Below are 56,724 nucleotides of genomic sequence, written 5' to 3' on the forward strand. Positions count from 1 at the left end.
CCGCCCCCCGCGCCCCCCCCCGCGGCGCCCCCCCCCCCCCCCCCCCCCCGCCCCGCGCCCCGCCCCCCCCCCCCCCCCCCCCCCCCCCCCCCCCCCCCCCCCGGGGGCGGGCCGGTCCGCCTCTCCGACTGCGGCGACACCCGTCGTCCCGGCAGCGCACCCCCTCGCCGAACGGGCCGTTGTCAGTGGCGGATGGGAGGCTGCCCGCATGGATGAGGTGGAGTTCATGCGCGGCAGGGTCTACGGCGCCGACCACGACAATCCGGGGCCGCGTGCCGGACGGGTCTACGCGCACCTGGTGGGCGGCCCTCTGGACGGACTGCTGCTGGACGTCACGGACCTCACGGAACAGGGGCACGAGCGCGGGGTGACCCTCGCGACGGAGATAGGCCGCTACGGTCCGGGCGGCCGGGCCTCCTACACCCCGAGGCCGGGCGACGACCGCCGTTTCGACTGGCGGGGCGACGTGCCCTGATCCGGCGCCGCCCCGGTCTGAGCGGCCAGCGCCGCCAGCAGCCAGTCGTGCGCGGTCCCCGGAGTCGGCTCCGGCCGTTCGCCCGGCGCGGTGTGCACCTCGGCCACCAGCTCCCAGTAGCGGTCCAGCCGCGGGTCGGCCGCGAGCTGCCCGGCCAGCCGGCGGCGGAAGCCGGAGGTGTCCCGCACCTCGTACGCGTTCGTGTACGCGGCGACGAACCCGTCCAGCGCCTCACCCGCATGCGGCGCCCGGCCCCGGCGCAGATGCACCCCGGCCAGCTCGTACGCCTCCGCGAGCCCCGTGTACAGCACGGCGGCCCCCCGCGCCCCGGCGGCCCGGTGCGCCTCGGGCTGGGTCCGGCCGGTGCCCGGACAGGGGCCGAGGGCGAGCGCGTTGAGCCGGGCGAAGGCCAGGACCTGGGCCGGAGCGGGGTCGGCGGGCGGCTGCGGGACGGCCACGTCGAGAAACGCGCGGGCCGCCCCGGCCGGCATCCGCGCCGGCAGCCAGCCGCGCCAGAACCGCACCAGCGGCGCCGTGCTGGGCGGGACGGACACGGTACCGATCAACCGCAGCCGATCGGCCTGCTCACCCGGCGGGGACTCCTGCACCAGCCGCAGCGCGGCCTCCCGCCAGCGCAACGCCTTGAGCTCCGAGCCGACCTCACGCAACCGGCCCGCCACCGCGGCCTCCAGCGCCCCTCCCGCTCCGCTCCCGGCCCCCGGCGCGCCGTCCGCGCGCCGCTCGTCGAGAATGCGGCGCACCTCGGGAACGCCCAGGCCCAGGGCGCGCAGGGACCGGATCAGCCGCAGCCGGTCGAGTGCCTCCGGACCGTAACGCCGGTGTCCCCCGGTACTGCGGGACGCCTCGGGCAGCAGCCCCCGGTCCGAGTAGAAGCGGACCGTCTTGACGGTGACGCCCGCGCCCTCGGCCAGCTCGCCGATGCCGCACAGGCCGTCCTTCGAGGTGAACACTTGAACCTCCCTCAGGGGGAGTTCCTACCGTACCGGCGACGGCGGCCGGGTGATCGGGCCGGGCCGCCGCGACGAACGGAGGAGACAGGACCATGACCGCCTTCATCCTGGTGTCGGGCATGTTCACCGGCACGCACATCTGGCAGGACACCGCAGCGCGCCTGACCGCTGCGGGCGCCGAGGCGCACACGGTCGCCCTCACCGGCCTCGACGGACCGCGCGCCGCCACCGCGGCCGCCGTGGACCTGGAGACCCACATCGCGGACGTGCTCGCGGTGATCGACTCGGTGGGCGCGGCCGAGGACCGTCGGATCGTGCTGGTCGGCCACGACTACGGCATCCACCCGGCGGTGGGCGCCGCCGACCGGCGTGCGGAGCGCATCGAGCGGATCGTCCACCTGGACTCGGGCCTGCCCAGGAACGGCGTCCCGGCCCTGGCCGCCGTGCCCGACCAGTCCCTGCGCGAGCGGCTCGCCGGGACCGGCGGGACGCACGTCGCAGCCGGAGCCCAGGGGTTGCTGCCACCCCCGGCGCTCGACGAATGGCCGCGCTGGGGCAGCACCGAGGGAGTCCCCGACGCGGCACTGGACCGGCTCACCGCCCTCGCCGCGCCGCAACCCCTCGGGACCCTCACCCAGCCGCTGCGACTGACCGGCGCGGTCGACCCGGTGCCCACCACCGGCGTGCTGTGCACCGCCAACGGGACGAGCATCGCACTGGTCCAGATGCTGGTGGGCCTCGGCGACCCCGCGCTGCGCCCGCTCACCGACCCCGGGGTGAGCTTCTTCGAACTCCCCACCGGCCATTGGCCGATGCTGTCCTGCCCCGCCGAACTGACGGACGTACTGCTGCGCGCCGCGGCGGGGGAGGGACACCGGCTGGAACCGGTCGACGACGTCGCGGGGCCGGCCCACCTGAAGCCGTTCCTGATGGACACGCCCGACGTCCCGAGGGAGCGGCACGGGAACGTCGACCTGTATCTCCCCGAGGCCGGGGGGCCGCGACCCGCGGTGGTCCTCGTGCACGGCGGTCCGGTCCCGGCCGACGCACGGCCGACCCCCCGGGAGTGGCCCGCGCTGACGGGGTACGCACGGTGCGTGGCCGGGGAGGGAGCCGTGGGCGTCCTTCTCGACCACCGCCTGCACGACCTCGGCGACTACGAGCGGGCCGCGGCGGACGTGGCCGCGGCCGTGGAGCTGGCGCGGGCCGATCCGCGGGTGGACGGGGACCGGATCGCGCTGTGGTTCTTCTCCGGCGGCGGCCTGATCGCCGCCGACTGGCTCGACGCGCCCCCGGCGTGGCTGCGCTGCCTGGCGGCCACCTACCCCGTCCTGGCGCCCCTGCCGAACTGGGGCCTGTCCGAGGCCCGGCTGCGTCCGGCGCGCGCCGTGGCGAACGCGGGCGGCCTGCCCGTCGTGCTCACCCGGGTGGGACGGGAGATGCCGGAGATCGCCGTCACCGTCGAGGAGTTCCTGGCCGCGGCCAAGGACTGCGGAGCGGACGTCGAGGTGATCGACGTGCCCAACGGCCACCACGGGTTCGAGACCATCGATCTCACCGACGAGTCGCGCACGGCGGTTCGTCACGCGCTGCGCACGGTACTGGCCCACGCCTTCGGGACCGGAGCCGGAGCCGGGACACGGTGACGGCGGGCGGTGCGCGCCCCGTCCGTGCCCGACGGCGCGGGCGGACGGCGCTCCGCCGGGGTGACGGCCGACGGCCGCTCCCGCGGACGAGACGTCCGGGCCGGGAGCCCGTCGGCCGGTCAACTCCCGGACAGCCGGGCCTCCGTGTGCTCCAGCAGCATCTCCAGGGCGCCGGGGTAGGCGCTGTGCGGCATCCGCTCGGTCAGGAGCCGGGCGGTGGCGGCGATGTGCGGGTGGGACGCCGCGGGCAGCCGCGCATAGGTGGTGCCCCACAGGTCCTCGTCCGCCGCGCGCGTCTCCTCGGTCAGCGCCAGCGCGCCGGCGTCGAGCGCCGCGAAGGCCAGGCTCTGGTCGATGAAGGTGTGGTAGATCCGGACCGCGTCGCCGTCCGGCAGCCCCGCGCCGCGCAGGATGCCGAGGATGGTCTCGTCCACCGCGATCTCGCGCGGGCGCCCGGTGACGCGGCTCGCGGTGAGCACGGCGGCCTGCGGATGGGCGAGGTAGGCCGAGTGGACGGCGAGGCCCAGGGCGCGCAGGTCGTCGCGCCAGCGACCGGTCGCCGTCCAGCTCTCCAGGGCGCGGCCCATCAACTCGTCGCCGATCGCGCGGGTGAGGTCGTCCATGCCCGCGAAGTACCGGTACAGCGTGCTCGGGTCCGCGCCCAGCGCCAGCCCCAGGCGCCTCGCCGTCAGTCCCGGGCCGCCGTGCTCGCGCAGCAGCCGCAGCGCGGTGTCCACGATGAGCGTCTCGGACAGCACCGTGCCCTGCCGGGTCGGCCGTCGCCTGCGCCGCGCCCCGTCCCGTACCACCGGCTTCGCCATCACGCGCCCTCCTCGTCGTCTCCCGGGACCTTATGCCAACACGGTTGACCTTGTCGTGCGCCGTCCCGTTGCATCGGGCGTACCCGGAAGGCGTCCGCCTCCCGGCACGACTTGGAAAGGTGTCCGGCATGCGTGTACTTCTCGTCGGTGCGGGTGGGGTCGGGACCGCCGTCACCCGGATCGCGGCCCGCAGGCGGTTCCTGAGCCACATGGTCGTCGCCGACTACGACCCCGCCCGTGCACGGGCCGCCGTCGCGGCCCTCGGGGAAGACGGCGACCGCTTCACCGCTCTGCGGCTGGACGCCTCGGACGGTGACGCCGTGCGCCGGACGCTCGCCGAGCACCGCTGCGACGTCCTCCTCAACGCCACCGACCCGCGCTTCGTGATGCCGCTGTTCGAGGCGGCTCTCGCGGGCGGTGTCCACTACCTGGACATGGCGATGTCGCTGTCCGTGCCGCACGCCTCACGCCCGCACGAGGAGTGCGGGGTGCAACTCGGCGAGGAGCAGTTCGCCCTGGCCGGGCAGTGGGCCGCCGCCGGGCGGCTGGCGCTGGTCGGCATGGGAGTCGAACCGGGACTCTCGGACGTCTTCGCCCGGTACGCCGCGGACGAACTCTTCGACGACATCGAGGAGATCGGCGTGCGTGACGGTGCCGACCTGACCGTCGAGGGGTACGACTTCGCACCCTCCTTCAGCATCTGGACGACGATCGAGGAGTGCCTCAACCCGCCCGTGGTCTACGAGAAGGACCGCGGCTGGTTCACCACCGCGCCGTTCAGCGAGCCGGAGACCTTCGACTTCCCCGAGGGCATCGGTCCGGTGGAGTGCGTCAACGTCGAGCACGAGGAGGTGCTGCTGATCCCCCGCTGGGTGGACGCGCGCCGCGTGACCTTCAAGTACGGCCTCGGCGCGGACTTCATCGCCAAGCTCAGGACGCTGCACGAACTGGGCCTGGACTCCACCGCCCCGGTCGTGGTCCCCGGCGCGGACGGGCCGGTCTCCGTCTCACCCCGGGACGTGGTCGCCGCCTGCCTGCCCGACCCCGCCACCCTGGGCGACCGGATGACCGGCCGGACCTGCGCCGGCACCTGGGTCCGGGGCACCCGTGACGGCGAGGCGCGCGAGGTGTACCTGTACCACGTGGTCGACAACGAGTGGTCGATGCGCGAGTACGGTTCGCAGGCAGTCGTCTGGCAGACCGCGCTCAACCCGGTCGTCGCCCTCGAACTCCTCGCCACCGGGGCCTGGCAGGGCAGCGGCGTCCTCGGTCCGGAAGCCTTCCCGCCCCGCCCCTTCCTGGACCTCCTCACCGAGTACGGCTCGCCCTGGGGGCTGCGCGAACAGGGATGAGGCACCGCGCCGGGCACCGCCGGTCCACCGCCGGGGCGGACCGTCCGCGACGTGGTACAGGAGGGGGCCGGGGGCGGTTCAGCCCTCGGGGGCGGGGGTGCCCTGGTGGTAGTAGAGCCGCCACCCGGTGTCGCCCTCGCCCTTGCGCCACAGCGAGCTGCGGCGGACCCGGCGGCCGCCGACGACGCTCACGTACGTCAGGTGCACGAGGTCCGGGGCGAGGACCACACCCCGCATGCCGGAGACCACGACGCGCGGGCTCTCCGCTCCGCCGTGCAGGGTGGGCAGGGCCGCGGCCATCTCCGCGTACGTCCAGTGCCGGCCGGAGGCGCCGACCTCGGCGAACTCCGGGTCGAGCAACCGGACACCGGCCGCGGAGGCGCGCACGGCGGGATCGTGCAGGCGCAGTTCACCGTCCGTCGCCGCAGCGATCGCCACCTGTTCCTTGGAGTTCTCATCCGTGTCGATCATGAACGCATCCTCTCTCGCTCCGAAGCCCACGGCAAAGGGTCTTCCGGCCTGGTCCGTCGGCCAGCGAGGGGAGAGTGCAGCGGTCCTGGCCCTTGCGGTAGGCCGAGCCGGGTGGTCCGGTCGCCGGCCCGCCCAATTCTGAAGCGGATATTGCGAAGTTTCCGCTTCATAAATACCGTAGGCGCATGGGACCGAAGCAGAAGCCTGAGCAGATCACCGAGCTGTCGCGGTTGAGGGCGTTCATGAATCCGCTGCGGATGCGGCTGTACCGGCTGCTGTACGCCGCGGGCACCGCGACCGCCTCCCAGCTCGCCGAGCATGTCGACGAAACGCCGTCGCTGGTCAGCTACCACTTGCGCAAGCTGGCCGAGCACGGCTTCGTGACGCAGGCGAGCGGTGAGGGCGCCGACGGTCGTGAGCGGTGGTGGCAGGTGGCGTCCGAAGAGGGCTGGGGCTTCCGCGACTCGGACTTCGCGGACACGCCCGAGGGGGCCGCCGCGGCCGGCGCGGTGAGCCGCGGCATCTTCGACACCCGTGTCGCCCAGTACCGCACGTACCTCGACCAGAAGTCCGCCTGGGGGAAGGCGTGGTCCGACGCGTCCTTCAGCTCCGAGTGGCTGCTCGACCTCACCCCGGCCGAACTCGCCGAGATGAGCGGCGAACTGGAGGCGCTGGCCCGGCGCTGGCGGGAGCGCGGCAAGGCCGCCAGGGCGGCCGGCGACGCCGAGGACCGCGAGCACGTGTCCGTGCACCTCTACGGCTTCCCCTTCCGGCCCTGACCCGGCCGCCTTCCCGACGTACAGGAGCCCGCGATGGCCACCCCGCAGACCGTCCTGCCCGCGCACGCCTCCCTGCCGGCCCACCGCGACGGCAACGTGCTGCGCTGGCTGACCGCATACACCGTCTCCCTCATCGGCGACAGCGTGTACTTCGCCGCCCTCGGCTGGTCCGCCCAGAAGACCGCCGGCCCCGCCGAGGTGGGCCTCGTCATGGCCTCCGCAGCGTTGCCACGGGCGCTCCTCATGCTCGGTGGGGGCGTGGTGGCCGACCGGTTCGACCCCCGCCGGGTGATTCTCGGCAGTGACATGTTGCGCTGCCTCGTCATCCTGGCGGTGGCCGCCGGTGTCGCGCTGACCGCGCCGGCCCTGTGGATCCTGGTCGCGGTGGCGCTCGTCTTCGGCGCCGTCGACGCGCTGTTCGTCCCCGCTGTCGGTGCCCTCCCGCCCCGGATCACCGCCCCTGACCAGCTGGCCCGGGTCACCGGCATGCGTACGCTGGCGACGCGCCTCAGCCAGATCGCGGGCCCGCCGATCGGCGGCCTGGCCATGGGGCTCGGCGGACCCGCGGCCGCCTTCACCGTCGCCGGACTGCTCATCGCGCTGTCCCTGCCGCTCCTGCTGACGACACGCATACGGCCCCTCGGGGCGAGCGGCGCCGAGCCGGCGGAGCGCGGCACCGCGAGGCAGGAGCTGCTCGACGGCCTGCGCTACATCCGCCACCACCGGCTCCTCGGCCCGCTCGTCGCCGCCGGCGCCCTCTGCGAACTCGGCCTCACCGGCAGTCTCAACGTCGGCATGGTGCTCCTCAACGCCGAACGCGGATGGGGCCCTTCGGGCTACGGCTGGATCATCAGCAGCTTCGGCGCGGGTGCCGCGGCCAGCGCCGCGCTGCTCGCGATCGCCGGCTGGCTGCCGCGGGCCGGACTGCTGATGGCGGGAACACTGCTCGTGGACTGTGCGGGGGCGGCCGCGATCGCGCTGGTGCCGTCCCTGTGGCTCGCTGTTGTGCTGGCCGGGGTCGTCGGGCTGAACGCAGGTGTCTTCGGCAGTCTCAACAGCGCCCTCGTGCAGACCACGGCCGACCCGGCCTACCTGGGCCGGGTCACCTCCGTCGTCATGCTCACCATGGTCGGTCTCGCCCCTCTCAGCTACCCGCTGGTCGGTGCCGCCATCGGAGCCTGGGGAGCCGCCCCCGTCTTCGTCGGCTGCGGCGTCTTCGCCAGCCTGGGCGTGGTCGTCGCCCTCGCCTCCGAGGCGGTGCGGCACGCCGAACTGCCCCGGAGGCAGCGGGCCGTGACCGCCTGAGCGACCCGACCGCGGCCCCGCCGGCCGGCCCGCAGCAGGGGCCGGTCGGCGTCGTGGGCGGCCGGGGGCGGGCAGGGGCGGCGACGGCGGACGGATCCCCGCGGCAAGCGTTTTCTGTCCATCGTCTTGACGTGTACGCGGCGCAATGAGTTTTATGGGGACGCATGTGGGAGCGCTCCCACGAGCCTCTCCCCGCCGTCGCCCGTGTCCGCCCTACCCGTCCTGGAGTCGCCGTGCGCACAGCAAGACGCGATACACCAGCACCGAAGACACTCTCCGTCCGCCTGCTGACCGGCCTGGCCGCGCTGATCGGGCTGGTCGTCGCCGGTGGCCTCTTCCCGGGGACGGCCACGGCCCAGGCGTCCCCGGCCCAGGCGTCCCCGGTCCGGGCGGCCGGCGCACAGGCGGCCGGCCTGCACATCAGCGAGGGCAGGCTGCTGGAGGGCAACGGCAACGACTTCGTGATGCGCGGGGTCAACCACGCCCACACCTGGTACCCCGGCGAGACGCAGTCGCTGGCGGACATCAAGGCGCTGGGCGCCAACAGCGTCCGGGTCGTCCTGTCGGACGGCCACCGCTGGAGCGAGAACGGCCCCGCGGACGTCGCCGCCGTCATCGGGCAGTGCAAGGCCAACCGGCTGATCTGCGTGCTGGAGGTGCACGACACCACGGGATACGGCGAGGATGCCGCGGCCGGCACCCTCGACCACGCCGCCGACTACTGGATCGGCCTCAAGGACGTGCTGGCCGGCCAGGAGGACTACGTCATCGTCAACATCGGCAACGAGCCCTGGGGCAACACCGACCCCGCGGGCTGGACCGAGCCCACCGTCGCGGCCGTCAAGAAGCTGCGCGCCGCCGGGCTCCAGCACACGATCATGGTGGACGCGCCCAACTGGGGCCAGGACTGGCAGGGCGTGATGCGCGCCAACGCGCAGTCCGTGTACGACGCCGACCCCACCGGCAACCTGATCTTCTCCATCCACATGTACAGCGTCTTCGACACCGCCCAGGAGATCACCGACTACCTGAACGCGTTCGTCGACGCGAAACTGCCCATCCTGATCGGTGAGTTCGGCGGCCCCGCCGACCAGTACGGCGACCCGGACGAGGACACCATGATGGCCACCGCCGAGCGGCTCCGCCTCGGCTACCTGGCCTGGTCGTGGAGCGGCAACACCGACCCGGTCCTCGACCTGGCGATCGACTTCGACCCGAGCAGGCTCAGCGACTGGGGCGAGCGCATCTTCCACGGTGCCGACGGCATCGCCCGGACCGCCGAGGAGGCCACGGTCTACGGCGGCGGCACCCCGGGCGACGACACCCAGGCACCGACGGCCCCCGGCACGCCCAGGGCCACCTCGGTCACGGACACCTCCGTCACGCTCGGCTGGGCCGCCGCCACCGACGACACCGCGGTCACCGGGTACGACGTCGTCCGGGTGGCCGGCGCCACCGAGACCAGGGTCGCCGCCCCGACGACCACCAGTGCCACCGTGACCGGCCTCACCGCCGCGACCCGGTACACCTTCGCCGTCTACGCCCGTGACGCGGCGGGCAACCGGTCCGCCCGCTCCGCCACCGTCGAGGTCACCACCGGCGAGGGCGGTGGCACCCCGGGCGGCGCCTGCTCCGTCAGGTACCGCATCGTGGGCGAGTGGCCCGGCGGCTTCCAGGGCGAGATCACCGTCCGCAACACCGGCACCGCCGCCGTCGGCCCGTGGAGGCTCGCCTTCGCCTTCGCCGACGGACAGACCGTCACCAACATGTGGGGAGGCACCGCCACCCAGAACGCCGGCGCGGTGAGCGTCGCCCCGGCCTCCTACACCGCCACCATCCCGGCCGGCGGCACGGTGACCCTCGGCTTCACGGGCCAGAAGGGCGCCGTCAACACCGCGCCCGCCGCCTTCAGCCTCGACGGAGCGGCCTGCGCCACCACCTGACCGCGCCCCCCGGCCGGCCGGCGGCGGTCAGGCACCGCCCCGGCCGGCCGAAGGCGACGGCGGGCGAGAAGGCGAGCGTGAGAGACGTCACCACGACACCTCGCGGACATCGGCCCGGCTCTGCGGCTGCGTCGTCGCGGTGATCTCCGAGCGGTGGCGGCTCGCCGTGAACGTCACCGCCAGCGTCTGCGGCGCACTCTGCCGCGTGCTCACCGTGAAGCCCTGGTTCGGCACCGCGGAGACCAGGCACACCCCGCTGCCGCCGAACCGCACGGTCGCCTTGCCGCCCTCGGACGGCACCGTGTACACCCCGGCCCCGCCCTCCTCGCACCCCGGGTCGCCGCCGCCGGCCGTCGGCCGTGGGGGAGTGGTGCGGGGACCGGGCGTCGGCGCACGGGTCGCAGACGGCTCGGGCGGCTTCTCGGAGGTGCGGGACGGTGTCGGACTGGGCTTCCGGCTGGTCGGCGACGGGCTTGGAGAGGGCTTCACGCTCTTCGAAGCGGTGGGGCGCGGAGATGCCGGCAGCTCCTTGGGCGCCGTCTGCGCGACCGGCGCGGTCGGCCGGGTCGACCCCACCACGAAGTGGATCGTGATGATGACAGCCGTGACACTGGCCGCCGTGCAGGACAGCCAGATGATCAGGTAGCGCAGGAGGCGGGACACGACACCATAGTGACGGACCGGCTAACGTGCCTGCCCATGGCCTCCGTACTTGTCGTCGAGGACGACCCTGTGATCCGGGCCGCGCTGATCGAGGTCCTCACCGGACACGGCTACGCGGTGAAGACCGCACACCAGGGTTTCGAGGCGCTGCGCGAGATCACCCAGAGCCCGCCGGACATCGTCGTGCTCGACCTCGGGCTGCCCGACCTCGACGGACTCGACGTGCTCCGGATGATCCGGGGCATATCGCGCGTCCCGGTGCTGGTCGCCACCGCCCGGGACGAGGAGAGCGAGATCATCAGGCTGCTCAACGCCGGGGCCGACGACTACCTGGTCAAGCCCTTCTCCGGCGGCCAGCTCGCCGCCCGGCTCGCCGCCGTGCTGCGCCGCTCCGCGCCCGCCGACCCGCGGGCCGCGCGGCAGCCCGTCCTCCAGGTCGCCGACCTGCGCATCGACCCCACCGCACGCACCGCCCACCTCGGCGACCGCGAACTCCCCCTGACCCGGCGCGAGTTCGACCTCCTCGCCTATCTGGCCGCCAACGCCGACCAGGTCATCTCGCGACAGCGCATCCTCGCCGAGGTGTGGCAGCAGCCGTACGTGGAGGACCAGACCGTGGACGTCCACCTCTCCGCCCTCCGCCGCAAGATGGGCGAGAAGGCGCGCAAACCCCGCTTCCTGCACACCGTGCGGGGCATCGGCATCAAGCTGGTCAGCGCGCCATGAGACGTGCCCTCGCCGGGATCGCCCTGGCCGTCACCTCCATGGTGGCGCTGTCCTTCCTCATCCCGCTCGCCCTCCTCGTGCGCGAACAGGCCCGCGACCGGGTCACCACCGCCGCCGAGCAGCGTGCCGCCGCCCTCTCACCGGTACTGGCCCTCACCACCCGTCGCGGCGACGTCCAGCAGGCCGTCGCCGAACTCGGCTCCGCCGACCAGCTCGTCGTACGCCTGCCCGACGGCGGCTTCGTCGGGACCCCGCACGCCTCCCGGGAGGCGCTCGACCGGGCCGTACGGGGGCGCGAGACGCTCGCCGTCGACACCTCGGACGGGTGGGCGTATCTCCAGCCCGTCGTCCTGCGGGGCGACCGGGTCGCCGTCGTCGAGGCCTACGTGCCCGCCGCGGACCTCACCCGGGGCGTCACGGCCTCGTGGGGCGTGATGGCCCTGCTGGCCCTCGGCCTGGTGGGCGGCTCGGTGCTGGTCGCCGACCGGCTCGGTGCCCGGGTGGTCCGCTCCTCCCGGGGCCTCAAGCGCGCCTCGCTCGCGCTCGGCTCCGGGGACCTCGGCGTACGGGTGCGACCGGACGGCCCGCCCGAGCTCCAGGAGGCCGGAGTGGCGTTCAACACCATGGCCGACCGGGTCGTCGACCTGCTCGCCGTCGAACGCGAGCTGGTCGCGGACCTCTCGCACCGGCTGCGCACCCCGCTGACCGCGCTCTACCTGGAAGCCGACCGCATGGGCGCCACACCCGGCGCGCAGCGGGTCACCCGGGCGGCCGGGCAACTGGAGCGCGAGCTGGACTCGATCATCGCGGCGGCACGCACACCCCTCGCGTCGGCACAGCTCGCCGGCGGCGCGGCGGGCACGGGGAAGCCGTGCGACGTCGCCGAGGTGGTGGCCATGCGCCTGGACTTCTGGTCGGTCCTCGCCGCCCAGCAGGAGCGCCCCTTCGAGCGCTCCCTCACCCCGCGCCCGGCCCCCGTCGCCTTCCCCGAGGACGACCTCGCCGCCGTCGTCGACGCGCTGATCGGCAACGTCTTCCGGCACACCCCGGAGGGCACCCGCTTCCTCGTGCGCGTGGAACGCCAGGACCGGCACGTGTACCTCACGGTCGACGACGCCGGGCCGGGCGTGGCGGATCCCGAGGCGGCCCTCACCCGGGGCGTCAGCGTCGGCGGTTCCACCGGTCTCGGCCTGGACATCGTGGCGCGGGCGGCCCGTACGGCGGACGGGGAACTGACGATCACCCGTGCGCCGCTCGGGGGCGCGCGGGTGAGGGTCTCGTTCGCGCTGGCGGAGGGGCGTGCGGCCGGCGGCGGACGCTGACGGGGGCGGCGGCCGGTCTCAGCGGCCGGTGCCGAAGTCCTGCGTCCACCAGGGGCCGCCGTCGCCGAAGTGCACGCCGACGCCCAGCTCCTTGAAGGAGCAGTTGAGTATGTTCGCCCGGTGGCCGGGGCTGTTCATCCAGGAGTCCATCACCGAGGCGGCGTCCGCCTGGCCCCGGGCTATGTTCTCCCCCAGCGTCGACCACTGGTAGCCGGCCGCCTCGACCCGGCTCGTCATGGTGGAGCCGTCCGGACCCGTGTGGGACATCACCCCGCTGCTCGCCATGACGTCGCTGTAGTCGTCGGCCGCCCGGGTCAGCCGGTCGTTCGCGGTGACCGGCGAACAGCCCGCCGCGGCCCGCTCCTCGTTCACCAGCGCGAGCACCTGGGCCTCGGCCCCGCCCGTCGTACCGGAACCCGAGCCGGCCCCCGACCCGCTGCCCTGCCCAGACCCGCTGCCCGCGCCGGAACCCGCGGCGCCCGATCCGTCGCCGCCGCTCTTCGTGGTGGCCCTGACGGGGGCCTCGGAAGCCGGCGCGGACGCCTTGGGGGCACTGGTCGACGGGCTCGCCGTCCGCTTCGGCTTCTTCTTCGGCGCGGTGCTCCTGCTCGGGGAACTGCTCGCCGTGGCGCTCGGGCTCGCCGACGCCGACGCGAGCGGTGCCGCGCCGCCCGCCGCGTCCTCGGCGTTCGGCGCCCGGTCCGCGGCGTTCGCGGTGACCTGATCGGAGGCGCCGCCGTCGTCGCCGTCGGTGACGGCCAGCGTGATCCCGACCCCCGCGGTCAGGGTGACGGCGCCGAGTGCCAGCGCGGTACCGCGGTGCCTGAGTCCGCCGCGGGGGCGGGCGTGGGAGCGGGACGGGCGGTCGGCTCGGCGGGAACCCATGCGCAGGACACCTCGGTCTGTCGGTCGGCTGACGGAGCCCCCGTACCCGGTGGACGCGACCGCGCCCACCGGGACCGTGGGGGGTGTTCGAGAGCCTAGGACCCGACCGGGAGGGAAACGGCCGTTCGAAGGTCATCTTCAGAAAGCCTTAAAAGAGCCGCCAAAGTCCGTTGAGGAAGCGCGGCACCACCGCGCCGGCCTCCGCCCTTCCCCGGGCACACACCCCGCCCGCCCCCCTTACGCACCCGGCGCCCGCCACCCTCGGTCCGCCCCGGGGCGCTTCAACGTGAAGGAAGGTCACGGGTGCTCGCAGGAGCCCGTCGCGTGCACCCGATGCTCCGCCGTCCCCCCGAGCACGGCGATTGCCGCGCCGGACGGCCGGACAGCCTGTCGGCGTGCAACCGGCAGGTCGCCGGACACCGACGGCGCGTCCCGGGGCCGGGTCCTCCCGCCCACCGCCCCCGGGCGCGCCGTGCACGGACCGAGGAGGAAGCGGACATGCCGTCCAACGCCGACGAACGACAGCTGCTCGACGAACTGCGGGACCTGCTGGCCGCCACGGTCGAGGACCTGACCGTGGAGGAGGTCGATCCCGACGCCTCCCTGCAGGACGACCTGGGCGTCGACTCGCTGGCCAGGCTGGAACTGGTCGCCGCGATCGAGGACCGCTGGCAGATCGAGGTCCCCGAGGAGCAGGCGGAACGGCTCACGACGGTCCGGCAGATCGCCGCCCACCTCGCCGAAGCCGTCGCCGCCCCCGCGGGCGGCACCGCGTGAGCCCACGGCACGCGGCCGATCCCGCGCCCGAGGACCGGTCCGCCGTCGTCACGGGGCTGGGACTGACCACCGCGCTGGGCGGCGACGTGCCCACCACCTGGCAGGCCCTGCTGGACGGCGTGTGCGGTGTCGAGCGACTCGACGTCGCCGAACCGGAAGGGCCCGCGCAGGTGTATCTCGCGGCCCCGGCCGCGGTCGACCCCGGCACGGTCCTGCCGTCCGCCAAGGCGGCGCACTGCGACCGGGCCGCGCAGTTCGCCCTCGTCGCCGCCCGGGAGGCGGTCCGCGACGCGGGGTACCCCGATCCCGCGTCGCTCTCGGCGGACGGCTCCCGGGTCGCCGTCGTCGTCGGGGTGGGGCTGGGCGGGCTCACGAGCGTCCTGGAGCAGAACCGCCTGCTGGAGAGCCGGGGCCCGGGGCGGGTCAGCCCGCGCACCATCCCGATCATGCTGCCCAACCACCCGGCCGCCGAGGTGGGACTCATGGTGGGCGCCAAGGCCGGGGTGCACGCCCCGGTCAGTGCCTGTGCCGCCGGAGCCGAGGCCCTCGCCCAGGCCCTCGGCATGATCCGGGACGGCCGCGCCGACATCGTGGTCGCGGGCGGTGCCGAGGCCGCGCTGCATCCGCTGGTCATGGCCGGCTTCGCGCGGCTGCGGGCCCTCTCCCGGCGCCACGACGACCCGAAGGGCGCCTGCCGGCCCTTCGACGCCGACCGGGACGGCTTCGTGATGGGGGAGGGCGCCGGCATGCTCGTCGTCGAGAGCGCCCGGCACGCGGCCGCCCGCGGCGCCCGCGTCCACGGACGGCTGACCGGCGCGGGCATCACCAACGACAGCCACCACGTGGCCCGGCCCGCACCCGGCGGCACCGGATGCGCGGACGCCGTCGGCTCGGCACTGCACGACGCGGGACTCCTCCCGCGGCAGATCCGGCACGTCAACGCCCACGCCACCGCGACACCGCTGGGCGACCTCGGCGAGGCACAGGCGCTGCACAGCGTGTTCGCCGCCGGAGTGGACGACGTGGCGGTCAGTGCCACCAAGGCCGCCTTCGGGCACACGCTCGGTGCCGCCGGCGCCATCGAGGCCGTCCTCACCGTCCTCGCCCTGCGGCACCGGACGGCACCGCCCGCGTGCACGCTCGAACGCGTGGATCCCGAGATCCGTCTGAACGTCGTCGGACGCACCCCCGTGCCCCTGCCCGCCGGGCCCCTCGCCGCCGTCTCCACGAGCATGGGCTTCGGCGGGCACAACGTGGCACTCGCCTTCGCCGACGCCTCATGAGGGACGACCCCCCGGCACCCCTCCCCGGCGGCACATCGCGCACGGTGCTGATGTGCCCCGGCCAGGGGGCCTACCTGCCCGGCGCCCTGCGCCACCTGAGCGAGGTCCCGTCCGTCGCCCGGGTGCTGCGCACCGTCGACGCCCGCGGCGCCGCGCTCGGCCGCGCCGGCCCGCCCGTCAGCCGCCTGCTCACCGACGCCGCGGCACCCGACCCCGATCACCTGGTTCGCACCGACCCCCTGGGCTTCGACCTGGCCACCTACGCCGCGGTGGTCGCCTGCGCCACCGTGCTGCTCGACCTCGCCGCACCGCCCGTGCACGCGGTGCTCGGCCACAGCGTGGGCGACCTCGCGGCGCTCACCGTGGCCGGGGCCATCACCCTCGAACAGGGCGTCCGGCTGCTGCACGTCCGTGACCGGCTGCTGCGCGAGGCCGCGCTGCCCGCGGCGGGCCTGCTGGCCACCGACCTGTCCGCCGGGCAGGCGGCGGACCTGCTGCGTGCCGAGGACCTGCCGCAGGTGCGGATCGCCGCCCGCAACGCCCCGTACCAGACCGTCCTGGCCGGGCCCGAAGAGCAGCTGGCCGCCGTCACCCGCACCGCCCGCGCGCTCGGCCGCCGGGCCACCCCGCTGACCAGCCGCACCGCCTACCACCACCCCCTGCTCACGGGCGTCCACCACGCCTTCCGCCGCCTCCTGCGCGCCCAGCGCGTCACCCCGCCCACGCTCCCCGTCCACACGGCCACCACGGCGGAGCCCGCCCGCACCCCGGCCCAGCTGCGCACCGTCGCCGCCGCCCACCTGACCGAGCCGCTGGCCTTCCACCGCACCCTGCGCGCGCTGCGCCGGGCCGGGTTCACCACCTACCTCGACAGCGGCCCCCGGGCCCTGCTGAGCACCCTCACCAGGGCCGGCCTGCCCGGCTGCACCACTGCCGCCCCCGCCCGCACCCCGGTCGGCGTCGACCGCATCCGCCACCGCCTCGCCGCCGCCCTGGGGTGAGGACGGCCCCCGGCCCGGCCCGCACCTCCACCGGGAGACGGCAGCACCGTGAGTGGCCCGGCTCACATGGCGTACCGAGGGCGGCGCCGACACCATGGTCTCGTCACCCGGCAGGCTGAAGGGATCAAGAATGTTCCGCAAGGTGCTGGTCGCCAACCGCGGTGAGATCGCGATCCGCGCGTTTCGGGCGGGCTTCGAGCTCGGCGCGCGCACCGTCGCCGTCTTCCCGCACGAGGACCGCAACTCGCTGCACCGGCTCAAGGCCGACGAGGCCTACGAGATCGGCGAGCAGGGGCATCCGGTGCGCGCGTACCTCTCCGTGGAGGAGATCGTCCGCGCCGCCCGCCGGGCGGGGGCCGACGCCGTCTACCCGGGCTACGGGTTCCTGTCGGAGAACCCCGAGCTCGCCCGGGCCTGCGAAGAGGCCGGGATCACCTTCGTCGGGCCCAGCGCGCAGATCCTCGAACTGACCGGCAACAAGGCCCGTGCCGTGGCCGCCGCCCGCGAGGCCGGCGTGCCGGTGCTCGGCTCCTCCGCGCCCTCCACCGACGTGGACGAACTGGTGAGGGCCGCCGACGACGTCGGTTTCCCCGTCTTCGTCAAGGCGGTCGCGGGCGGCGGCGGGCGCGGCATGCGCCGCGTCGACGACCCCGCCCAGCTGCGCGAGTCCATCGAGGCCGCGTCCCGCGAGGCCGCCTCCGCCTTCGGCGACTCCACGGTCTTCCTGGAGAAGGCGGTCGTCGAACCCCGTCACATCGAGGTGCAGATCCTCGCCGACGGCGAGGGCGACGTCATCCACCTCTTCGAGCGGGACTGCTCGGTGCAGCGCCGCCACCAGAAGGTCATCGAGCTCGCCCCCGCACCCAACCTCGACCCGGACCTGCGGGCACGCATCTGCGCCGACGCCGTGAACTTCGCCCGGCAGATCGGCTACCGCAACGCCGGCACCGTGGAGTTCCTCGTCGACCGGGAGGGCAACCACGTCTTCATCGAGATGAACCCGCGCATCCAGGTCGAGCACACGGTCACCGAGGAGGTCACCGACGTCGACCTCGTCCAGTCCCAGCTGCGCATCGCCGCCGGGGAGACACTGGCGGACCTCGGGCTCGCCCAGGAGAACATCACCCTGCGCGGGGCCGCCCTGCAGTGCCGCATCACCACCGAGGACCCGGCCAACGGCTTCCGCCCGGACACCGGCCGCATCAGCGCGTACCGCTCGCCCGGCGGTTCCGGCATCCGCCTCGACGGCGGCACCACCCACGCCGGCACCGAGATCAGCGCGCACTTCGACTCCATGCTGGTCAAGCTCTCCTGCCGGGGGCGCGACTTCACCACCGCCGTGAACCGCGCCCGGCGCGCGGTCGCCGAGTTCCGCATCCGCGGCGTCGCCACCAACATCCCGTTCCTCCAGGCGGTCCTGGACGACGCCGACTTCCAGGCCGGACGCGTCACCACCTCCTTCATCGAACAGCGCCCGCACCTGCTCACCGCCCGGCACTCCGCGGACCGCGGCACCAAGCTGCTGACCTACCTCGCCGACGTCACCGTGAACAAGCCGCACGGCGAGCGCCCCGAGCTGATCGACCCGCTGACCAAGCTGCCGGCGGCGCCGGCCGGTGAACCCCCGTCCGGATCACGCCAGTCGCTGGCCGAGCTGGGCCCCGAGGGCTTCGCCCGGCGGCTGCGCGAGTCGTCCACCATCGGCGTCACCGACACCACCTTCCGCGACGCCCACCAGTCCCTGCTCGCCACCCGGGTGCGCACCAAGGACATGCTGGCCGTGGCGCCCGTCGTCGCCCGCACCCTGCCGCAGCTGCTGTCCCTGGAGTGCTGGGGCGGCGCCACCTACGACGTCGCCCTGCGCTTCCTCGCCGAGGACCCCTGGGAGCGGCTGGCCGCGCTGCGCGAGGCGGTGCCCAACATCTGCCTCCAGATGCTGCTGCGCGGGCGCAACACCGTGGGCTACACCCCGTACCCGACCGAGGTGACCGACGCCTTCGTGCAGGAGGCCGCCGCCACCGGCATCGACATCTTCCGCATCTTCGACGCCCTCAACGACGTCGAGCAGATGCGGCCCGCCATCGAGGCGGTGCGGCAGACCGGAACCGCCGTCGCCGAGGTCGCGCTGTGCTACACCGCCGACCTGTCCGACCCCTCCGAGCGGCTCTACACCCTCGACTACTACCTGCGGCTCGCCGAGCAGATCGTGAACGCCGGCGCCCACGTGCTGGCGATCAAGGACATGGCCGGCCTGCTGCGCGCCCCGGCCGCCGCGACGCTGGTCTCCGCGCTGCGCCGGGAGTTCGACCTGCCGGTGCACCTGCACACCCACGACACCACCGGTGGCCAGCTGGCCACCTACCTGGCGGCGATCCAGGCCGGCGCGGACGCCGTCGACGGGGCGGTGGCGTCCATGGCCGGGACCACCTCCCAGCCCTCCCTGTCGGCGATCGTGGCCGCCACCGACCACACCGACCGGCCCACCGGGCTCGACCTCCAGGCCGTCGGCGAGCTGGAACCGTACTGGGAGAGCGTCCGCAAGGTCTACGCCCCCTTCGAGGCGGGCCTCGCCTCCCCGACCGGCCGCGTCTACCACCACGAGATCCCCGGCGGGCAGCTCTCCAACCTGCGCACGCAGGCCGTCGCGCTCGGTCTCGGCGACCGCTTCGAGGACATCGAGGCGATGTACGCCGCCGCCGACCGGATGCTGGGCCGCCTGGTCAAGGTCACCCCGTCCTCCAAGGTGGTCGGGGACCTGGCGCTGCACCTGGTGGGCGCCGGCGTGTCCCCGGCGGACTTCGAGGCGGAGCCCGGCCGGTTCGACATCCCCGACTCCGTGGTCGGCTTCCTGCGCGGCGAGCTGGGCACCCCGCCCGGCGGCTGGCCCGAGCCGTTCCGCACCAGGGCGCTGCGGGGCCGCGCCGAGGCGAAGCCGCCGGCAGAGCTGTCCGCGGACGACCGCACCGGTCTCGGCAAGGACCGCCGGGCGACGCTCAACCGGCTGCTGTTCCCCGGACCGGCCCGCGAGTTCGACACCCACCGCGCCTCGTTCGGCGACACCAGCGTCCTCGACAGCAAGGACTTCTTCTACGGGCTGCGCCCGGGCAAGGAGTACACGGTCGACCTCGACCCCGGCGTCCGGCTGCTCATCGAGCTGCAGGCGGTCGGCGACGCCGACGAGCGCGGCATGCGCACCGTGATGTCCTCCCTGAACGGTCAGATCCGCCCGATCCAGGTCCGCGACCGGTCGGCGGCCTCCGACGTGCCGGTGACGGAGAAGGCCGACCGGACGGACCCCGGCCACGTCGCCGCGCCGTTCGCCGGAGTGGTGACCCTCGCCGTCGCGGAGGGCGACGAGGTGGAGGCCGGGGCCACCGTGGCCACCATCGAGGCGATGAAGATGGAGGCCTCCATCACCGCCTCGAAGTCCGGCACGGTGACCAGGCTCGCCATCAACCGCATCCAGCAGGTCGAGGGCGGCGACCTCCTCGTGCAACTCGCCTGACCGGCACGGGCCCCGGCCCGGACGGCTGTGACGCGCCCCGCGGTCCTGCGGGGCGCGTCACGCGTACGCGGGCTCCTCATCCGGCCCGCTCGTCGCCGGTCACGGGAACTGGACGACCTTGGAGGGCACGGTGCTCGTCCCCGACGTGCCCGCGCCGGTGTCGTTGATGACGTGGCGGTACTGGCCCATGCCGCCCAGGGAGATCACCTGGAGGTTGCGCATCCTGACGCCCGTCTTGACCGGCACCTGGAAACCGTGGTGCTGGACGATGCCCGGGTCGGCGGTGAAGTTGCAGTAACTGCCCAGCGCCACCGCGTCGTGCACGTTCACCGAGTCGGCGACCTTGTAGGCCGCGTAGCCGACGATGCCGTCATGGGTGATGGCGGCCGCGTTCGGGGCGTCGTAGGCCTTCTCGTTCTGGAAGAAGACGGTGCGGCCGCGCTCACCGCTCCAGTAGACGTCGTACTTGTTGAAGTGCTCGACGAACAGGCCGGTCGCGAGGACGTCGTCACCGTTGACCCGCAGGCCGTAGTCGGCGCGGTTGGTCTCCCAGCCGACGCCCTCGCCGTGGTCGGCGCGCCAGATCCAGGTGTGGTCGATGATGACGTCGTCGCTCTCGACCACGACGGAGTCGGTGGCCTTGCCGGGGCCCGCGCCGCCCACGCGGATGAACACGTCCTGCATGGTCGTGGGGTTGGCCGAGTGGTCGGCGTTGCCCCCCGGCGTGCCGATGCGCAGCAGCGCGGCGGAGTTCACCGGACCCGCGTCGATGAGGAAGCCCGCGAGCCGCACGCCGTCGACGTCGGCCACGTGCATGGCGTCGACGCCGCCGTCCGGGATGATCGTGGCCAGCCCGAGGCCCAGCACGACGGTGTTCGCACGCTTGACCTCGATGGTCCGGTCGATGTGGTAGACGCCGGGTGTGAACAGCAGGTTGAGGCCCTGGTCGAGTGCGGCGTTGATGGTCGCCGCCGTCGCGCCGGGCTTGACGACGTAGAACTGGCTGAGCGGCAGGGAGGTGCCGCCGGCGTTGGCGGGCCAGGAGACGCCGCGCGCGTTGGTGCGCTTGGCGGGCACGCGCACCTTGTACTCGTTGCCGTCCAGGTAGAGGAAGGGCTTCTCGCGGGAGACCGGCGTGGTGTCGAGCGTGGTGTACGGACCGGTCTCGAAGTTGCTCGCCGGCGCGCCCTCGACGCCCGTGAACGTCATGTTCCACACGCCGTTGGTCCAGCCGCCGACCGAGCTGTCCCGGGTGTACCACTGCTGCTGGGAGTAGGGGCCGACGGTGCCGTCGACCTTCGAGTCGGCGATGTAGCCGCCGGAGGCCCAGCCGTAGCCGTTGGGAGCGAGGTTGAGGCCGCCCTTGACGTGGATCCGGCGGAAGGGAGCCGCCTGGGCGACCGCCCAGCGGTCGGTGCCGTTGGACGGCGTGATGGCGAAATTCTCGGCCGAACGCCAGAAGTTCTGCGTGGCGTTGCCGTTGAACCAGCCCGCGTCCACGGTGACGTCGCCGTTGATCTGCGTGTCGTCCGGGTTGAGGCCGAGACCGGAGATCGAGGTGTAGAAGCCGACCTGTGCGTTGATCCCGTTGTACGTGCCCGGCTTCATGAGGAACTGGTAGCGCCCGCTGCCGAACTGGTTGGACTCCTGCTGGGCGAAGACCTGGTCGAACTTCTGCTGGAGGTTCGGCGTGGACGGGTCCACGACGATGACGTTCGGCCCCAGGTCGCCGCCGCCCTCGACGGGGGGAGTGCCGGTGGTGCCGGTGTGCACGGCGACCTCCCACAGCGAGTAGCCGTAGCCGGTGGCGCGGGCGGTGCCCTGGATGCGGACGTAGCGGCCGGATCCGCTGACGTCGTAGGAGGACTTGCCCCCGGTGGCGCCCGTGACGCTCTTCAGGGTCTGCCAGTTCTGTCCGTCCGAGGACGCCTCGATCCGGAAGTCCTTGGCGTAGGCGGCCTCCCAGTTCAGGTCCACCTTGCACAGGTCCTTCACGGCGCCCAGGTCGACCCGCACCCACTGCGGGTCGGAGGCCTGGCTGGACCAGCGGGTGCCGGCGTCGCCGTCGAAGGCCGCGGCGGCGGGGGTGCCGGCGTTCTCCACGGAGGAGGCCGAAGCCGGCTTGCCCTGCGCGGCGTTGGCGCTGTCGCACGAGCCGCCCGGCGTGGTGCCGCCGGTGGTGCCGAAGACCTGGAACTCCCACAGGGAGTAGCCCCACGTGGTGGCCCGGTGCACGCCCTGCATGCGGACGTAGCGGGCCTGGCCGGAGACGTCGAGCGTGTCGGTGCCGCCGTCGCCGCCGGTGACCGTCTTCGCGTCGGTCCAGGTGCTTCCGTTCTGGGACAGCTGGATCTTGTAGTCCTTGCCGTAGGCCGCCTCCCAGTTGAGGACGACCCGGGTGACCGAGGCGGTGGCGCCGAGGTCGACCTGGAGCCACTGGTCGTCACCGGGCGCGGACGACCACCGGGTGTTCGCGTCGCCGTCGACGGCGTTGCCGGACGGCGTCGCGGCGTTCTCGGCCGACGACGACGTGGCCGTCCGGCCCTGGGAGAGGGGGGTGTCGGCCGCGGTGGCCGTCATCGGGGCGGGAAGGGTGACGAGCGCGGCCGTGGCGACGAGCGCGACACCCAGGGATCTCAGTCTCATGCGCGAGCTTTCTGCGGAAGCGGACAGGACCGGGCAACCGCCGGACACAGCGGCTTAGTTCAAGGTGTGATTTAAGTGGTGAGCCATCGATCCGGCAAGACTTGCGGCAAGACTTCGGGCAGGACTTGTCAGTGCCGTGCTGAAGAATGCGCTCCATCGAGATCAACACCGGCCGGACCGGGTAGGCGTTCTCGAGTCACTGACCTGGAAGGGCCACAGCCGATGCCGCTCACCGCAGCCGTACGTCCGCACACCGCCGCCTCCCGTGGGGCCCGGCGCCGCGCCCAGCTCGGTACCGCCGAGGCCGAGGTCCTGCGCATCGTCACCGACGCGCGGACCCCCGTCTTCGTCACCGTGCGGGCGGACGGGCGGCGCAGGTACAGCTACTGGCGCCCGCTGGACTCCACGACCGGCCGGGGCGGCTGCTACGCGGCGCTGCCGACCGCGGAGTGCGACGCCCTGCACGCCGCGGGCCGGATCACGCTGGGCGAACCGCTCGCCGACCCGGACCGGATCACCTACCGCGTCAGCGCCACCCGCACCCCGGCGGCGCCGCTGCGCGCGGTGCCGGACCGGGCGCGCGCGGCATGAGCGCGGACCGCCCTGCGCACAACACGACGCGTACGACCCGCCCGCCGTGCGGCACGGCCCGTACGACCAGCCCTCTGCGCGCTGTGACCCGCCCGGGACGCGCCGCCGGTCAGTGGTCGAGCGGTGCCCGCAGTGCGGGATCCGACGCCGCCCGCCACACCTCTGGCACCTCCTGCTGCCGGGCGTCGGCCCCCGCCCGCTCCCGGCCGTGCAGCACCCCCCACGTGAACGCGGACTCACCCGCCCCGTGCGCGGCCACCGCCAGCTCCCGCAGGGTGTCCTGGGCGACCACGGCGTCCTGGTGCTCCCCGAGCAGCTTCTGCAGCGCCTTGGCCCGCTTGCCGAGCCGGGCCACCGGCTTGCCGAGGGCGGGACGGGCCACCTCGGCGGCGTAGCGGAGCTTCTTGGCCGCCTTGCGCGCCTCGTGCAGCCCCGTCTCCCGCGACCGGCCGGCCGGCTGCGCGAGCGCTTCCTCCATGCGTCCGGCGAGACGGCCGTACTCCTTGAGCACCGCCTTGGCCATGACGCGGGCGGGCTTCCCCGCCGCCTTGGCGCGCAGCGGCGGCTGCCTGACCAGGGCGTCGAGTGCGTCCAGCAGGCGCAGATAACGCGCGGTGGCCAGAGCCTCCCGGGTGCGGGAGCGCACCTGTCCGCCCCGGGCCACGTCCCAGACGCGCAACCGGGCGGCCACGGGGCCGAGCACCAGTTCGTCGGGCAGTTCCCCGAGCGCGGCGCCGATCCGTTCGCTCAGCACCTCCTGGTCGCGCGCCACGCCCAACTCGCCTGCCAGCCAGCGCAGTTCCTTCCGCAGGGGATCGGTGACCCGCCGGTCGAGCACCGACCGGTAGGACCGCAGGCAACTGCGCAGCCGCCGGCACGTGACCCGCATCTGGTGGACGGCGTCGGGAACGTCACGCCGGACCGCCGGGTCCAGCGACACCAGCTTGCCGACCTGCTCGTCCAGGTACCCGAGCACGTACGCACCGGGCGACCCGGCGACCACCCGGTCCGGGCGCGGTCGTTCCACCGCGCGCCCCATCTCCCGCAGCGCCCGGGCGAGTTTGGACGGGCTGTCGGCGCGGACGATCCCCTTCTTGCGCAGCTTCTTCTCGACGACGTCCAGCAGTCCGGCGTGGACGCCGTCGGCGAGCTCGACCTCCAGCTCACCCCATGCGGCACGGCCACCGCCGTCCGCCGTCCCCTCCGCCCGCACCTCGTCGATGCTCAGCTCGGCGAGCACCCCGCCCTCCGCGTCGCGCAGCTGCCGCACGGTCCGGGTGGAGCGGATCCGCACGACCGGACGCAGCGGGGCACCACGGGTGCGGGACAGGGCCAGTTCGCGCAGCGACTCCGGCACGTCGTCCGACAGGGGAGCCGACACTTCCTCGCGGGTGTCCCCGGCCGACGGCAGCTTCAGGTGCCACCCCGCCTCCGGCCCGCCCGTACGGCGGCGCAACGTCACCGAGGACGCGGCGAGCCGCAGGTCCTCCGTGTCGTGGTACACCGCGTCGAGTTCCTCGGGCCCGCTCCCGGTGACCGAGGCGACCGGACCGGCGCCGGCGAGGTCGGGCAGCCCGGCGACACCGTCGGAGGGCGGTTCGTACTTCCGCTCTGTCTCGCGCTTCGACTGGGTCATGCTGAGTCTTTTGACCCGATCCGCCGGATCAAACCCCGCTTGCGACGACCCAGGGGCGCGGATCGGTGTAGTACCCGTCGACGACGACCTCGAAATGCAGGTGGGGGCCGGTGGACAGACCGGTGGAGCCCACCCTCCCGATCGGGGCTCCCGCCTCCACGCTCTGCCCCACGGCCACGCCCAGCGAGGAGAGGTGACTGTAGGTCGTCTCCACCCGCTTGCCCTGGATGGTCCCGTGGTCGATCACGATGCGGTTGCCGTACGCGCTGGTGAGCGCGGCGAACACGACGCGCCCGCGGCGCGCCGCGACGACCTGTGCGCCCTGCGGTGCGGCGAAGTCCACGCCGGTGTGCAGCTTGGTCACCCCGGTGAGCGGGTGCTCGCGCGACCCGTAGGGCGAGGTGATGGTGAGAGGACTCACCGGCGCGGTCAGCAGGGCGCCGGCGGCACCGCCCGCGCCGCCGCCCGAGTCCTCGCGGTCGAGCGCCTCGTAACGCGGCAGCAGGCCCTGGACCTCGCCGAGGTAGGTCTTCGCCGCCGCCGGTGCCTTCCCCGCCTCCGTCACGGCCTCCGGTCCCACGGCGTACGCGGCGAGGGTCAGTTCCACCAGGTCGCCGTTGATCCTGCCCTCGGTGCGCAGCTCGGTCACCTTCTCGGCCAGTGAGCAGTCCCGCCGGCCCAGCGCCATGATGGCGTCCGCCGGATCGCGCGGCGAGGACCGGCCGTTGCCGTCGTCGTCCTTGCCCCAGGTCCGCCACTCGTCGTCGGTGAAGGCGGCGATGCCCTTCTGGCCGGAGAGTTCGTCCGAGTCGTCGCTCCAGCCCGAGAGCTGGTTGATCTGCGCGGCGAGCACGGACGGGCGCAGGACGGTGCAGCCCGAGGCCGCCTTGCGCAGCCAGGGGAGGTACGAGGGATCGACGTCGACCGCCGCGGCGGGGTCGGCGGCGGAGTCGTCGTCGGGCCACGGGTTCGGCAGCCCGCCCAACGCCAGGAAGGCGGCCACCCCGGTGACGGTCACCAGGGCCGGCAGCAGCAACAGGGTCACCGGCCCCGGCCCGCGCCGCTTTCGCCCGGGGGTGCGCTCCGGCCGCTCCGGTCGTTCCGGCCGGTCGGGGTCCGGTCGTTCCGGCCGGTCGGATTCCGGTCGCGGGACGTCCGCGCCGCCGATGGTCCGGGCCTCGGTCAGCCGCTCGTCGTTCATCTGGCCGCTCGCCGGGACGTGGTGCTCACGTCGGGACGCTATCGCCGCCGTCCGGGGGCGTCAGGAGCCGCCGAGGCAGAGGGAGGTGCCCGAACGGGCAGGCCGGCCGCGTCCGCCGGCCGCGACCTCATTCCGCGGGCGGCGTGGGGCGGACCGCCAGGACCGCGATGTCGTCCGTGCTGTCCGCCCCCAGACCGATGAGCAACTCGTCGCAGAACGTGTCGAGGGGCTCGTGGGCCAGGTCGGCGGCGTGCCGGCGCAGCCGCTCCAGGGCGTCGTCCAGGGGCTCGTCGCGGCGCTCCACCAGGCCGTCGGTGTACAGCACGAGCGTCGAACGGGGCGGCAGCGGGTGCCGGGCCGTGTTCCGGGACAGGTCGGGATCCAGGCCCAGCAGCACGCCGGCCCCGCCGTCGAGGTAGCGGGCCCGGCCGTCGTGGGTGGTGAGCAGGGGCGGCGGATGCCCGGCCGAGGAGTACGTCAGCTCCCAGGCGCCGTGCGCGGCCTCCTTGAGCAGACCGTAGACGCACGTGGCGGTGGCCTCCTGGTGGAGGCTGTGATTGGCCAGGTCCAGCCGGCGCAGCACCTCCGCCGGCGGCTCCTGACGGTCCACGGCGATGCCGCGGAGCATGCTGCGCAGCTGGCTCATCGCGATGGCCGCGTCGAGGTCGTGCCCCGTCACGTCACCGATGACGACCGCGGTGTCCCCGCCGGGCAGGACGAAGCTGTCGTACCAGTCCCCGCCGACCTGCGCGGTGGTCGAGGAGGCGGCGTAGCGGGCGGCGAGTCGCAGACCCGCGATCTCCGGCAGCACCGGCAGCAGCGAACGCTGGAGCCGTTCGGCGATGGAGCGGGTGTCCTGGTACAGCCGGGCGTTGTCCACCCCCAGCGCGAGGCCGTGCACCAGGTCGGCGACCAGGGTCAGGTCCGCCTGCGTGAACGGCCGGCCGCCGGCCCCGCGGGCCAGGGTCAGGGCGCCGAAGATCCTCCGGCGGGCCCGCAGCGGGGCGACGACGGCGCTGCCCGCCCCCAGCTCCCGGAACAGGTCGACGTACTCCTTGTCCAGCGCGCTCTCGGTCTGGCCGGGCTGCGGCGCGTCGACGAGCAGCAGGGGCCCCGCGCCGCGCAGCACCCGGGCGAGCGGGCCGCGCGACTCCTCGGAGAGCTCCGAGAGCACGCCCTCGTAGGCGCCCGGGAGCAGCGCCCGGGGGTCGCGGTGGACGACGCAGACCCGGTCCACCCGGGCGTCCGGGGTGAACAGGTCCACCGCGCACCAGTCGGCCAGCTGCCGCGTCAGCAGCCGGCCGGCGCGCTGGAGGCCCTCGGTCAGGTCGAGGGTGTTGTTGAGCTGGGCCCCGAGTTCGGCAAGGAGACCGAGCCGGTCCAGTGGCGACATCCCGCCGAGGGCGTCGGGGGCCCGCCCGGCACCGCTCGCGGGGTCGTCCGGCGCCTGGTCCCTGCCGGGGTCCCCGACAGCCGCCTCCCGTACCCGGCCGGCCGTCTTCGGCGCGTCGGGGAACGTGGTCGCCCGGGGAGCGAGCTGGGCGACGAAGACGGTGCGGCCCTCGGCCGTCTCCTGGGTCTGGATGTACAGCCGGACCGGCACCAGCCGGCCGTCGCGGTGCAGCGCGGGGAGCGGCACGGAGCGTCCCACGATGCGGGTGCGTCCCGTGAGCAGCATCGACGTGAACGCCGCCGTGTGCCGCCCGCGCAGGTGCTCGGGAATGAGCGTGGTCAGACGGCGTCCGACGAGGTCGTCCGGTGTCCATCCCAGCAGGTCCGCGGCCGCCTCGTTGACCGCGACGATCCGGTTGCTCTCGTCTGCGGCGATCGTGGGCATCCTGCCGGCCCGCAGCTGCCCCGAGTCCCACGGCACCAGCTCGGCGGAGCTGATCTCCGGCTCGCGGGGGATCACGGTCCACGCGGTGGGCGGATCTCCGGTCAGCTGGCCGACGAGCTCGTCGAAGAGCCACTCCTGGAAGACGTGGCCGCGGGGCAGGGCCGGGAGCGTCAGCAGCCGTTCCTCCCGGGCCCGTTCCTCGGCCAGGTCGAGTACGCGGCGCAGGGCCCGGAGCGCCGGCACCGCGCCGGCCGACAGCGCGAGCGACAGGGTGCGCAGGCCCGATTGGGGGACCGGGGTCTCCAGCGCGGCGATCATCCCGGCGCCGACCACGCTGTTGACGTCGCCGGCGGCCGCGAGGTCCTCGGGATCCACTCCGAGAAGGTCACCCGCACCCGCGGCGAGGGTCAGCTCGCGCAGCATCGCGTGCCGGTGCTGCCGGCACGACGCCTCCAGCGCGGTGGGCACGTCGATGAGGGTGACCGTCCGGTCGGCGGGCGGCGGCGCGGTGGTCTCCCACCCGGACGACGGGGGAGGCGGACCGTCGTGCCACAGCTCGAACCACACGGTCTTGCCCGTCTCGCCGCCGTCCGCCCCGTACCGCGAGGCCAGCTGCTCCACCAGGGCCAGCCCCTGTCCCGTACCGGCGTACGGCGAGCAGCGCTGCGGCACGAGGCCACGGCCCGGCCGCCGGTCCCCGACCCGTACGCGCACCCGGCCGTCGAGGCGTGCCACGCTCACCTCGACCTCGGTGCGCGCGTGCAGCACCGCGTTGGTGACCAGCTCGCTCACCAGCAGCCGGGCCGTGTCCACCAGGTCCGGGGCCGCACCGTCCAGCGCGCTGCCCACGAACCGACGGGCCGCCGCCACGCTCACCGGCCCGTCGGAGAACCTCCGTGACACCGCCGCCGACGGCGGATCGGGGTAACCCATGATCTCAGTGTGGGCCCCACGCGGTCCGCCCCGCAGCGCACGCCTTCGCGGCGCACCCCGCTCCGGGCCGCGCTCCTGTCCGCCGGTCGGGTGAAGGCATCCGGTCCGGGGCCGGGGGCCGCGCCCGAGTCGGGGGCGGGGGAGGGGGATTCGTGGCGGCCGTGACGACGCCGGGTCTGGCAGGCGACCCGTTACTCCGATAGCTTGCTGGTGCGGCCCCGCGTTCTCCCCCGTACGCGGGGCCGCACCAGCGTGCCGCGTGACGGCCCGCTCGGCGTACCGACCGTTCCGGCGGGCGGGCACGCCCCACCGTCCCGGCGGCGACAGGCCCCCGTGGGGCGCGGACCATGTCGTCGCAAGCCGCCGGCCCTTTTCCCTCCTTTCGATGCGTCGGTCCGCGGCTGCCCGGGAACGGGAACGGGGGAAGCGGGCCGCCGGGAGCCGTGATCACGGAGCGCCCGCGGGGCTGGTAGCGTCGCGTGGTCGCGGCGGGCGCGAGAGAGGTGTCGGTGCGTGGGAGAGCGGCAGGACCGTGAGTGGGTGGCGATGACGCCCGGCGACTTCGACCGGGACGCCCCACTGGTCCTCAACGTGGGCACAGGGCCCGCCACCGTCCCGGCCGAGCCCGACGAGTACGGCACCGCCCCGCTGTTCGGCGAGACGACCGCGCCCTCCGGCAACCGGCCGCGCAGTCGGCGGGGACGGCCCGCGCCCGGTCAGGAGCGGCTGTTCTGACCGTCCCCGCCGGGGATCAGGAGGCGGGCACCTCGTCCACGAATCCGGTACCGGCGGCGCGGTACCCGGCGACCTTCGCGGCGACCTGGGCCGGGCCGAGCACCTGGTCCTTGACGTGCAGGACGTAGTCGACCTGCTGGTCGTAGGCGCGCGGGGTCGTCGACGTCTGGCCGTTCAGGTCGATCAGCCACTGGTTGAAGTTGATCGACATGGGCCGCTCGGGCAGGTACTGCGCGTCGTGCGTGCCGAACGGCTGCCCGTCCACGTAGTAGGTGATGGCGCTGTTGTCGATGGTCACCACCAGATCGTGCCAGCCGGCGTAGCTGCTGCGCTGCTCGGAGTGCTGGTTGACGGCCTGCCAGGGATCGGGGTTGTACGTCTCCCAGGAGGTCGTGTACAGGATGTTCGACGGCTCGCCCCACCCTCCGTTCGGCAGGTACTCGAAGTCGTACTCGGCGTAGTCGTCGGCCATCGGCGCCTTGAGGTCGTTGATGGTGAAGAACGTCTGCACGAGGTGGTCCCCGTCGGGCCCCGACTTCGGCGCGTCGGAGAACTTCACGCGGGCGGCGTACGTCCCGTTCCTGAACTTCGTGGACTTGGTCAGGACCTCGGTCTGCGTGGTCGAGGCGCCGGTGCCGGCCGTGGAGGTCTCCAGGTTCATCACCGAGTTGCCGCCGCTGGAGACGAAGGTGACCTTCGACGGGTCCCACGTCGCGCCGGGGACGCCGGGACCGCCGCTGTTGGAGCGCACGTTCCAGCCGTGCGCGGAGAGCGCGGGGTCGGTGTGCGAGGCGTAGTCGAAGTCGTCGAACAGGGTCTGACCGCCGCCGGGCGGGTCCGTCGGGTCCGTCGGGTCGGTGGGGTCCGTGGGGTCGTTGCCCTCGGGGGCCGCGCCCCAGACGGTGGCGCCGGCGAGCTGGGCGGTGACCTTGTCCCAGTTCGCGTACGCGGTCTGCGCGCCGTTGAACGAGTAGTCGTCGCTCTGCCGCAGCGTCTGCCAGTTGCTCTGGTAGAAGCGCAGTTGCAGGTCGCCGGTGTCCGCGCCGGGCGCCAGGGTGCCGGCCGCCGCCGTGAAGCCGATCTCCAGGTAGCGGTCGGCCGTCGCGGTCGGACTGCTCAGGGTGCCGAACGTGCCGGTGACGGCGGAGCAGCCGCGTACCGCCCAGGAGCAGGCGAAGCGGTAGGACGCGGTCGGCGAGTCCGCCTTGAAGTAGTAGCGGATCTTCACCTGGCTCAGCTGCACGGTGGACGAGCCGGTGTTGCGGACCTTGAACCAGGGTTCCGTCTGGTCGGCGGTGGCTCCGCTCGCGCTGGTGCGGTACTGGACGCTGAGACCGGCGGCCGCCGGGGCCGCCTGGGCGGGGAGGGCGGTCAGCGCACCGCCGCCCGTCAGTACGGCCAGGGCGAGCGCCAGACGGGCGCGGCCCGTGGTGGGTCGGATTCTCATCCGGGATCCTTTCGGCAGGCTCCCGCCGGTGCGGGAGCGTCGGTGGAGGGTGCGTGGCGTGGGGGCGGTGCTGTCGGCCGCCGGGCGTCGGGGTGCCGGTTCAGCGCACGCCGCTGACGCGGGGCGGCAGCGGGGTGTGGGCGGGCGGCTCGGCGTGCGGGACGGCCAGGGCGTCGAGACGGGCCCGGTGTCCGGCCAGCCGCGCCGTGAAGTCCCGCCAGTCCGAGGCGCCGTCCCAGACCCGGTCGGCGAGCGCGCACAGCCGTGGGAAGGTGAGGTACTCGATGTGCTCCGGCGTCCGGACGAACTCCGTCCACAACTGGCCCTGGGCGCCCAGCACCCGGGACGCCGCCTCCGGCGTCGGCGGGGCGAGGTCCACGGCGTGGACGGCGCGCAGGCCGACGATCTCGCCGGGCTGCGCGGGCGGTTCCCCGGGGCCGGGGCCTCGCGCGTAGTCGAAGTAGGTCGCGCGGTGGTCGGCGTGGACGACCTGGTGCCCGCGCAGCGCTGCCGCCCGGGCGTGCGCGGGTTCGCGCCAGCTCATCACCGTGCAGTCCAGCGGCAGGGTGACGCCGTTCTCGGCCCACACGACCGGCCGGCGCCCCGCGCGCACCAGGTGCTCGCTCATGCGCGCGATGAACCAGGGGTGCAGTGCGCGTGGTCCCGACAGCCCTTCACGGGCGGCGCGGGCACGAGCCCGCGCACTCAGCTCCCACTCCGTGGTGGGGACCTCGTCCCCGCCGATGTGCACGTACGGCGCGGGAAAGACGTCCATCACCTCGTCCAGGACGGTGCGGAAGAAGTCCAGGACGTGGTCGCCGGTGCCCAGCACGTTCTCGCACACGCCCCAGTGCGTCCACACGTCCAGTCGGCGGGCGGGGTCGGTGCCCAGCTCGGGGTGGGCGGCCAGCGCGGCACGGACGTGCCCCGGCACACCTGTCTCCGGCACCACGCTCACCCCCCGCTCGGCCGCGTACGCGACCAGGCCCCGCAGTTCCGCCCGGGTGTAGGAACCGCCGTGCGGGACACCGTCGAAGCGGTCGCTGCCCGCGGGACCCACCATCGACTCCGCCCGGTGTCCGCCGACCTCGGTGAGCCGGGGATGCGCGGCCACCGGCATCCGCCAGCCCTGGTCGTCGGTGAGGTGCAGGTGGAAGACGTTCAGCTTGTGCAGCGCGAGCAGGTCGACGTAGCGGCGCAGGTAGGACACCGGCTGGAAGTGCCGGGCCACGTCGAGCATGGAGCCGCGCCAGGAGTGGCGGGGTACGTCGGTGATCTCCACCGCCGGCAGTTCCCACGGCACCCCGCGCACCGGCCGCCCGGACAGCGCCGCGTAGGGCAGCAGTTGCCGCACCGTCTGCACACCGCGCAGCAGGCCGGCCGGACGGGCGGCCCGCAGCAGGACACCCTGCGGACTCACGGTCAGCCCGTACCCCTCGTCGCCGAGCCCCGACAGGGCCGGGTCGAGGGCGAGGACGAAGGCACCGTCGGCGGTGGAGTCCAGCCGCAGACCGGTGGCCGGGGCGAGCAGGGTGCGCAGCAGGTGCGCGGCAGGGCCGGCCCCGGGGGTGACCCGCAGCCGGGTCGTCGCGTCGAGGCGGAAACGGCCGGAGCGGGTGGAGATACGGCTCGGGCGGGGGACGAGGGCCAGTTCGGGGCGTGGCAGGTCCACGGGGCGGCTCCGGTGGTCGGCGGACGCGACGGCGGTCGGGCGGCGCGCGGCGGTGACGGCGGGGGCGAAGGGAGGGAAGGGGTGGCGCGGGTGGCGGGGTCAGCCCTTGACGCCCCCCGACGCCAGCCCGGCCGTCACATGGCGCTGCAGAGCGAGGAAGACGACCAGCGCGGGGAGGGCGAAGAGCGTGGAGGCCGCCATGGTGGCCCCCCAGTCCGTGCCGAACGTCGACTGGAACGAGGAGAGCCACACCGGGAGCGTCCGGCTGTCCTGCTGTTTGATGATGAGGAAGTTGGCGTAGGTGAACTCGTTCCAGGCGGTGATGAAGCCGAACAGCGAGGTGGCCATGAGACCGGGGGCGAGCAGCGGGAACGCCACTCTGCGGAAGGCGCCGGCCCGGGTGCAGCCGTCGACCTGCGCCGCCTCCTCCAGCTCCGGCGGGATGCCGGCGATGAAGCCGCGCAGCACCACCACCGTGAACGGCAGCGTGATCATGAAGTAGATGAGGGTCAGCGTCGGCAGCCGGTCCAGCATCCCGGTGTCGCGGGAGATGATGTAGACCGGGATGATCAGGGACTCCCAGGGCGCCATCTGCGCGACGAACACCGCCAGCATGAACTGCCGGCGTCCGCGCCAGCGCATCCGGGCCACGGCGTAGGCCGCGCCGAGGGCGACCAGCAGGGCGAGCAGGACGGCACTGAGGGTGACCAGGAGGCTGTTGCGCCAGAAGAGCCCGAAGCCGTCGGCGCTCACCGCCGTGCGGAAGTGGTCGAACGTCCAGGTGCGCGGCACCAGTCGGGGATCGTAGGACTGGATGTCCGTGGACGGCTTGAAGGCCGTCGTGACCATCCAGTACACCGGGAACAGGCAGATCACCACGGTGAGCGCGGCGGCGGCGTGGAGCGGCAGGCGGCGCAGCGCGCGGCGCAGCGGGGGACGCGGGGTGCTCACAGCTGCTCGCCCTCCTGACGGAACAGTTGGCGGAAGTAGAGGACCAGCACGCCGCTCATCAGCAGCACGGTGAGCATCGAGGCGGCGGAACCGAGGTCGTAGCGCTGTCCCGCGAGCGCCGTCTGCACGGCGTACACCGGCAGGATGGTGGTGGCCTCGCCGGGTCCGCCGCGGGTCATCACCCAGATCTGCACGAACGCCTTGAACGTCCAGATCACTTCGAGGGACAGCACCAGCATGAAGATCGGCCGGATCAGCGGGAAGGTGACGGAGCGAAAGACGCGCGCGGCCCCGGCACCGTCCATGCGGGCCGACTCGTACAGCTCGGCCGGCACCGTGACCAGCGCCGAGTAGAGCGTGATCGCGGCGAACGGCACGGACTGCCAGACGATCAGGACCACCACGATGCCGAACGCCGCCCCGCCGTGCGCGAACCACGGATAGCCCTCGTAGGACTCGAACCCGAGGCCGGTGAGGGTCTCGTTGACGATGCCGAACTCGGAGTGGAACAGCCACTGGAACACGGTGGTGGCCGCGACCACCGGCACCGCCCAGACCAGGACCAGGGAACTGAGGACCACGGTCCTGGCCACCCTGCCCAGCCGCTCGGTCATCAGCGCCACCAGGGTGGACAGCACCATGATGGAGACGACACAGACCGCCATGAACACGAAGGTGCGGCGCACCACCTCCCAGAACTCCGGGTCGCCGAGCAGCGTCCGGTAGTTGCGCAGACCGACGAAGTCGGCGTCGCCCAGGATGAGTTGCCGCAGCCGGAAGTCCTGCAGGGAGATGAGCACGGCGCGGGCCAGCGGATAGAGCAGCAGGTACAGCATGCCCAGCACGGCGGGCGCGATCAGCAGGTACGGCCACGGTGATCCCCGGCCGTCCCGCCCGCCGCGCCCGCCGGTGGGTCCGGCGGCCGCGGCGGGGCGACGGGTGGCGCCGCGCGGCATGCTCCGCTCACGGACGGTCGACACGTCGTCTCCTGTTCCTCGTGGTGCGGGGATGAGCGGTCAGGATCCGTTGCCCAGCGTGTCGGTGATGGTCCTTGACGCCTTCGCCGCCTCGGACGCGGCGTCCTTGCCGGTGAGCACGGCCGTCATGTACTCCTTGACCGGGTTCTTGGCCTCCACCGCCGCCCACTGGGGTGTGTTGGGCGTGGCGTGTCCGTTCGCCGCGCCCGCCGCCATGGCCGCGGTGCCCGGGTCGCCGGCGACGGCTCCCGCCAGGGTCTTCTTGTTCGGTACGTAGCTCATGGCGACGGCGAGCCTCTTCTGCCAGGCGTCACCGGTCAGTTCGCGGAGGAACGTGAACGCCTCCTCCTGGTGGGCGGCGACGGCCGGGACGACCAGGTCGGAACCGCCGGTGAACACGGCGCCCGGACGGTCGGCGGTCTTGCCGGGGATCGGGAAGAAGCCCAGCTTGCCCTTGAGCTCGGGGTTCTTCTCCTCGATGACCTTGGCCCCGCCCGGTACGGCGATGATCTGGGCCACCTGCCCCTTCGCCATCACCTCCGCCTGCGGCGGCTGGGCCTCGTCCGAGTCCTTGGGTCCCTTGCCCAGGGCCTGGAGACGCCGGTAGAAGTCCATGGCGCGCAGCGCCTCCGGGCTGTCCAGGCCGCCCTTCCACTCGTCGCCGTTCCTCACGGCCAGGTCGCCGCCCTCGTCCCAGACGAAGCCGGACAGGACGTACCAGTTCTGCCCCGGCAGGTAGATGCCCTGCGTCGTGCCCTCGTCGAGCTTGCGCGTGGCGTCGATCCACTGCTCCCGGGTCTTGATCCGTGCGGGATCGACTCCGGCCTTCTCGAACAGGTCGGTGCGGTGGATGACGACGCGGTTCGCCGCGTAGTAGGGAATGCCGTACTGCTTGCCGTCGTACGAGCCGGGTTCCGCGAGCCCCTCCAGCCAGGCACCGCCGCCCAGGTCCTCGACGCGGTCCGAGAAGTCGGTGAGGCCGCCGCTCTGCGCGTACTGGGCGACCTGGGTGTTGCCGACCTCGATGACGTCCGGGGCGTCGTTGCTGGCCAGGGCGGCGGTCACCTTCTCGCCGATGCCCTCCCACTCCTGGATCTGGATCTTCACGTCGATCTCGGGGTGGGCCTTCTCGAAGCCCGTCTCGAACTCCTTCTGGAACTCGGCCGAGACACTGTCGCGCATCAGCCACACGTCGAGTGCGGTCCTGCCGCCCCCGGCGCCGTCCGCGTCGGTGTCGCCGGACGAGGAGCAGGCGGCGAGCCCGGCGCTGAGCACCAGCGTGGACAGCAGAGCGAGCGAACGGTACTTCACGGTTCACCTCTGGGGGAGCTGGAAGGGACGACGCATCCGCACTTGACCAGCAAGGGGCGCTGGGCTTACCAGTCGGCGTTGGACGAAGGTGGCATGGACCAATGAGGGCGTCAACCCCTCACGTAGCCAAGGGATTTCGGCCGACGGGAAGCCGGGAGTGGCTGGTTCGTGACCGAGGTGGACAGGTAAGCTGCGCTGACCAGCAGACCAGTCACGGGAGTCACTGCATGGAGATCGACGCCGCCGCCTCCGGTGCGGTGCTCAAACGGGAGCGCGTCCGCGACGCCGTCCTGGAGCTCATCGAGGAACGCCGACCGGGTGACGCCATTCCCTCGGAGCGCACCCTGTGCGCCGAACTCGGCGTCTCGCGGCCCACGTTGCGAGCCGCGGTCGACGAGCTGGTGGTCGCCGGGCTGCTGGTGCGCGAGCACGGCCGGGGCATGTTCGTCGCCGCCGAGAAGATCACCCAGGAACTGGTCTCCGACCGCCAGGCGTTCAGTCTCCCGCAGGCCGCCGGGGCCTGGACCAGCAGGCTCCTGGAGGTCCGCACCCTGCCCGCGGGCGCCCGGGTGGGCCGCAAGCTGCGCACGTCGCCGGCGGCGCGGATCCACTACGTGGCGCGCCTGCGGCTGGTCGACGGCTCGCCCATGGCCATCGAGTACCTGCACGTACCGGCCGACCTCGTCTCCGACCTGACCAGTGAGGAACTGGAGCAGGGCGACCTGTACGAACACCTCGGCGAGCGGCACGGCGTCCGGGTCAGTGAAGCTGTGCAGTCCATCGAGCCCACCGTGGTCACCCGCGCCGAGGCCGACCTCCTCGACGTGCCCGAACTCTCCCCGGCCCTGCTCTTCGAGCGCCTCACCACCGACGCCGGGGGCCGGCCCGTCGAGTACGTGCACTCCCTCTACCGGGGCGACCGGTACCGCATCGTCTCCCGGCTCACCCTGGGTCCGCGCGACCAGGCGCCGTCCCCGGGCCAGGGCCACCACCCGGGCATCCCGCCGGGGGACTTCGCCACCCAGGACCCCGTCACGCTGTCCACGCGCGGGGTGGTGCAGGACGGGATCTAGCGGCGCCTCCCGGCCGCCCGGTGCGCGGAAGTGCTCGGAACGGCTGCACATCGAGCACGTATTGACATGTCACGGCAGACCCCGCAGAGTCATGCCCCGACAGTGTCCGACAGCCCGACCGGTCGACGTCCGGAGCCCGACGGCTCGACGTCGCCCGTCCCCGCACGACCGCGCCCCGACCGTGATGCGAACCGCCACGAGGAGTGTTGCCGTCATGTCCGAAACGCCCGCTGTCTCACGCCGACTGCTCCTGGGATCCGCCGCCGCCACCGGCGCCCTCGCGGCCGGGATCGGGGCCGCCGCCCCCGCCGCGTCGGCCGCGGCCGAGCAGGCGCCCCGCCGCAGGCCCGGCCAGAAGTCGATGATCGGCGTACCGTTCGCCGCCCACAGAACCGTCCGCGTCGGGATCATCGGCCTCGGCAACCGGGGCGGGAGCATGATCACCGGCTGGGCGGCGGTGCCCGGCTGCACCGTGACCGCCGTCTGCGACATCCGCGCCGACCGGGCCAAAAGCGCCGCCGACCGGCTGGAGGGCAAGGGCAGGCCGCGCCCCGCCGAGTACGGCGGCTCCGCCGACTCCTACGCCCGGATGCTGCGCCGCGACGACATCGACCTCGTGTACGTCGCCACGCCGTGGGAGTTCCACTACGAACACGGCCGCGCCGCCCTGCTCAGCGGCAGGCACGCCGTGGTCGAACTGCCCGTCGCGACGGAACTGCGCCAGCTGTGGGACCTCGTGGACACCTCCGAGCGCACCCGCAGGCACCTGCTCCTGTCCGAGAACTGCAACTACGGCCGCAACGAACTGGCCATGCTGAAGGCGGCGCACGACGGCCTGTTCGGAGAGCTCACCAACGGCCACGGAGGCTACCTGCACGACCTGCGCGAACTGCTCTTCTCCGACACCTACTACACCGACTCCTGGCGACGCCTGTGGCACACCCGCAGCACCGCCTCCTTCTACCCCATGCACGGCCTGGCCCCGATCGCGGCGGCCATGGACGTCAACCGCGGCGACCGCATGACCACCCTGCGCGCCACCGCGACGGCCCCGAAGGGGCTGGCCGACTACCGGGCCCGCTTCGTCCCGCGCGACCACCCGTCCTGGAAGGAGACCTACATCAACGGCGACCTGGTCACGTGCATGATCGAAACGGCGCGGGGCCGGACGATCCGCGCGGAGCACGACGTGAGTTCGCCCCGGCCCTACAGCCGCATCAACACCCTCGCCGGCAGCCGCGGCATCGTGGAGGACTACGCGGGACCCGCTCCGAGCGGTGCCCGCGTCTACGTCGAGCCGGACCACAGCGGGCACACGTGGCGCGACTTCGAGGGCTACCGCAAGGAGTACGACCACTGGCTGTGGCAGAAGGTCGGCGACGACGCGGCGAACAACGGCGGCCACGGCGGCATGGACTACGTCCTTCAGTGGCGGACGGTCCAGCTGATGCGCGCCGGCCTGGTGCCGGACATCGACGTCTACGACTCGGCCGCCTGGTGCTCGCCCGTTCCGCTCAGCGTCACGTCGCTGGCCAGGGGCGGCCGACCCGTGGAGATTCCCGACTTCACCCGGGGCGCCTGGCGTGAGCGCAGGCCGGGCCTCGACTCGGCGCCCACCGACATGCCGCCCGTCGGCTGAGCATGAGCCGCCGACCGCCCGGCCGTCCTGGCGGCGTCACCCGGCGTGGCGTCACCAGGCCGTCCGGCGCCCCCCACCGCCGGCCGTCCGGGCGGCACCACGCCCCCCCCGACTGCTGCGTGCCGCCATGCCGCGAGGGTCTGTTCCGCGGCGCTACCGGGCCAGCGCCTCCTCGGGACCCATGACGATGACCGGCTCCTTGCCCGGGTCCAGGGCGGTGAGCAGCGCGCGCATGTGCTCCTCGCTGAGCGAGACGCACGCGTTCGTCGGCCCGTCGTGGTCCACGTGGACCCAGACCCCGCCGCCCTTGTCCTCACCCATGGGGCGGGTCGTGTCCAGCGGGGTGGTGCCGGGCACCCGGTTGTAGTCGATGGCCACCACGTAGTCGAAGGACCCCTCCAGGGGCTCGCCCAGGTACCCGGTGCCCGACACGGAGAACTCCGGGTCCTCGTCGTAGGGGAGCAGGGTGCCCGGGTCGGGCAGCCGGCCCCCCGCGTCACTGAGCCCGAAGACGCCGATGGGCGAGTGCAGGTCGCCCGCCTCGTGGTCGTCGGTCCAGCCGCGCAGGCCGTTGTGGGCGGGCCAGGGGCCGGCCACCGCGCGCCAGCCCTCGGCGGGGTACTGCTCGTAGAGCACCACCTCGGCCTGCGAGGAGCTCTCGTCCTCGCCGGTGACCACGAGGGCCTGCCGGGTCCCCTCCGGGAGCCGAGCCCGCATGACCGGCCCGATCCCGGGCAGCGGACGGGGAAAGGAACGCGGGGGAGCGGGGCGCGGGGCCGCGGTGCTCGCGGGTGCGTGCGCGTCCGGGGAAGGGGCGCCCGCGTGGTCCCGGGCGCAGCCGGTGGCCAGCACGCCGGTGCACATGACGGTGCCGATCACCAGGGCCAGCGCTTTCCTGACGGTCATATCGATCTCCGACTCCATGGGTGGACTACTCATAGCTAGACCACTTGTGGAACCGGGTCGTGCGGCCGCCTCGCCGTCTCCCCCGTATGGCGCAGCGGGGACCCGTTCGAGGGCCGCCGACACCTCCGGTCGGCAACAAGGTTGCCGCTCACACCCCTTACTCACTGGTGAGGCTCGGACATGCCGTGTAGCGTCAGCAGCAGATGTCGTGGTTCGCCCAGACCGCCCGCCCGGAGTGCGGGCGGTTTGCTGTGCAATGCCGGAGGACCAGGACGACCACCTCCGGGTTCGCGCGGTGCGGATCCGATAACGGCTGAAAGGCAAAAAGGCATGGCCAGCGGAACTGTCAAGTGGTTCAACTCTGAAAAGGGCTTCGGCTTCATCGCGCAGGACGGCGGCGGTCCCGACGTCTTCGCGCACTACTCCAACATCAACGCTCAGGGCTACCGCGAGCTGCAGGAAGGCCAGGCCGTGACCTTCGACATCACCCAGGGCCAGAAGGGCCCGCAGGCGGAGAACATCACCCCCGCCTGACCGGGAGATCGCCGAGCAGGGCGGGGTCCGCGGGGAACGCTTCGTTCCCCGCGGACCCCGCCCTGCGGCATGCCCGGCGCCCGAGTCGTGGGGGGGGGGGGGGGGGGGGGGGGGGGGGGGGGCGGGGGGGGGCGGGGCGCCCCCCCCCCCCCCCCCCCCCCCCCCCCCCCCCCCCCCTGCGGCATGCCCGGCGCCCGAGTCGTGTGAGCCGGCGCCCACGGGCGCAGGGCCCGCGGGCGCCGCCTCACGCCGGCCTCAGGGGAGTCGGCGGAAGAAGTCCAGCAGGGCGGTCGTCAGCTCGGCCGGCGCGTCCTCCTGGACCAGATGGCCCGCACGGGCGATCGGCTCCCACCGGGCACCGGGGACGAGACCGGCGAGTTCACGCCCCTTGGCCACCGGAATCCAGGCATCGTCCTCACCCCAGCAGACGAGCGTGGGGACGTCGATACCGGTGTACCGGTCCTGTACCTCGTCCGTGTACCGCTGGTCCGCCTGGGCGATCTGCCGGTAGAAGGCCGGCTGCCCCGATTCGCCGAGCCAGGGCTCGACCAGCCGGTCCACGACCGCCGGATGCAGCCCCGGGCCGCCGGTGGAGCCGACGTACTCGCGCACCAGCGCCCCGTGCAGTGCCCCCGGCAGCTGAGCGAAGACCTCGGCGTGGTCACGGACCAGCCGGAAGAACGGCGACCCCCAGGGCGCCAGCGCCACCGGGTCCACCAGGGCGAGCGCCCTGCACGGGACGCCGTGCAGCAGATGCGCCCGCAGCGCGACGGCACCGCCGAAGTCGTGGGCGGCCACCAGGGGCCGCTCCAGCCCCCAGTGCTCCAGCAGTTCCGCGAAGACCCGGCCCTGAGCGGCCAGCGACACGTCCTGCCCGGCGGCCTTCTCCGACCGTCCGTAACCCGGCATGTCCCAGACGAACACCTGGTGGTCGCGGGCCAGCGAGCGGGCCACCGCGCGCCACACGTACGAGGAGAAGGGCGTGCCGTGCAGCAGGACCACCGGACGCCCGTCAGGGGCGCCCAGCCGGTTCCAGCGGACGGTGCCCGAACGGCTGGGGAACGACTCGGGCAACGGCCATGCGGACATCGTGCGGTCCTCTCGGTGGGCTCGGCCGGCGCGGTTCAGCGGGTCACGGCTTGCGGGCGAGTCCGCCGTGTTCGCCGATGGGCTTCGTCTCCTCGACGTCCGCGTCCGGACGCCACTGGGTCACGGGGACCACGCCGGGCTCCACGAGCTCCAGCCCGTCGAAGAACGCCGCGATCTGGTCGACGGTGCGCAGCACGTACGGCGCGGCACCGCTCTCGTTGTAGGCGTCCTGGGCCCGGTCGAACTCCGGATCGATGCCGCGCGAGCCGTCGTTGATCGAGAGGTAGCTGCCCGACGGCAGGGCGTCGACGAGCCGGGCGGCGACGGAACGCGCCTGGTCGTAGTCGGGGATGTGCCCCAGGATGTTGCTGAGGATCAGGGCGACGGGCCGGTCGAAGTCCAGCGTCTCGGCGGCCGCCGCGAGGACGGTGTCCGGGTCGAGCACGTCGGAGTCGATGTACGCGGTCGCCCCCTCGGGGGTCGAGTAGAGCAGCGCGCGGGCGTGGGCGAGGACCATCGGGTCGTTGTCGACGTAGACGATCCGCGTCTCGGGGGCGATGCGCTGGGCGACCTCGTGGGTGTTGTCGGCGGTCGGCAGACCGGTCCCGATGTCGAGGAACTGCCGGATGCCCGCCTCGGCGACCAGATGGGTGATGTTGCGGCGCAGGAAGGCGCGGCTGCTGCGGGCGATGGTGACGATGCCGGGGAAGACGGCGGTGTACGCGTCGCCGGCCTGCTCGTCGACCGGGTAGTTGTCCTTCCCGCCCAGCCAGTAGTTCCAGATCCGCGCAGAGTGCGGAACGGACGTGTCGATCTTCTGGTGCGCGGTGGTGCCGGGGGTCGTCGAGGAGTCGCTCATGGGTGCGGTCCGTCTTTCAGCCGTGGCGTGGGTGCTTGAGCCCAACCTACGTCGCAACATCCCCTCCCCGTACACCGGTTCACCGACGGACCTGCCTCGGGCCCCCGGGTGCCCGGCGCGCCCGGCGCGCGCGGCGGACCGCGCGACCGCGGCACGATCCGAACGGCACCCCCTAGCGCGCGTCGTGTGCGACCGCGGCGCCGAGCGCGTCGACGCACTCGCCGAGGAGCTGCCGCAGCGTCCGCTCCCCGGGGCCGTCGATCCAGCGGCCGAAGGCCACCTTGAGCACGCCGATCGCCGTCTCGGCCGTCAGCCGCGCCGTCAGGTCGTCCACGTCGCGGCCGCGCAGCGCGTCGGCGAGCGCGTCGGAGAGGGAGGCGAGCTTGGTCAGCTCCCGCTCGCGCAGCTCGGCGTTGGCGTCGATGACGCCCTGCCGCAGGCGGACCAGGTCGCCGCGCTCCTCGAAGAGGCCGGCGGCGGCGTCCAGGGCGGCCACCGCCGCCTCCATGGGCGTCGCGGTCCCGGGTGCGGCCGCGACGGCGCCCGCGCAGAGTTCCTCCAGCCGGGCGGAGCCGGCGAAGAGGACCTCCCGCTTGTCGGCGAAGTGCCGGAAGAACGTGCGCTCCGTGAGGCCCGCGCGCTTGGTGATCTCGGCCACCGGGGTCTGTTCGTAACCGCGCTCCGCGTACAGCTCCAGTGCCGCCTGCTCCAGGCGGCCGCGCGCGTTCGGCTCCCATCGACCCATGCCGCGGAGTCTACGCGAGGACAGTCACTGTCATGGACGGGCGCGTTGCCCGCCGCCGCGCCCGCTGCCGCGACGGGCGGGCCGGCGGCTCAGCCGACCGGGAAGGGGAGCCGCGCCGCCAGTCCGCCCAGCGCGGTCGTCTCCGCCGCGGTCGGCGTCCGCCGCCCGGTGCCGACCAACAGCGCGTCCCGGTCGGTGAACGACGTGGGAAACCTCGCCGCGACGACCTTCTCCAGGAGCTCCCGCGCGTACCCGAGTCCCTCGGCGGGCGGTGGCGGCGCGTCCGGAAGGTGGGCGACCAGGTCGAGATGGTGCAGGGTCCACTCCAGGACGTACGCCGAGAGGTAGTCGCCCGCCGTGAGGACCAGGTCCTGGGTGCCGACCCGGCCCGCGGGGTCCGCGAGCGCGGCGGCGCGGCCGGCGGCGGAGCCGACGTCGTCGAGGTGGAACTTGAGCAGCCACGGCTGTTCGTAGGCGGCGGCCAGACGCACGATCAGCGCGTCGAGCGGGTCGTCGCCCGTCGGGGTGTCGACGACCCGCCAGTAGGTCACCGCGTTCCGGGTCGGTTCCTCGGCGGACGGGGTGGCCAGGGTGATCAGGACGTCCTGGGCGTCGATGACCAGGTGGCACACCAGGTCCCGGACGAGCCAGCCGGCGCAGCCGGACGGCCGGGCGAAGTCCTCGTCGGAGAGGCCGGCGACGGCGGCGAGCAACGCCGACCAGGAGTTGGAGAAGGGATCCACGTCCGACAGCCAACACCACCGCCGGCCCGGCCCGCGACCGGATTGGCCGAGCCGGACCCGGCCGCCGGCTCAGCGCTCGGCGGGTACGGTCGCCTCGGGCGGGGCGGTCAGCTGCTCGCGCACGTAGTTCCACACCACCCCGATCAGGGCGGCGAGGGGCACGGCGAGCAGACTGCCCACGATCCCGGCCAGGCTGCCGCCCAGTGTCACCGCCAGCAGGACCACCGCCGCGTGCAGACCGAGGCCGCGGCTCTGGATGATGGGCTGGAAGACGTTGCCCTCCAACTGCTGCACCACGACGATGATCGCGAGCACGATGAGCGCGTCCGTCAGACCGTTGGACACCAGGGCGATCAGCACCGCCACGAAACCCGCGAACAGGGCTCCGACGATGGGCACGAACGCGGACACGAAGGTCAGGACCGCCAGGGGAAGCACCAGCGGCACACCGAGGATCCACAGGCCGAGTCCGATGAACACGGCGTCGAGCAGTCCCACCAGCGCCTGTGACCGGACGAAGGCGCCCAGGGTCTCCCAGCCCCGCAGGGCGACGACGGGCACGTCCGTGGCCAGGCGGCCCGGCAGCTGGCGGGCGAGCCAGGGCAGGAACCGCGGTCCGTCCTTGAGGAAGAAGAACATCAGGAAGACGCCGAGGACCGCGGTGACCAGGCCGTTGACCACCGTGCCCACCCCCGTCGCCACCGCGGTGGTGATGCTGCCCATGCTGTCCTGGACGCGGGCGACCGTCGAGTCGACGGCGCCGGTGATCTGGTCGTCCCCGATGTTCAGCGGCGGCCCGGCGGCCCATTCGCGCAGATGCTCGATGCCCTCGGCCACCCCGTCGGTCAGCTCGTCCGTCTGGGAGGACATCGGCACCGCGATCAGGGCCACGATGCCGAGGACGACCAGCAGGAACGCCACGGTCACCACGGTGGCGGCCAGGGCCGGACGCCACCCGTGCCGGCGCAGGAAGCGGGCCGACGGCCACGTCAGCGTGGTCAGGAGCAGACCGACGATCAGCGGCCACACCACCGACCACATACGGCCCAGGACCCACAAGGTCACCGCGAGCATGACAAATATCAGCAGCAACTCGCCCGAGAGGCGCGCACTGGAGCGCAGCGCGGCCCTGGTCCTGGTGGTGTTCAATCCGGCAGACATGCGATCACCCTACGGGGGCGCCGGTATCATGGACCGACCAGTCCAGAATTTCGCGGGGTGTGCGGCGTGCGCGGTGAGTTGACGGCCAAGGGGAAGGCGACGCGGCGGCGCATCGTCGAAGGTGCCGCGGCGGTGCTGCGGGAGAGGGGTGTCGCGTCGACGACCCTGGACGACGTCATGGCGCGGACCGCCACCAGCAAGAGCCAGCTGTTCCACTACTTCCCCGCGGGCAAGGACGAACTGCTCGTCGAGGTGGCCCGGTTCGAGGCGGACCAGGTGCTGGCGGACCAGCAGCCCGAACTCGGCCGCCTCGACTCGTGGGAGGCCTGGCAGCAGTGGCGAGACGTCGTGGTCGAGCGCTACGAGGCACAGGGCGACCAGTGCCCGCTCGGGTCGCTGTTCCTGCAGATCGGACGCTCCACTCCGGGTACCCGCGCGATCGTGGTCGAACTGCTGCGCCAGTGGCAGGTGAGCCTGGAGGCCGGCATCAGGTCGCTTCAGGCATCGGGCAGGCTGCCCGACGGTCTCGATGTGGAGACCAGGGCGGCGGCGTTGCTGACGGCCATTCAGGGCGGGGTGTCCATCCTGCTGTCCACCGGGAGGTCCACGCACCTGCGGGCCGCTCTGGACCAGGGCATCGCGGACCTCCGGCACGCGGCCGCGGCCGGGCGGTGAGACCCGGCACCGGCCGGTCCGGGCGTCCGTCCTCGCCCGGGCCGGCCGGTGCCTCGTGTCAGGCGGCGATGACGGCGGTCGTGGTGCGGCCGCCGTCGACGTCGAGCACGGTGCCGTGCACGAACGAGGACTCGTCGGCCGCCAGGTACACGGCCGCGCCGGCGATCGCCTCCGGGGTGCCCATGCGACCTGCCGGTGTGCCCTTCATCATGACCTCGGCGGGATGAACCGAGCCGGGCGGGGAAGTCCGCACCACACCCGGTGAGATGGCGTTCACCCTGACACCACGGGCTCCGAACTCCGCCGCCCACGCCCGGGTCAGGGTTTCCATGGCGCCCTTGGTGGAGCTGTAGAGGGCGCCGACCGGGATGCCCAGACGCGCGATCCAGGAGCCCAGGTTGATGATCGCCCCGCCGCCGGCCTCCGCCATGGCGGGAGCGAGAGCGGCGGTGAGGAAGAACGGAGCCTTGACGTTCACGGCGTAGACCCGGTCGAAGGTCGCCTCGTCGGTGTCGGTCGTGGTGCCGGGCGGGTAGATCCCGGCGTTGTTGACCAGTACGTCCACGCGTCCGCCGAGCACCCGGGTCGCCTCCCGGGCCAGGGCCAGCGAGGCGGCCTCACTGCCGTCCAGGTCGGCGGGGACGAAGTCCGCCCGGCCGCCGGCGGCGCGGATGCCGTCGACGACCTCCCTGCCCCGTTCGGCGCTGCGCCCCGAGACGGCCACATGCGCCCCCTCGGCGGCGAAGGCCTCCGCGACGGCCCGTCCGATGTTGCTGGTCGCCCCGGTGACCAGCGCTGTCCTGTCCGCAAGTCGCATGGACATGTCCCACTCCTCGTTCCACGTCTCGCCCGTTCGCTTCGCGGCCCCCACCCGCAGGCGCCGGGGCCGGATGCCACTGTGCGGCGAGGAAAATGGACTAGCAAGTCCAGAAAGTGGGATGCGGGGTCGGCGGACAGGGCTGCCGGGGCCGTCGGACGATGAGCGGCCCGAGGTCAGCTCTCCGGGACCTTGGCCCAGTCCAGCGTGCGCTCCACCGCCATCTTCCAGCCCGCGTAACCCTGCGCACGCCGGTCCTCGGACCACTGGGGCTCCCAGCGCCTGGACTCGCTCCAGTGCGTGCGCAGTTCGTCGGTGTCCCGCCAGAAGCCCGTGGCCAGTCCCGCCGCGTAGGCCGCGCCGAGAGCGGTGGTCTCCGCGACGACGGGACGGCTGACGGGGACGCCGAGGACGTCCGCCTGGATCTGCATGCACAGGTCGTTGGCGGTCACACCCCCGTCGACCCTCAGCACGTCCAGGTGGACCGAGGAGTCCTGCTCCATGGCCTCGACCACGTCGCGGCTCTGGTAGCAGATGGCCTCCAGCGTCGCCCGTGCCAAGTGCGCGTTGTTGTTGTACCGGGCCATGCCGACGATCGCGCCCCGGGCGTCGGAGCGCCAGTACGGGGCGAACAGGCCGGAGAACGCGGGGACGAAGTACATGCCCCCGTTGTCGTCGACGGTGCGGGCCAGCTCCTCGCTCTCGGCCGCGGTCTTGATGACCTTCATCTGGTCGCGCAGCCACTGCACGGCGGACCCCGTCACCGCGATGGAGCCCTCAAGGGCGTAGACCGGCGGGTTGTCGCCGAACTGGTAGGCCACGGTGGTCAGCAGCCCGTGCTGGGAGCGGACCAGTTCGGTGCCCGTGTTGAGGACCAGGAAGTTGCCGGTGCCGTAGGTGTTCTTCGCCTCGCCGGGCGCGAAGCAGACCTGGCCGACGGTCGCCGCGTGCTGGTCGCCCAGGACTCCGGTGATGGGGACGGCGGCGCGCAGCGGCCGTGAGGTGCGGGTCGTGCCGTACGCCTCCGGGTGCGAGGAGGGGTTGATGGTGGGCAGCATGCTGCGGGGGATGCCGAAGAAGCCCAGCAGCTCGTCGTCCCAGTCGAGCGTCTCCAGGTCCATCAGCATGGTGCGGCTGGCGTTGGTCACGTCGGTGGCGTGGATGCCGCCCTCGGGGCCGCCGGTCAGGTTCCACAGGACCCAGCAGTCCGTGTTGCCGAACACCGCGTGTCCCTGCTCCGCCGCCTCGCGGACGCCGTCGACGTTCTCCAGGATCCACTGGATCTTCCCGGCGGAGAAGTACGTCGCGGGCGGCAGCCCGGCCTTGCGGCGGATGACGTCGCCCCGGCCGGAGCGTTCCAGGTTCGCCGCGATGACGTCGGTGCGGGTGTCCTGCCAGACGATGGCGTTGTAGTACGGACGGCCGGTGCGCGGGTCCCAGACCACCGTGGTCTCACGCTGGTTGGTGATGCCGATGGCCGCCAGGTCGGTCCCCGACAGCCCGCCGTTGCGCAGGGCGTTCTGCATCACCGAGTTGGTGCGTTCCCAGATCTCGACCGGGTCGTGCTCCACCCAGCCGGAGCGGGGCAGGATCTGCTCGTGCTCCAGCTGGTGCTTCGCGACCTCGTTGCCCCCGTGATCGAAGATCATGAACCGGGTGCTGGTGGTTCCCTGGTCCACCGCGCCGATGAAGTCCGCCATGTCCGCTCCGCCTCTCCGGCCGGTGTCCGTCCTGGTCCGGGCATCTCCTCGGCCAGATTAAGGCGGCTTCCGGCAAACCGCACATAAAGGGCATGCGTGGCGCGGTGGTCACCGGTGGCGGCCGACGGCCGCCACCGGCCCGGTCAGGGAGCGATCGGCAGCCGGCGCTTGTGGTCCGTCTGCCGGTAGCGGGTGACGATCGTCTCGAAGGCCTGCTCCTTCACCGGCTTTCCCTCCAGGAAGTCGTCGATCTCGTCATAGGTGACTCCGAGGGCGTCCTCGTCGGCCTTGCCCGGGTCGAGGGTCTCCAGGTCGGCCGTCGGGACCTTGCGGACCAGCTCGGCCGGGGCGCCCAGCGCGTCCCCGACGGCACGCACCCGGCGCTTGGTGAGACCGGTCAGCGGTACGACGTCGGCGGCGCCGTCGCCGAACTTGGTGAAGAAGCCCGAGACCGCCTCGGCCGCGTGGTCGGTGCCGACCACCAGGCCGCCGTGCGCCCCGGCCACCGCGTACTGCGCGATCATGCGCTGACGGGCCTTGATGTTGCCGTGCACGAAGTCCTGGTGGTGGGCGTCGCGGAAGGCCACGTCGGCGGCGAGCAGGGCGTCGAGCGCCGCGTCGCTCGCGGGCTTGATGTCCACGGTCAGCACCTGGTCGGGCTGGATGAAGGAGAGCGCGCGCTGGGCGTCGTGCTCGTCGGCCTGGACGCCGTGCGGCAGCCGCATCGCGAAGAAGCGGGCCTCGTGCCCCTCGGCCCGGGCCCGCTCCACGGCGAGCTGGCACAGCCGGCCCGCGACGGTCGAGTCGACACCGCCGCTGATCCCGAGCACGAGGGCGCGCAGACCGGCGGAGGTCAGCCGCTCGGTGAGGAAGGCCACCCGGCGCTCGATCTCCTGTTCGGCGTCGAAGGTCTCGGCGACCTCCAGTTCCCGGGCGATCTCCTTCTGCAGGGTGATGGACGCCGGCTCGCTCAATTCCGCTCCTTGTTCGACGGGCAGGGGGTTCCCGTTCAGCCTACCCAGAGGTGCCCGTCGCACCGGTCTCCCGACCGGTCCGGTGACCGGAGGGTGCGGGGCGGCCGTCGGGCACCGCCCCGCACCGTTCGGGTCAGCCCAGCGGTTCGATCCGGAGGTTGCGGAACCGGACCTTGTTGCCGTGGTCCTGCAGCCGGATCGCCCCCGCCGCCGGCGTCTCGGCCCGGCCCGCCGCGGTGGGCCCGTCGAGCGCGACGTCGTCGTGGACCGTCTGGCCGTTCCACACCACCGTCACCCGCGCGTCGGCGGTCTTGGCACCGCTGTCGTCGAAGCGGGCGGCCCGGAAGACGACGTCGTACGTCTGCCAGGTCTCCGGGGCCGTCGCCGCGTTGGCGTCGGGCGCCTTCTTCAGGTAGATCGCCCCGGCCTCGTCGGTGCCGGGGGAGGTGTCACCGTAGGAGTCCAATATCTGAAGCTCGTAGCGGTCCTGGAGGTAGACGCCGCTGTTGCCGCGGTCCTGTCCGGTCACGTCGTCCGGCAGCAGCGGCACCCGGTACTCCAGGTGCAGGCGGAAGTCCTGGTAGGCGTCCTTGGTGCGGATGTCGCCGCAGCACACCTCCATCGAACCTTCCTCGGCCAGCGGCCAGGCCGGCTTCCTCCCGTCGGTGTGCTGCCACTGCTCCTGCGAGGCGGCGGTGCCGTCGAACAGGGCGACCCGGGCGCCGCGCGGGTGCACGGTGATCAGGTCGAGGTTGACGTGGCCGGTGTCGCCGGGGTCGTAGCGGTAGGAGAGCGTGTGGTGCCCGGCGCGCAGCCGCAGCGGCTCGGTCCGGGTGGACCAGGTGTCCCAGTCCCCGGTGGAGGGGAGTGCGGTCCGGCGGACCTTCCTCCCGTCGGCGTACAGGGAGAGCGACTTGGGGCCGGCGAAGGGGTCGGGGCCGTTGGAGTAGCGCAGGCCCACGTCGTAGGTCCCGGTCCTCGGGACGGTCACGTCGAACGTCGTGGCGACCTCGCCCTCGGTGGCGTAGCGGTCGACGAACCCGCTGCCGGAGTAGCCGGCGTGGTCGGTGTCGATGCCGGCCCTGCCGGTCAGGCGCGCCTCCTCGGCCTCGTACAGCGTGGCGGCGGGCGGCTGCTTTCCGGGCATCTCGTTGAGCGTGTACCAGGCCTCCGTGCTCCAGAGCGTCTCGCCGGAGGCCGAGCTGAACGGGCGCGGCGAGCGCACGTGCACGACGCGGTCCGGTTCCAGGCCGTCCAGCCGCAGCCGGACGGTGCGGCGGTCGTCGGAAAGGGTCGCGGACCGCACGGTCAGCTCCTTCTCGGCGATCTTCGGACCGCCGTAGTCGGAGGTCGGCGTGTAGCGCCACTGCTCGGCCTCGTAGCGGGCCGCGAGGTCGGCGGCCGTCTCCGGGGAGAGCGGCTGGGTGTACGTCAGGTCGAAGCCGCCCGGCACGGCCCGCATCTTCTGGACGTCGAAGGTGTTGCCGCCGCCCGGCGTCAGCTTCTGCAGGCCGAACTTGAGCTTGCCCTCCTGGCCCCAGTTCCCGTCGGCGCCCAGGCCGCCGGTGTAGATCGCGCCGTCGGGGCCCATGGAGACACGGTTGACGCCCGCCTCCAGGCCCTGCGTGTAGCGGAAGACGGCGCCCTGGTACTGGCCCTTCACCTTCTCCAGGTAGGCGCGTTGCAGGCCGCCGTAGGTGACGTCCCCGATCAGCATCTGGCCCGCGAACGTGCCCTTGGTCAGGTACAGCGGGGTGGAGGGCGAGTTGCCGATCTCGTTCTGCGGCAGCCACAGCACCGGCTGGGTGACGGGGGAATCCTCGAAGGGGCCCGCGGGCTCGGTGTAGTGGTTGAAGAAGCGGTCCTGCTTGATCTGGACGAGCTTCGAGGCGGGCAGCCAGCCGCCCTGGTTGTCGGTGGCGAACAGGTCGCCGCCGGGACCCCAGCCGATGCCGTTGGGCGTGCGCAGCCCGCCCGCGACCGGCGTGGTCTTGCCGGTCTTCTTGCTGATCCGGTACGTCGTCCCGCGGCCGGGTGCGGGCTGCGGGGTGGTGGTCGCGCCGCCGAGGTCGATGGCGACGGAGAGGTTCACGTAGAAGTAGCCGTCGCGGTAGAGCAGGCCGAACGCGAACTCGTGGAAGTTGCCGCCATAGGGCCAGGTGGCGACGGTGCGGTACTCGTCGGCCACGTCGTCGCCGTCGCTGTCGACGAGCCGGGTCAGCTCGTGCTTCTGCGAGACGTAGAGCGTCCCGTCCACGTACTTGATGCCCATGGGCTCGCGCAGTCCGCTCGCCACCTTCTCGACGGTCACCTTGTCGCGACTGGTCTCACCGGTGACGTTGTCCAGGAGGTACACCTCTCCGGCAACGTTGTCGGTGCCGCCCCAGGTGCTGATCGCCAGGCGTCCGTCGGGCAGCCAGTCCATGCCGGTGACCTGCGGCTCGAAACCCTCGGGGCGCAGGTCGGTGAGGGTGAGGTCGGGGCGCACGGAGGTGAGTGGCAGTCCGTCGCCGGGGGTGTCGCGCCCGGCCTCGCACTCCTTGCGGCCCGGCGCCGTGACCCGGACGACCCCGGCGTCGGTGCTCAGCGCCTCGGTGGGTACGACGGTGAACTCGCCGGCGCCCGGCGGCATCCAGGACAGCTGCAGCTGCTGTCCGCCGCCGCGGTCGAAGTGCTCGATGCGCAGCGGGTGCGCTCCCGCGGTGAGGTGGACCGTGCCGTCCTTGGGCTCGGCGCCGTGCAGTCCGTCGTGGTCGATCACCGTGGCGTCGTCCAGGGACAGCCGGGAGCCGTCGTCGCTGACCAGTCTGAAGACGTAGGTGCCGTCACGTGGCGCGACCAGGTAGCCGGACGCCTCGGAGACGAAGTTGTCGGCGATGCCGCCGAAATCCGCGGTGGCCGACCAGTCGACGGTCGGCATCAGCTTGTCGTGGTTGGGGGTCTGTCCCGGCTTGAGCGTGCACAGTTCGTCGAGCGGCGTCTGCACGTCGAACACGCGAAGCGTGACCCCGGGTTCCTGCGGCGGGATGTCGGCGGGGGCGGCCGAGGACGCCGGAGCGGCCCAGGCACCTCCGATCGACACGGCCGACGTCAGCAGGAGGATGAGGTGTCTTCGGGCACGCGACAACAACCGTAAGCGCATTGGTCCTCCGGAAGGTGGGGACCGGACCGTGCCGGATATCGCTCCGGTCTTGTGCGGTGGGACGGGTGTTCCGCCGCCAAGGTAGGAGACTTCCGCTTGACATGTCCATACTTTGTCATCGGTGTGTTCAAAGTTCCCGGCGCCGGTGCGCGTACCGCGAGGCCCCTCGGGGTCAGCGGCCCCTGCGCACCCGGGCCGCCGCGCGCGCCTCCGCCGCCTTGCGTGCCTCTGTGGCCTTGCGCGACCCCTTCGCGGCGCGGCCAGGGCGGGTGCCCATGCCGCGGAAGGGCGCGTTGCCGCCCTCCTTGTCCGGGCCGGAGGGAGGGCGCTTCGCCCCGGTGAGGGCCGTCAGCTTCTGCTCGCCCGAGCGCACCGGGGTCACCGTCGGCCGGATTCCGGCCTCGGACATCATCCGGTTCACCTCGCGCCGCTGGTCGGGGGTGACGAGCGTGACCACGCTCCCGGCCTGCCCGGCGCGCGCCGTACGCCCGCCGCGGTGCAGGTAGTCCTTGGCGTCGGCCGGCGGGTCGACGTTGACGACGAGGTCGAGCGCGTCGACGTGGATGCCGCGCGCCGCGACGTTGGTGGCCACCAGCACGGTGACCTCGCCCTCCACGAAGCGGGCGAGGGTGTGGGTGCGCTGCGGCTGCGACTTTCCGCTGTGCAGGGCGGCGGCGGGCACCCCGGCGGCCCGCAGGTGCCGGGTGAACCGGTCGACCCCCGCCTTGGTGTCCAGGAACATCAGCACCCGGCCGTCCCGCGCGGCGATCTCCGTCGCGGTCGCGTACTTGTCGGCCGGGTGGATGGTCAGCACGTGGTGCTCCATCGTGGTCACCGAGGCCGACGCCGGGTCGACCGAGGCGAGGACCGGGTCGTGCAGGTGGTCCCGCACCAGCTGGTCGACGTCGCGGTCGAGGGTGGCCGAGAACAGCAGCCGCTGCCCGTCGGACGGGACCTGGTCCAGGATGCCGGTGACCTGGGGCAGGAACCCCATGTCGCACATCTGGTCCGCCTCGTCCAGCACGGTGATCCGCACGTGGTCGAGGCGGCAGTCCCGGCGCGACACCAGGTCGGCCAGACGTCCGGGCGTCGCGACGACCACGTCGGCGCCCGCGCGCAGCGCCTGGGTCTGCCGGTTGATCGACAGCCCGCCGACCACCGTCGTCAGGCGCACGCCCAGCACCCGCGCGTACGGCGTCAGCGCCTCGCTCACCTGCTGGGCCAGCTCCCGGGTGGAGACCAGGACGAGGGCCAGCGGCCGCTTCGGCTCCGCGCGCCGGCCCGCCGTCCTGACCAGCAGCGGGAGCCCGAAGGCCAGCGTCTTTCCGGAACCGGTCCGCGCCCGGCCGAGGACGTCGCGCCCGGCCAGCGCCTCGGGCAGCGTCGCCGCCTGGATCGGGAAGGGCTCCCGCACCCCCAGGCCGGTCATGGTCTCGACCAGCACGGGGGGCAGCCCGAGGCCGTCGAAGGATGCGGTCGGCTTCGCGTTCATGGGGGACCTTTCTGATCAGGCGCCCGGAACGCGACCGGGTCCGTACCCCTCGGTACGGACCCGGGCGCCTCAAAGCGTGCGGCCATTTTACCAGCGGGCCTCTCCGCGCCCGGCCGCGTGCGCCGCCCCTCGGGCTCAGCCGCGCCCGCCGCGGAGGCTCAGCGCGCCCGCCCCTGAGGCACCTCGTCGCGCCGGGCCGCCAGAACACGACGGCGGCTCCACCCGAGCAGGGCGAAGAGTACGAACCCGGAGATGATCAGACTGGCCCCGGTGGCCCAGCCGGAGTACGGCACCTCGGGAACGACACCCCACGTCACCCCGGCGCCGACGAGGAAGAGCCCCACCAGCACCGAGCCGGCGATCCGCCACCGGGAGGAGACGCTTTCCTCGGCCGCCCGCATGGCCCGGACGCGGACCGGGGCGACGAACCGGTCCAGTGCCGGAACGGCGCGCGACAGCAGCACCACTCCGGCGAAGACGAGCAGCAGACCGGGCCCGGGCAGCACCAGCAGCGCGACGCCGATCAGCAGCAGGACGGCGCCGAGGACGCCCAGGGCGGTCCGCCGGATCGACTCGACACCCCGCGCCATGGCGCCCCACTCTCCTGCGGTCGGGAAGGACTCCGGTCCTGTCGGCGTGCCCCACCTTAGGCAGCGATCGGCGCGCGGGCGATTCAGGCGCGGAGCCGGCGGCCGGCGACCGGCGGGACGGGCGCGGGCCGGTCCGCCCCGTCCTGTCCGTCAATACCCCTTGTGCCGCCGGTAGTTGCGGGGACGCCCCATCGACGTGCGGGGGCATCGCTGCTAGACCTGCACCACCCGCACCACCTGCACCCGCCGTTCAAGGAGGAGCATGTGAGACCACGTCGCGCGGTCGTCAGGACCGCATCGGCACTCGTCGCCGCCCTCGCCCTGACCGCCGGCCTCGGCGGCCCCGCCGTCGCGGCGCACGAGGCGCAACCGGAGCCGGCCGCCACCGGAACGGGGCCCGTCACGCACGAGGAGAACGACCGGGTCCCCGAGGGCTCGGTCTGGACCCAGCACTACTTCCCGTCCTCCGACCGCTCCGGCACCCGGCTGCACGCCGACGTCCTGCTCCCCGAGGGGCTGAAGCGCAAGGAGAAGGTGCCGGTCATCGTGTCGGTCGGCCCCTACTTCGCCCACGCGGGCCAGACCGGCCCCGAGGGCTGGACCCACACCGGGCCGTCCGCCCGCTTCCAGGACTTCATCGAGGGCACCGACCTGTTCGACCGGGGCTACGCCTTCGTCATGGTGGACCTGCGCGGCTTCGGCGGCTCCACCGGCTGCCTGGACTGGGGCGGCCCCGGTGAACAGGCCGACGTCAGGGCCGCGATCGACTGGGCGGCGAAGCAGCCGTGGTCCACCGGAGCGGTCGGCATGTACGGCAAGTCCTACGACGCCGTCACCGGCCTCATCGGCAACAACCTGGACCAGCACGCCCTGAAGGCCGTCGTCGCCCAGGAACCCGTGTGGGACATGTACCAGTACATCTACTCCAACGGGGTGCCCCGCCCGAACGTGACCGGCACCGCCGACGCGTACAACTCCATCGCCTCCATGCCCCCGATGGCGGACGACGATCCCCGCTACCGGGCCGCCGCCCGGTACGAGGAGAGCCACCCGCAGTGCCTGACCGAGAACTCGGCCGGTTACCGCATATCCGACCAGCGCGACGAGCACTGGACCTCTCGTGACCTGGCGAGGATGGCCAGGGGGAGCGACACCCCGCTCTTCGTCACGCAGGGCTTCGTCGAGAACAACACCAAGCCGGAGGAGATGCAGGAGTACCTCGACAACCACCGGGGCCCCGAGCGCGGCTGGCTCGGCCAGTGGGACCACGTGCGCGGCGGCGACCGCGTCGAGGACGGGCGCCTGGCCATGGGCCGCGAGGGCTGGTACGACGAGACCCTTTCCTTCTACGACCAGTACCTGAAGGGCGTCAGGCCGGAGGTGCGCTACCCGGCCTACGCCGTCGAGGACTCCACCGGCGCCTGGCGCGCCCAGCGCACCTGGCCGGCCGCGGAGCGGTCGGTCACCCTCCCGCTCGGCGGAGGTTCCTACGTGGACGACGGCGGGGCGTCCGCCCGTGCCGGGCTGGCCGCGTCCGGCGGCGCGGCGCCGAGGACGCCGCCGCAGCCGTCCGGCCGGTGGGACATGGAGAACGCGCCCGCGACCGAGCAGCCCGCCCCGGCCGGGCTGGCCGCGGAACTGGCGAAGCGCCAGCGCGCGGGTGAGGTCGCCTCCAGCTTCTTCGTATGGTCCAAGCCCCTGCGGAAGGCCACGCGCGTCACCGGTACCCCGCAGGTGTCCCTGACCGCCCGCGGCAGGGGCAACGTCATGCTCAAGCTGTACGACGTCGCCCCGGACGGCACGGCCGTCATGTTCGACGAACAGGTCTCCCTGGTGAAGTCCGGCCGGATGAGGGTCGACCTGAAGGCCACCGACTGGACCCTCGCCGCCGGACACACGCTGGCCGTGGAGATCGGCTCCATCCAGACCGGCTCCTGGCGCGACACGCCCTCCGGCGAGACCATCGAGGTGAGGGGGGCCGCACTCGGGCTCGCCCTGGACGACCCGGCCGACGACGTCGCCACCGCCGGCGACCGCTCGCCGTACCTGGACACCTACCTGCGCCAGTACACGGTGAGCCTGCCGGCCGGACCGGGCGCATTCTCGGTGGTTCCGGGCGGCCGGTCGTGACAAGCTGTGCTCCTGTTCGTCCGAGCCCAGGAGGTCGTCATGACTGAAGAGTCTTCATCGCAGGCAGGTTCGGAACCGGCGGAGGCCGAGAGCACCGCCCTGACACCGGACGCCGACGGTCGGTACGACCTCAAGGACAAGTTCCGCCAGGCGTTGGAGCGCAAGCGCGGCAAGCAGGCGGAGGCCGCGGCGCTCGCCGAGAACGGTGACGTGGCGAAGATCCGGGGCGCCCACGGCCCGGCCGCCAGTCAGCGCTCGTTCCGGCGCAAGAGCGGCTGAGCCGGCGCACCACCGTCCCGCGCGGGGCCCGGCCGTGGCAGCACGGCCGGGCCCCGTCCGTTGCGGGCGGTCGCGGGCCGGGAAGGTTCAGGGACGGGTGGTCAGATAGCCGCCCATGGAGGTGAAGTACTCCGTCGCGGCCAACTCCCGCCCGTCCTCCGTGCGCACCCGCGTGACGGCGAGGCCGTGGTTGCGGCCCCGGCGCGCGTCGGCGCCGGCGACGATCACCACACCCTCGCCCTCGCGGTAGAAGATCCGGCCGGGTGTACCGCCGTAGCGGCCTTCGGAGACCACGGCGGCGAGGATCTCCAGCC

47 protein-coding genes (1 of these 47 only partly in view) are annotated in these 56,724 nt (G+C 73.3%); 21 read left to right on the forward strand and 26 right to left on the reverse strand.

Annotated features, from left to right (window positions below; all coding sequences use genetic code 11):
- The first annotated feature begins 208 nt into the window (after window positions 1-208).
- Window positions 209-475 (forward strand): hypothetical protein, encoded by a 267-nt coding sequence (locus ACIBCJ_RS03035; RefSeq protein ID WP_365978670.1) that lies wholly within the window; start codon window positions 209-211, stop codon window positions 473-475.
- Here ACIBCJ_RS03035 and ACIBCJ_RS03040 read toward each other — a convergent pair.
- Window positions 418-1,446 (reverse strand): MerR family transcriptional regulator, encoded by a 1,029-nt coding sequence (locus ACIBCJ_RS03040; RefSeq protein WP_365978669.1) that lies wholly within the window; start codon window positions 1,444-1,446, stop codon window positions 418-420. The two genes, ACIBCJ_RS03035 and ACIBCJ_RS03040, sit on opposite strands and share 58 nt — an antisense overlap.
- 92 nt (window positions 1,447-1,538) lie before the next feature.
- Here ACIBCJ_RS03040 and ACIBCJ_RS03045 point away from each other — a divergent pair, with 92 nt between their 5' ends.
- The gene (locus ACIBCJ_RS03045) at window positions 1,539-3,092 is read left to right on the forward strand and encodes an alpha/beta hydrolase (protein ID WP_365978668.1); all 1,554 of its coding nucleotides are present in this window, start codon (window positions 1,539-1,541) and stop codon (window positions 3,090-3,092) included.
- 119 nt (window positions 3,093-3,211) lie between these two features.
- On the opposite strand, the gene ACIBCJ_RS03050 is transcribed toward ACIBCJ_RS03045, so the two are convergent.
- A complete protein-coding gene (locus ACIBCJ_RS03050) occupies window positions 3,212-3,913 on the reverse strand; it encodes a TetR/AcrR family transcriptional regulator (RefSeq protein ID WP_362511413.1) in 702 nt (233 codons plus the stop codon).
- A gap of 128 nt (window positions 3,914-4,041) precedes the next feature.
- Between ACIBCJ_RS03050 and ACIBCJ_RS03055 the strand changes: the two genes are divergently transcribed.
- Window positions 4,042-5,265 (forward strand): saccharopine dehydrogenase C-terminal domain-containing protein, encoded by a 1,224-nt coding sequence (locus ACIBCJ_RS03055; RefSeq protein ID WP_362107096.1) that lies wholly within the window; start codon window positions 4,042-4,044, stop codon window positions 5,263-5,265.
- 78 nt (window positions 5,266-5,343) lie between these two features.
- Here ACIBCJ_RS03055 and ACIBCJ_RS03060 read toward each other — a convergent pair whose 3' ends face one another.
- Window positions 5,344-5,736 (reverse strand): DUF4440 domain-containing protein, encoded by a 393-nt coding sequence (locus ACIBCJ_RS03060; RefSeq protein WP_365978667.1) that lies wholly within the window; start codon window positions 5,734-5,736, stop codon window positions 5,344-5,346.
- 185 nt (window positions 5,737-5,921) lie between these two features.
- Here ACIBCJ_RS03060 and ACIBCJ_RS03065 point away from each other — a divergent pair, with 185 nt between their 5' ends.
- The 6 genes from ACIBCJ_RS03065 to ACIBCJ_RS03090 all read left to right on the forward strand — a co-directional run bounded on the left by ACIBCJ_RS03065 (window position 5,922) and on the right by ACIBCJ_RS03090 (window position 12,474).
- Window positions 5,922-6,515 carry a helix-turn-helix domain-containing protein gene (locus ACIBCJ_RS03065; RefSeq protein WP_362107090.1) on the forward strand — a complete coding sequence of 198 codons (594 nt, stop codon included), beginning with the start codon at window positions 5,922-5,924 and terminating at the stop codon, window positions 6,513-6,515.
- Between the two features lie 33 nt (window positions 6,516-6,548).
- Window positions 6,549-7,820: an MFS transporter gene (locus tag ACIBCJ_RS03070; RefSeq protein WP_365978666.1), complete on the forward strand. Its 1,272-nt coding sequence runs from the start codon at window positions 6,549-6,551 to the stop codon at window positions 7,818-7,820.
- A gap of 233 nt (window positions 7,821-8,053) precedes the next feature.
- Complete coding sequence (locus tag ACIBCJ_RS03075; RefSeq protein WP_365978665.1) at window positions 8,054-9,763, forward strand: cellulase family glycosylhydrolase; 1,710 nt, start codon at window positions 8,054-8,056, stop codon at window positions 9,761-9,763.
- A 139-nt stretch (window positions 9,764-9,902) separates the two neighbouring features.
- Window positions 9,903-10,409 (forward strand): hypothetical protein, encoded by a 507-nt coding sequence (locus ACIBCJ_RS03080; protein ID WP_362107081.1) that lies wholly within the window; start codon window positions 9,903-9,905, stop codon window positions 10,407-10,409.
- Between the two features lie 53 nt (window positions 10,410-10,462).
- The gene (locus ACIBCJ_RS03085) at window positions 10,463-11,152 is read left to right on the forward strand and encodes a response regulator transcription factor (RefSeq protein WP_362511401.1); all 690 of its coding nucleotides are present in this window, start codon (window positions 10,463-10,465) and stop codon (window positions 11,150-11,152) included.
- Entirely contained in the window at window positions 11,149-12,474 is a 1,326-nt protein-coding gene (locus tag ACIBCJ_RS03090) for a HAMP domain-containing sensor histidine kinase (RefSeq protein WP_365978664.1), read from the forward strand. The genes ACIBCJ_RS03085 and ACIBCJ_RS03090 overlap by 4 nt, the downstream gene beginning before the upstream one ends.
- Before the next feature lie 18 nt (window positions 12,475-12,492).
- Here ACIBCJ_RS03090 and ACIBCJ_RS03095 read toward each other — a convergent pair whose 3' ends face one another.
- On the reverse strand, window positions 12,493-13,359 hold the full coding sequence (locus ACIBCJ_RS03095) for a CAP domain-containing protein (protein ID WP_365978663.1): 867 nt from the start codon (window positions 13,357-13,359) through the stop codon (window positions 12,493-12,495).
- Between the two features lie 498 nt (window positions 13,360-13,857).
- Between ACIBCJ_RS03095 and ACIBCJ_RS03100 the strand changes: the two genes are divergently transcribed.
- The 4 genes from ACIBCJ_RS03100 (at window position 13,858) to ACIBCJ_RS03115 (ending at window position 19,925) form a co-directional block, all read left to right on the forward strand.
- On the forward strand, window positions 13,858-14,136 hold the full coding sequence (locus tag ACIBCJ_RS03100; RefSeq protein ID WP_362107069.1) for a phosphopantetheine-binding protein: 279 nt from the start codon (window positions 13,858-13,860) through the stop codon (window positions 14,134-14,136).
- A complete protein-coding gene (locus ACIBCJ_RS03105) occupies window positions 14,133-15,419 on the forward strand; it encodes a beta-ketoacyl-[acyl-carrier-protein] synthase family protein (protein WP_362511395.1) in 1,287 nt (428 codons plus the stop codon). The genes ACIBCJ_RS03100 and ACIBCJ_RS03105 overlap by 4 nt, the downstream gene beginning before the upstream one ends.
- Complete coding sequence (locus ACIBCJ_RS03110; RefSeq protein WP_362107063.1) at window positions 15,416-16,420, forward strand: acyltransferase domain-containing protein; 1,005 nt, start codon at window positions 15,416-15,418, stop codon at window positions 16,418-16,420. Before ACIBCJ_RS03105 ends, ACIBCJ_RS03110 begins: the two co-directional genes overlap by 4 nt.
- Window positions 16,421-16,550: 130 nt before the next feature.
- A complete protein-coding gene (locus tag ACIBCJ_RS03115) occupies window positions 16,551-19,925 on the forward strand; it encodes a pyruvate carboxylase (protein WP_362107060.1) in 3,375 nt (1,124 codons plus the stop codon).
- 99 nt (window positions 19,926-20,024) lie between these two features.
- Here the strand turns inward: ACIBCJ_RS03115 and ACIBCJ_RS03120 are convergent, their stop codons facing one another.
- Window positions 20,025-22,571 (reverse strand): discoidin domain-containing protein, encoded by a 2,547-nt coding sequence (locus ACIBCJ_RS03120; protein ID WP_365978662.1) that lies wholly within the window; start codon window positions 22,569-22,571, stop codon window positions 20,025-20,027.
- Window positions 22,572-22,793: 222 nt separating this feature from the next.
- Here ACIBCJ_RS03120 and ACIBCJ_RS03125 point away from each other — a divergent pair, with 222 nt between their 5' ends.
- Complete coding sequence (locus tag ACIBCJ_RS03125) at window positions 22,794-23,162, forward strand: hypothetical protein (RefSeq protein ID WP_362511386.1); 369 nt, start codon at window positions 22,794-22,796, stop codon at window positions 23,160-23,162.
- A gap of 109 nt (window positions 23,163-23,271) precedes the next feature.
- Here the strand turns inward: ACIBCJ_RS03125 and ACIBCJ_RS03130 are convergent, their stop codons facing one another.
- The 3 genes from ACIBCJ_RS03130 to ACIBCJ_RS03140 all read right to left on the reverse strand — a co-directional run bounded on the left by ACIBCJ_RS03130 (window position 23,272) and on the right by ACIBCJ_RS03140 (window position 28,769).
- Entirely contained in the window at window positions 23,272-24,798 is a 1,527-nt protein-coding gene (locus tag ACIBCJ_RS03130; RefSeq protein ID WP_365978661.1) for a CYTH and CHAD domain-containing protein, read from the reverse strand.
- 28 nt (window positions 24,799-24,826) lie between these two features.
- The gene (locus ACIBCJ_RS03135) at window positions 24,827-25,999 is read right to left on the reverse strand and encodes a M23 family metallopeptidase (protein WP_365978660.1); all 1,173 of its coding nucleotides are present in this window, start codon (window positions 25,997-25,999) and stop codon (window positions 24,827-24,829) included.
- Between the two features lie 127 nt (window positions 26,000-26,126).
- A complete protein-coding gene (locus ACIBCJ_RS03140; RefSeq protein ID WP_365978659.1) occupies window positions 26,127-28,769 on the reverse strand; it encodes a SpoIIE family protein phosphatase in 2,643 nt (880 codons plus the stop codon).
- A gap of 513 nt (window positions 28,770-29,282) precedes the next feature.
- Here ACIBCJ_RS03140 and ACIBCJ_RS03145 point away from each other — a divergent pair.
- Window positions 29,283-29,504: a hypothetical protein gene (locus tag ACIBCJ_RS03145; RefSeq protein ID WP_133884741.1), complete on the forward strand. Its 222-nt coding sequence runs from the start codon at window positions 29,283-29,285 to the stop codon at window positions 29,502-29,504.
- 16 nt (window positions 29,505-29,520) lie between these two features.
- On the opposite strand, the gene ACIBCJ_RS03150 is transcribed toward ACIBCJ_RS03145, so the two are convergent.
- From ACIBCJ_RS03150 to ACIBCJ_RS03170, 5 genes are all read right to left on the reverse strand, one after another.
- Window positions 29,521-30,951 carry a cellulose binding domain-containing protein gene (locus ACIBCJ_RS03150; protein WP_365978658.1) on the reverse strand — a complete coding sequence of 477 codons (1,431 nt, stop codon included), beginning with the start codon at window positions 30,949-30,951 and terminating at the stop codon, window positions 29,521-29,523.
- 100 nt (window positions 30,952-31,051) lie between these two features.
- Window positions 31,052-32,623, reverse strand: a complete 1,572-nt coding sequence (locus ACIBCJ_RS03155; RefSeq protein ID WP_362511374.1) for a beta-N-acetylhexosaminidase — start codon at window positions 32,621-32,623, stop codon at window positions 31,052-31,054.
- A gap of 99 nt (window positions 32,624-32,722) precedes the next feature.
- On the reverse strand, window positions 32,723-33,574 hold the full coding sequence (locus tag ACIBCJ_RS03160; protein ID WP_362107034.1) for a carbohydrate ABC transporter permease: 852 nt from the start codon (window positions 33,572-33,574) through the stop codon (window positions 32,723-32,725).
- A complete protein-coding gene (locus ACIBCJ_RS03165; protein WP_365978657.1) occupies window positions 33,571-34,554 on the reverse strand; it encodes a sugar ABC transporter permease in 984 nt (327 codons plus the stop codon). The genes ACIBCJ_RS03160 and ACIBCJ_RS03165 overlap by 4 nt, the downstream gene beginning before the upstream one ends.
- A 36-nt stretch (window positions 34,555-34,590) precedes the next feature.
- The gene (locus tag ACIBCJ_RS03170; RefSeq protein ID WP_365978656.1) at window positions 34,591-35,862 is read right to left on the reverse strand and encodes an extracellular solute-binding protein; all 1,272 of its coding nucleotides are present in this window, start codon (window positions 35,860-35,862) and stop codon (window positions 34,591-34,593) included.
- 227 nt (window positions 35,863-36,089) lie between these two features.
- Here ACIBCJ_RS03170 and ACIBCJ_RS03175 point away from each other — a divergent pair, with 227 nt between their 5' ends.
- Window positions 36,090-36,935, forward strand: coding sequence for a GntR family transcriptional regulator (locus tag ACIBCJ_RS03175; RefSeq protein ID WP_362107025.1), 846 nt, complete (start codon window positions 36,090-36,092; stop codon window positions 36,933-36,935).
- A gap of 214 nt (window positions 36,936-37,149) precedes the next feature.
- A complete protein-coding gene (locus ACIBCJ_RS03180) occupies window positions 37,150-38,574 on the forward strand; it encodes a Gfo/Idh/MocA family oxidoreductase (protein ID WP_362107022.1) in 1,425 nt (474 codons plus the stop codon).
- A gap of 153 nt (window positions 38,575-38,727) precedes the next feature.
- Here the strand turns inward: ACIBCJ_RS03180 and ACIBCJ_RS03185 are convergent, their stop codons facing one another.
- Complete coding sequence (locus tag ACIBCJ_RS03185) at window positions 38,728-39,480, reverse strand: hypothetical protein (RefSeq protein ID WP_362107019.1); 753 nt, start codon at window positions 39,478-39,480, stop codon at window positions 38,728-38,730.
- A 330-nt stretch (window positions 39,481-39,810) separates the two neighbouring features.
- Here ACIBCJ_RS03185 and ACIBCJ_RS03190 point away from each other — a divergent pair, with 330 nt between their 5' ends.
- Entirely contained in the window at window positions 39,811-40,014 is a 204-nt protein-coding gene (locus tag ACIBCJ_RS03190) for a cold-shock protein (protein ID WP_003978336.1), read from the forward strand.
- 255 nt (window positions 40,015-40,269) lie between these two features.
- Here ACIBCJ_RS03190 and ACIBCJ_RS03195 read toward each other — a convergent pair whose 3' ends face one another.
- The 5 genes from ACIBCJ_RS03195 to ACIBCJ_RS03215 all read right to left on the reverse strand — a co-directional run bounded on the left by ACIBCJ_RS03195 (window position 40,270) and on the right by ACIBCJ_RS03215 (window position 44,611).
- The gene (locus ACIBCJ_RS03195) at window positions 40,270-41,103 is read right to left on the reverse strand and encodes an alpha/beta fold hydrolase (protein ID WP_365978655.1); all 834 of its coding nucleotides are present in this window, start codon (window positions 41,101-41,103) and stop codon (window positions 40,270-40,272) included.
- Window positions 41,104-41,146: 43 nt separating this feature from the next.
- The gene (locus ACIBCJ_RS03200) at window positions 41,147-41,962 is read right to left on the reverse strand and encodes an SAM-dependent methyltransferase (RefSeq protein ID WP_362107011.1); all 816 of its coding nucleotides are present in this window, start codon (window positions 41,960-41,962) and stop codon (window positions 41,147-41,149) included.
- A gap of 172 nt (window positions 41,963-42,134) precedes the next feature.
- Window positions 42,135-42,707, reverse strand: coding sequence for a TetR family transcriptional regulator (locus ACIBCJ_RS03205; protein ID WP_362098070.1), 573 nt, complete (start codon window positions 42,705-42,707; stop codon window positions 42,135-42,137).
- Between the two features lie 89 nt (window positions 42,708-42,796).
- On the reverse strand, window positions 42,797-43,450 hold the full coding sequence (locus ACIBCJ_RS03210) for a maleylpyruvate isomerase N-terminal domain-containing protein (RefSeq protein ID WP_365978654.1): 654 nt from the start codon (window positions 43,448-43,450) through the stop codon (window positions 42,797-42,799).
- 69 nt (window positions 43,451-43,519) lie between these two features.
- Window positions 43,520-44,611: an AI-2E family transporter gene (locus ACIBCJ_RS03215; RefSeq protein ID WP_365978653.1), complete on the reverse strand. Its 1,092-nt coding sequence runs from the start codon at window positions 44,609-44,611 to the stop codon at window positions 43,520-43,522.
- 66 nt (window positions 44,612-44,677) lie between these two features.
- Between ACIBCJ_RS03215 and ACIBCJ_RS03220 the strand changes: the two genes are divergently transcribed.
- Window positions 44,678-45,286, forward strand: a complete 609-nt coding sequence (locus tag ACIBCJ_RS03220) for a TetR/AcrR family transcriptional regulator (protein ID WP_362098079.1) — start codon at window positions 44,678-44,680, stop codon at window positions 45,284-45,286.
- Window positions 45,287-45,344: 58 nt separating this feature from the next.
- Here ACIBCJ_RS03220 and ACIBCJ_RS03225 read toward each other — a convergent pair whose 3' ends face one another.
- From ACIBCJ_RS03225 to ACIBCJ_RS03250, 6 genes are all read right to left on the reverse strand, one after another.
- Window positions 45,345-46,109, reverse strand: coding sequence for a glucose 1-dehydrogenase (locus ACIBCJ_RS03225; RefSeq protein WP_365978652.1), 765 nt, complete (start codon window positions 46,107-46,109; stop codon window positions 45,345-45,347).
- A gap of 170 nt (window positions 46,110-46,279) precedes the next feature.
- Entirely contained in the window at window positions 46,280-47,803 is a 1,524-nt protein-coding gene (gene glpK, locus ACIBCJ_RS03230) for a glycerol kinase GlpK (protein WP_362098085.1), read from the reverse strand.
- A 143-nt stretch (window positions 47,804-47,946) separates the two neighbouring features.
- Window positions 47,947-48,777: an ammonia-dependent NAD(+) synthetase gene (gene nadE / locus ACIBCJ_RS03235; protein WP_362098088.1), complete on the reverse strand. Its 831-nt coding sequence runs from the start codon at window positions 48,775-48,777 to the stop codon at window positions 47,947-47,949.
- Window positions 48,778-48,910: 133 nt separating this feature from the next.
- Window positions 48,911-51,919 (reverse strand): family 16 glycoside hydrolase, encoded by a 3,009-nt coding sequence (locus ACIBCJ_RS03240; protein ID WP_365978651.1) that lies wholly within the window; start codon window positions 51,917-51,919, stop codon window positions 48,911-48,913.
- Window positions 51,920-52,091: 172 nt separating this feature from the next.
- Entirely contained in the window at window positions 52,092-53,411 is a 1,320-nt protein-coding gene (locus tag ACIBCJ_RS03245; protein ID WP_365978650.1) for a DEAD/DEAH box helicase, read from the reverse strand.
- Between the two features lie 158 nt (window positions 53,412-53,569).
- Window positions 53,570-54,001 (reverse strand): PGPGW domain-containing protein, encoded by a 432-nt coding sequence (locus ACIBCJ_RS03250; RefSeq protein ID WP_362098097.1) that lies wholly within the window; start codon window positions 53,999-54,001, stop codon window positions 53,570-53,572.
- A 264-nt stretch (window positions 54,002-54,265) separates the two neighbouring features.
- Between ACIBCJ_RS03250 and ACIBCJ_RS03255 the strand changes: the two genes are divergently transcribed.
- Together ACIBCJ_RS03255 and ACIBCJ_RS03260 are read left to right on the forward strand one after the other, a co-directional pair.
- Complete coding sequence (locus ACIBCJ_RS03255; RefSeq protein WP_365978649.1) at window positions 54,266-56,131, forward strand: CocE/NonD family hydrolase; 1,866 nt, start codon at window positions 54,266-54,268, stop codon at window positions 56,129-56,131.
- A gap of 39 nt (window positions 56,132-56,170) precedes the next feature.
- Window positions 56,171-56,410 (forward strand): DUF5302 domain-containing protein, encoded by a 240-nt coding sequence (locus tag ACIBCJ_RS03260; RefSeq protein ID WP_133884722.1) that lies wholly within the window; start codon window positions 56,171-56,173, stop codon window positions 56,408-56,410.
- Between the two features lie 87 nt (window positions 56,411-56,497).
- Here ACIBCJ_RS03260 and ACIBCJ_RS03265 read toward each other — a convergent pair whose 3' ends face one another.
- On the reverse strand, window positions 56,498-56,724 hold the 3' end of the coding sequence (locus tag ACIBCJ_RS03265) for a methionyl-tRNA formyltransferase (RefSeq protein WP_365978648.1). The gene runs 721 nt beyond the window's last position; the window shows 227 of its 948 coding nt (coding positions 722-948); its start codon lies beyond the right edge, outside the window; the stop codon is at window positions 56,498-56,500.

The sequence above is a fragment of the Streptomyces sp. NPDC051136 genome (genome assembly GCF_044455745.1).
Lineage (GTDB): Bacteria > Actinomycetota > Actinomycetes > Streptomycetales > Streptomycetaceae > Streptomyces.

What these genes read in the sequence shown, in the direction of transcription:
- ACIBCJ_RS03050 (WP_362511413.1), bottom strand. Translation starts at nt 3,913, where the DNA reads ATGGCGAAGCCGGTGGTACGGGACGGGGCGCGGCGCAGGCGACGGCCG.
- ACIBCJ_RS03130 (WP_365978661.1), bottom strand. Translation starts at nt 24,798, where the DNA reads ATGACCCAGTCGAAGCGCGAGACAGAGCGGAAGTACGAACCGCCCTCC.
- ACIBCJ_RS03095 (WP_365978663.1), bottom strand. Translation starts at nt 13,359, where the DNA reads ATGGGTTCCCGCCGAGCCGACCGCCCGTCCCGCTCCCACGCCCGCCCC.
- ACIBCJ_RS03135 (WP_365978660.1), bottom strand. Translation starts at nt 25,999, where the DNA reads ATGAACGACGAGCGGCTGACCGAGGCCCGGACCATCGGCGGCGCGGAC.
- ACIBCJ_RS03195 (WP_365978655.1), bottom strand. Translation starts at nt 41,103, where the DNA reads ATGTCCGCATGGCCGTTGCCCGAGTCGTTCCCCAGCCGTTCGGGCACC.
- ACIBCJ_RS03140 (WP_365978659.1), bottom strand. Translation starts at nt 28,769, where the DNA reads ATGGGTTACCCCGATCCGCCGTCGGCGGCGGTGTCACGGAGGTTCTCC.
- ACIBCJ_RS03090 (WP_365978664.1), top strand. Translation starts at nt 11,149, where the DNA reads ATGAGACGTGCCCTCGCCGGGATCGCCCTGGCCGTCACCTCCATGGTG.
- glpK (WP_362098085.1), bottom strand. Translation starts at nt 47,803, where the DNA reads ATGGCGGACTTCATCGGCGCGGTGGACCAGGGAACCACCAGCACCCGG.
- ACIBCJ_RS03110 (WP_362107063.1), top strand. Translation starts at nt 15,416, where the DNA reads ATGAGGGACGACCCCCCGGCACCCCTCCCCGGCGGCACATCGCGCACG.
- ACIBCJ_RS03240 (WP_365978651.1), bottom strand. Translation starts at nt 51,919, where the DNA reads ATGCGCTTACGGTTGTTGTCGCGTGCCCGAAGACACCTCATCCTCCTG.
- ACIBCJ_RS03065 (WP_362107090.1), top strand. Translation starts at nt 5,922, where the DNA reads ATGGGACCGAAGCAGAAGCCTGAGCAGATCACCGAGCTGTCGCGGTTG.
- ACIBCJ_RS03115 (WP_362107060.1), top strand. Translation starts at nt 16,551, where the DNA reads ATGTTCCGCAAGGTGCTGGTCGCCAACCGCGGTGAGATCGCGATCCGC.
- ACIBCJ_RS03055 (WP_362107096.1), top strand. Translation starts at nt 4,042, where the DNA reads ATGCGTGTACTTCTCGTCGGTGCGGGTGGGGTCGGGACCGCCGTCACC.
- ACIBCJ_RS03085 (WP_362511401.1), top strand. Translation starts at nt 10,463, where the DNA reads ATGGCCTCCGTACTTGTCGTCGAGGACGACCCTGTGATCCGGGCCGCG.
- ACIBCJ_RS03120 (WP_365978662.1), bottom strand. Translation starts at nt 22,571, where the DNA reads ATGAGACTGAGATCCCTGGGTGTCGCGCTCGTCGCCACGGCCGCGCTC.
- ACIBCJ_RS03100 (WP_362107069.1), top strand. Translation starts at nt 13,858, where the DNA reads ATGCCGTCCAACGCCGACGAACGACAGCTGCTCGACGAACTGCGGGAC.
- ACIBCJ_RS03190 (WP_003978336.1), top strand. Translation starts at nt 39,811, where the DNA reads ATGGCCAGCGGAACTGTCAAGTGGTTCAACTCTGAAAAGGGCTTCGGC.
- ACIBCJ_RS03215 (WP_365978653.1), bottom strand. Translation starts at nt 44,611, where the DNA reads ATGTCTGCCGGATTGAACACCACCAGGACCAGGGCCGCGCTGCGCTCC.
- ACIBCJ_RS03045 (WP_365978668.1), top strand. Translation starts at nt 1,539, where the DNA reads ATGACCGCCTTCATCCTGGTGTCGGGCATGTTCACCGGCACGCACATC.
- ACIBCJ_RS03225 (WP_365978652.1), bottom strand. Translation starts at nt 46,109, where the DNA reads ATGTCCATGCGACTTGCGGACAGGACAGCGCTGGTCACCGGGGCGACC.
- ACIBCJ_RS03150 (WP_365978658.1), bottom strand. Translation starts at nt 30,951, where the DNA reads ATGAGAATCCGACCCACCACGGGCCGCGCCCGTCTGGCGCTCGCCCTG.
- ACIBCJ_RS03205 (WP_362098070.1), bottom strand. Translation starts at nt 42,707, where the DNA reads ATGGGTCGATGGGAGCCGAACGCGCGCGGCCGCCTGGAGCAGGCGGCA.
- ACIBCJ_RS03060 (WP_365978667.1), bottom strand. Translation starts at nt 5,736, where the DNA reads ATGATCGACACGGATGAGAACTCCAAGGAACAGGTGGCGATCGCTGCG.
- ACIBCJ_RS03185 (WP_362107019.1), bottom strand. Translation starts at nt 39,480, where the DNA reads ATGACCGTCAGGAAAGCGCTGGCCCTGGTGATCGGCACCGTCATGTGC.
- ACIBCJ_RS03070 (WP_365978666.1), top strand. Translation starts at nt 6,549, where the DNA reads ATGGCCACCCCGCAGACCGTCCTGCCCGCGCACGCCTCCCTGCCGGCC.
- ACIBCJ_RS03035 (WP_365978670.1), top strand. Translation starts at nt 209, where the DNA reads ATGGATGAGGTGGAGTTCATGCGCGGCAGGGTCTACGGCGCCGACCAC.
- ACIBCJ_RS03175 (WP_362107025.1), top strand. Translation starts at nt 36,090, where the DNA reads ATGGAGATCGACGCCGCCGCCTCCGGTGCGGTGCTCAAACGGGAGCGC.
- ACIBCJ_RS03200 (WP_362107011.1), bottom strand. Translation starts at nt 41,962, where the DNA reads ATGAGCGACTCCTCGACGACCCCCGGCACCACCGCGCACCAGAAGATC.
- ACIBCJ_RS03260 (WP_133884722.1), top strand. Translation starts at nt 56,171, where the DNA reads ATGACTGAAGAGTCTTCATCGCAGGCAGGTTCGGAACCGGCGGAGGCC.
- ACIBCJ_RS03180 (WP_362107022.1), top strand. Translation starts at nt 37,150, where the DNA reads ATGTCCGAAACGCCCGCTGTCTCACGCCGACTGCTCCTGGGATCCGCC.
- ACIBCJ_RS03125 (WP_362511386.1), top strand. Translation starts at nt 22,794, where the DNA reads ATGCCGCTCACCGCAGCCGTACGTCCGCACACCGCCGCCTCCCGTGGG.
- ACIBCJ_RS03245 (WP_365978650.1), bottom strand. Translation starts at nt 53,411, where the DNA reads ATGAACGCGAAGCCGACCGCATCCTTCGACGGCCTCGGGCTGCCCCCC.
- ACIBCJ_RS03250 (WP_362098097.1), bottom strand. Translation starts at nt 54,001, where the DNA reads ATGGCGCGGGGTGTCGAGTCGATCCGGCGGACCGCCCTGGGCGTCCTC.